The sequence below is a fragment of the Rhodococcus sp. AG1013 genome (assembly GCF_003350365.1).
Taxonomy (GTDB): Bacteria; Actinomycetota; Actinomycetes; order Mycobacteriales; family Mycobacteriaceae; genus Prescottella.
On the sequence record NZ_QQAT01000018.1, the window covers coordinates 57,441 to 114,091 of the forward strand.

Consider the following 56,651-nt stretch of genomic DNA (forward strand, 5'->3'; position numbering starts at 1 on the left):
GACGATGCCGACTGGCACTACGGCGGCATCTTTCCCGACGACCTGCCGAACGAGGCCGGCGGCACCCACATCGGCATGTTCGTGGCATGGTGCCTGCTGTCCGGTTTCGCGGGCGAGGACATCGCCGACGAGCTCGAGCCGCTCGAGTCGCGAGAGTCGACGCCCGGCGCCTTCCTGATGGACGTGCTCGACGAGAAGTTCGTCAGCGACGACCTCACCGCCGACGGCAACGCCTTCGCGGTCGCGTACTACGCGGGCGAGCACGACGACTCCTGCTATCTCGTCGACTACCTGGATGCGTTCGGTACGACCCCGACCGAGATCTACCGGGTCGAGGACAGCTGGGAGACCTACGACGTCATCGCGGACCGGATCGGCGCCCGCTTCCACGCCTGGCTGGACGCGGGGCGGCCGCAATTCGTCTCCGCACGGTAGACCGGACCGGCGTCGGGAAGTACACCGCGATCCTCAGAACAGCGTGAGCAGTGGTTCCGGATCGCGGGCGGGCGCGGAGGCCACGACGGACGGGCGCGGGTCCGGGCCGTGGGAGGCGAGACCTGCCCACGGCCGCGCCCGCTCCGGATCGGACGCGACGGCGCGGGCGGCCTCACCGGCCAGCTTGTCCGCCAGCTCGTTGAAGTGGTTGCCGACGTGCCCGCGGACCCAGCGGAACCGCACCGGCCCGGTCCGTTCGGTGATCGCTCGGTCGATGTCCTGCACCAGCTCGAGGTTCTTGACCGGCCCGCCGGACGCCGTCTTCCACCCCTTGCGCTTCCAGCCGGGCAGCCACTCGGACGCGCACTTGATGGCGTACTGGGAATCGGACTCGATGAGCAGCGGATCGGGACCGGGATGCGCCACGATGGCCTCGACGAGCGCCCACAGCTCCGCGATCTGGTTGGTGCCGGAGACCGCGCCGCCCGACCGGCTGGGACCCTCGTGATCGACCCACGCCCACCCGATGGCGCCACCGGGATTCTTCAGACACGAACCGTCGGTACTCACGATGATCATGGCTTCGGACAATACGTGCTCCCCCCGACATGCCTCGGTTCGGTCTCGGCGCGGCGGCGATAGGCTGCCGGGGATGACCGGTATGGCCTCCGAAGTGCAGTTCGAGGTATCGACGCGACGTCCCGTGGATCTCGCGTCGACGCTCGCGCCGCTGAGCCGTGGGCGCTTCGATCCGTGTCACCGCCGCGAGTCCGACGGGACCGTGTGGCGCACCTCGCTGCTGCCGTCCGGGGCTGTCACCTACCGCCTCCGTCAGCGCGGCCCGAGCGTCGTCGGCGTCCGGGCATGGGGACCCGGCGCCGCGGAACTCGAGATGTACGTGCCCGGCCTCGTCGGCGAGGACGACGTCGACGGGTCCGCCGACTTCGCGCCCACCCACCCGAAGCTGGTCGACGCGCACCGCCGGTTCCCGAACCTGCGGATCGTACGGACCGCGCGGGTCATGGAGTCCCTGGTGCCGGCGATCCTCGAACAGCGCGTGCACACCGTCGCCGCGCACACGTCGTGGCGTCGGCTCGTCCAGAAGTTCGGCACCGCCGCGCCCGGGCCGGCCCCCGACGGGATGCGGGTGCCGCCGAGTGCGGAGGCGTGGCGGCGGATCCCGTCGTGGGAGTTCCACCGCGCCAACGTCGATCCGCGGCGTGCGCAGACCGTCGTCGCGTGCGCGCGCGTCGCGGACCGCCTCGAGGAGACCGTCGGGATGGATCACGAGGCGGCGTACCGCCGGTTGCGGGCCGTCCCCGGCGTCGGGCTGTGGACCGCCGCCGAGGTGGCCCAGCGCGCGCTCGGCGACGCCGACGCCCTCTCCGTCGGCGACTTCCACCTGTCGGCGATCGTCGGCTGGACGCTGCTGGGTCGGCCCCTCGACGACGACGCGATGGTCGAGTACCTCGCCTACCTGCGCCCGCACCGCTACCGCGCGATCCGCCTGCTCGAGGTCAGCGGCCAGGCCCGCAAACCCAAGTTCGGGCCGCGCACGCCGCTCGTCGACCATCGGTGGCACTAGGCCTGAGCGCCCACTCCTCGCCCGGATCGGCGGGAACCCGCTCGCGACCGGAAGGAATGGGCGCTCAGGCCGACGGCGCTAGCCGTGCAACTTGGTGAAGTCCGGGTAGTTGGAGATCTCCCAGCCGCCGTCGACCATGAGGCTCGTGCCGGTGATGTAGTCGGCATCGTCGCTCGCGAGATACAGGCACGGCGCCGCGATCTGCTCGGGAGTGGCCGGACGCCCCATCGGGATCCGGTCGACGAACGCCTGCAGCAGCGGCTCGTACCCGGTCACGGCGGACACCAGCGGGGTGTCGACCAGACCGGGCAGCACGGTGTTGACGCGGATACCGTGCGGCGCGAGTTCGAGCGCGGCGTTCTTGCCGAACATCTCGACGCCCGCCTTACCGGTGACGTACGGGCTGCCGCCGACCATCGGGACCCGCGCGTTGAGCGAGGCGACGTTGACGATCGCACCGCCGCGGCCGTTCGTCGTCATGTGCCGGGCCTCGTGCTTGGTGCACAGGAACACGCCCTTCTGCACGAGGTCGACGGTGAAGTCCCAGTCCGACTCCTCGAGGTCGAGGATCGGGCCGCCGCGGGCGGCACCGGCCACGTTGAACGCCAGATCCAGCGCGCCGAATCGCTCCACCGCGACCGCGACCGCGGCGGCAACGGCGTCCTCCACCGTGACGTCGGCGACCGCCCCGACGAAGGCCTCGCCGAGGTCCTTCTCCATCACCTCGAGCGCATCGGCGGAGATGTCGATGCCGACCACCGACGCCCCCTCCGCGACCAGACGCGTCGCGACGGCCGCGCCGATGCCCGACGCCGCTCCGGTCACGACCGCGACCCTGCCGTCGAACCTGTTGCCCATCGACTCACGCTCAGCCATGTCCCACCTCCACGAGTACCTTCATGCGCCGGCCGGCGGACGCCGCCTGCACACCTTCCTCCACCACGTCGGCGAGCGGGACGCATTCGACCCATTCGTCGAGCGGGTACGCCCCGGCCGCCATCCGGTCGATGACGGCGGCGAACTCCTCGCGCGAGTACGCCAGCGACGCCATCAGCCGCGTCTCGGTGAACATCAGCGCGTACGTGGCGAGCGGCACCTCCTCCTTGTAGGTGGCGACCAGGACCACCGCACCGCGGGCCCGCGCGGCCCAGAGCGCGGTCTGCACTGCCGCGGCCACCCCGGCACATTCGAACACGGTGTCCGCCCCGATGCCGTGGGTCCGCTCGGCGACGGCCGCCACGGGATCCTGCGCGGCGGGATCGATCACGTCGAATCCCATTCCCGCGGCCACGGCCCGACGCGATTCGGACGGCTCGCTCAGCAGGATCCGGTCGACGCCCCCGGCCCGCAGGTTGAGTGCCGTCGCGATGCCGATCGGACCCGCCCCGATCACCAGCGCGAACTGCCCCGGCTCGACACCGCCCAACTCGACGGCGTGCAGCGTCACGGCCAGCGGCTCGACCACCGCGGCCTGCAGCAGGCTCACACCGTCCGGGATCTTGTGCACGTTGCCCGCCGGGACCACCGTGCGCTCCGACATGCCACCGCCGTCGGAGTTGAGTCCGTGGAAGGCGATGACCTGACACAGGTGCTCGAGTCCGGCGGCGCAGCGCACGCACGTGCCGCAGCTGTAGTTCGGCTGCACCACCACGCGGTCCCCGACGGACAGATCCTCGACCCCGGCACCGACCTCGCGCACCACTCCGGAGAACTCGTGACCGAGGATCTGCGGTCCGCAGGCCCCGGTGAGCGGATGCGGATGCTCCGAGATACCGAACGAGTGGATCATCCCGAGGTCGGATCCGCAGATTCCGTTGTACGCCACGTCGATCAGGACGTGACCGTCGCGCAGTTCCGGCTCGGGGACGTCCTCGACCCGCAGGTCGCCGACGCCGTGCAGAACGGCGGCCCTCATCGCTTGGCCGCCAGTTCGTCCTCGTACTTCTTCGTCATGTGCGCGATCGCGTCGTGCTGCGCCTGGTTGTGGCCCTCGCGCACCTTCCCGGCGCGGGTCGCCGCGTCCAGCAGCGGCTGGGACTGCCCCTGGAAGTGCGGCGCCACCTGCTGCGCGATCAACTCGAACGAGCGTCGGGTCGCGGCCGGGTTGGCCCAGTCGGTGCCCATGATCAGCATCGAACCGAAGCCGCCGGACTGGTCGATGAGCTTCTGGATAAGTTCGCGCGCCTGCGCGGGCGTTCCGATGATGCCCATGCCGGAGTGGTTCATGTACGCGATCATCTGCTCCATGGAAGCGCCACCGGAGCCGAAGTGCGGGAACGCCGCGACCTTGCCGAAGTAGTCGATCCACTCGCCGAGCCCGAACCGCACGTCCTGCTGGGCCTGCTCCTCGGTCTCCGCAATGTGCATGGGGCACACCAGCCGCCACTGATTGCGGTCCACGGTGGTCCCGAACTCGGCGGCCCGCTCCTCCATGATGCCGAAGTGGTGACCGAGGGCGTCGAAGCCCTCGGGGGTGAGGGTCGCGCCGATCGACAGCAGGCCCAAGCCGTGCTTGCCGGCCAACCGCGGTCCGGTGGGCGAGGCCACGCCGGCGACGACGATGTCGAACATCGGATGCGAGTACGGCCGCATCTGCAGCTGGGCGTCGACCAGGTTGTGCGTCTTGGTCTTCGCCGTGACCCGCTCACCGTTCAGCAGCCGCATCACGATGTCGAGGTTGTCGTCGAGCAGTTCGCGGCACTCGGTGGGGTTGAGCCCGATCATCGACGAGTCGGTGGGCAGCGAACCCGGGCCGACGCCCAGCATCACGCGGCCGCGGGTGAGGTGGTCGAGCAGCACCATCCGATCCGCGGCCCACAAGGGATTGTGGTAGCTCAGCGAGGTGACGCCCGTGCCGAGCTTGATGCGCTTGGTGCGTTCGGCCGCCGCGGCGATGAAGATCTCGGGGCTGCCGATGATCTCGCTGCCCGCCGAGTGGTGTTCACCGATCCACACCTCGTCGAAGTCGAGGCGGTCGAGATGCTCCACCAGTTCGAGGTCGCGCTGCAACGCGACGGTCGGATTCTGCCCTGCCGCGTGATGGGGTGCGACGAACGCACCGAACCGTAGCCTGCCCATGCGAGTACTCCTCTGAAATCGATGAAACGACGTACCCTCCGACGCTAGAATTCGTTCCGCCCTACCGGCAGTGCACTTTGGTGGACACTTTCCGATCCGCATCGAACTGGTGGTGAGAAGAATTGACCGAGGTCGCGTTGCGCACCGCCGACTACGAGCGCGTGTTCACGGTCCTGGAGCGGTGCGAGGACGTACGGACCGTGTCGGAGTTCCGCACCCGGATCGTCGCGGCCATGACGGAGGCGTTCCCGGTGCGTGTGGCGACGTGTTTCGTCGGCGACACCTACGAGAGGCAGTTCGACGACCCTGATGCCACCGTGGAGGGATCCGGCTCGTGGGAGGGCATACGCACTGTCTACCAAAAGATCTGGTCGCACCACGACGTCTTCGCGACGCCGGAGGCGCGGCGCCGACTCGAATCGACCCGGGTGGCGTCCCTGACCGATCTCCGCGAGCTCCCGGCGGAGTCCGAGGCCTACGTCCGGGACTACCTGCACGCGCAGCGCATGCACTCGGTCAACGCGATACACCTCGATCTGCCGGACGGGGCGCGGGCTCTCGTCGGCCTGTACGACGCGGACGAGTCCGCACTCGGGCCCCGGGACTACGCGGCCCTGCGCCTCCTGGCCCGGCAACTGTCCGTACTCACCCGCGGCCTCGACACCTCGGAGCACCGGGAGGTGCTGGCCGATCTGACCGGGCGGCAGCGTCAGGTGGCCCGACTGGTGGCCGACGGGTTGAGCAACGCCGCGATCGCCCGGCAGTTGACGCTCACCCAGGACACCGTCAAGAAGTACGTCAGCCGCATCCTCGCCGCGACCGGATGCGGCTCGCGCACCCGGCTCGCGATCGAGGTGCAGCGTCAGGCCTTCGGACCGCCCGCCACGTAGATCACCTGTCCCGAAACGAATCCCGCGCCCTCACTGACGAGGAACGACGCGGTGTGCGCAATGTCCTCGGGCAGTCCGACACGGCGGACCGGGGTTTCCGCGGCGACCCCGGCCTTGAAGTCGTCGAACGACACCCCCATCCGTTCGGCGGTCGCGGCCGTCATCTCGGTGACGATGAAGCCGGGCGCAATCGCGTTGGCGGTGACGCCGAACGGGCCGAGTTCGAACGCGAGCGTCTTGGTCAGACCCTGCATGCCCGCCTTGGCAGCCGAGTAGTTCGACTGGCCGCGGTTGCCGAGCGCGGAGATGCTCGACAGGTTCACGATCCGGCCCCACTTCTGTTCCACCATGTACTTCTGCGCGGCCCGGGTCAGCAGGAAGGCCCCGCGCAGGTGCACGTTCATGACGGCGTCCCAGTCGTCGACGGTCATCTTGAACAGCAGGTTGTCGCGGGTGATCCCGGCGTTGTTCACGACGACGGTGGGCGCGCCCAACTCGCCGGCGATCCGCGTCACGGCCGTCTCCACCGAGGCCTCGTCGGACACGTCCGCCCCGACGGCGAGCGCGCGGCCGCCGGCGTCGCGGATCGCGGCAACGGTGTCACCGCACGCTGATTCGTCGAGATCGAGCACGGTGACCGCCAGCCCGTCGGACGCGAGTCGCTTCGCGATGGCCGCGCCGATGCCCCGCGCAGCACCCGAGACCACTGCCACCCGCTGGTTGCCGTCCGTCATGTCCGCTACCTCCCACTCACCGGTGATGTTCGCCGGTGACGCTACGCGTCAGGACAGCGCGACCGGTCGGATATCGGCGACGATCCGGTCGATGGCGCCGTTCTCGAGTTCGAAACTCTCGACGATCTCGACGGTCATCAGGTGCACGTCGCCGACCCCGGCGTCGAGCAGGTAGGTGGTGCGGACGGTGTCGCCGTCCTCGGTCATCGTCAGGTTCCGCACGCCCTGGATGACGGCGTACTGCATGCCGTGGTTGAGATCGTTCGTCAACTGCGGCCCGTTGAACCCGGTCTGCATACCCACCTCGATGCGGGTGGCGTCCGCGGTGAACAGCACGCCACCGGCGTCGTGGCTGACGAGTGCGTCGATGTACGCGCGGGCCATCGCTCGGTTCGGGGTGTCGGCGGGGTTCGGTGCGGCAGCAGCGACCGCGGGTGCGGTGATCGCGACAGCCGCCGCGGCGAGGAGCGACAACGAGGCAGTCTTGGCAATTCGCATGCCGCATCGTAGCTATAACCTGTTTCACATTCAGGCGAAACGGGTCCGCGCACCGGCCGCCACAGAGTCGGAGGTCCCATCGATCCGGGTACCTCCTACCGGGATTCCCGCCGCCCGACGGGGCCGTTCGACCCCTTCTCCGAGACACGCTCCCGGTCATCGAGACGGCGCGCTGTAACGCCGGACACAGCTCGTTAGCGTCGTGACATCGGCAACGACAGGAGTTACCCCATGAGCGAGCACGTCACCGACACGGCAACCATCGCGACGCTTCCCCAGATCCTGGAAGCCCAGAAACGCGCTGCGGCCGAACAGGGAACGCCCTCGGCCGACGTGCGCCGCGACCGGATCCAGCGGATGATCGACCTCCTGGTCCGTCACCACAAGCCGCTCACCGAGGCCATCGACGCCGACTTCGGCGGGCGCCTCGTCGCGTTCTCGATCATGAACGACATCCTCGGTTCGCTCACGTCGCTCAAGCACACTCGCGACTCGCTCCAGTCCTGGATGGCCGACGAGGAGCGCCCGCCGTACCCGCCGTACGACCAGCTCGGCGCGAAGGCCTACATCCAGTACCAGCCCAAGGGATCGGTCGGCATCATCGGCACGTGGAACGCTCCGCTGTTCACGCTGCTGAGCCCGCTCGCGTGCGCCCTGGGCGCCGGCAACCGGGCGATCCTCAAGCCGTCCGAGGTGGTGCCGCGCACCGCGCAGGTCCTCGCGGATGCCGTCGCGGAGATGTTCGATCCGTCCGAGATCGCGGTCGTCACCGGCGGTCCCGAGCTCGCCGACGCCTTCACGTCGCTGCCGTTCGACCATCTCGTGTTCACCGGCAGCACCGAGGTCGGCAAGCTGGTCATGGCCAACGCCGCCAAGAACCTCGTGCCGGTCACGCTCGAACTCGGCGGCAAGTCGCCGACCATCGTCGGCCGCAGCGCGGACTTCGACGACGCCGCGAGCAAGATCGCGATCGCCAAGTCCACCAACTCGGGCCAGATCTGCGTGTCCCCGGACGTCGTCTACGTGCCCCGCGAGGAGCTGGACAGCTTCGTCGGCGCCCTGGAGAAGTCGTACGCCGCGCTGCTGCCGACCATCACCGACAACCCGGACGTCGTCGCGGTCGTCAGCGACCGGCACCTGGCACGGGTCGAGGCCCTCGTCGCCGACGCCCGTGATCGTGGCGCCCTGATCGTCGCGACCCCGGTCGAGGAGAGCGAACGGGTCGACGGGGAGCGCAAGCGGCCGCTGCGCCTGGTGATCGCACCCCCGGCCGACTCCAAGATCATGCAGGAGGAGATCTTCGGCCCCGCCATCATCCTGCTGCCGTACGACCAGACCGAAGAGGTCATCGCGGACATCAACAGCAGACCGAAGCCGTTGGCGCTGTACTACTTCGGCACCGATCCGGCGGAGCAGCAGGCAGTCCTGACCCGCACCTGGTCGGGCGGCGTGACCGTCAACGACATCATGATGCACCCGGGCATGAACGACGCGCCGTTCGGTGGCGTGGGCGCATCGGGCATGGGCCACTACCACGGGCGCGAGGGATTCCTCGAATTCAGCCACGCTCGTACGGTTTTCGAGGCTCCCGAACGCGATCCGCGCGGCGACTGGGGCACGCTGCCGCCGTACGGTGACGGCTTCCTCGCCGCGATGGAAGCACAGGTCACTCCGTAGCCGCTCGATTACCGATGAGCGAGAAGTCTTCCTGCCGATCCTCCGATCGGCAGGAAGAATGCCGGGTATGAGCCGAGAACTCGCAGACCGCCTTGCCCTGTCCGACCTCGTTGCGCAGTACGCGATCGCCGTCGATCGCCGAGACGAGATCGCACTGACGGCACTCTTCGCCACCGACGCCCAACTGGTGCAACCGGCCGGGCTGGTCCGCCGGGGCAAGAGTGCCGTCCTGTCGGGGTCCGGCGCCGTCGCCCAGGGCGTACTCGGCGCGGTCGCCCACCTCCACTCGACCCGGCACGTGGTGAACCAGCAGATCGTCGACGTGGCCGGCGACCAGGCCCGCGGCGAGGTGTACGGCGAGGCGCACCACGTGTACGCCACCGAGGACGGTCACCGCGACTACGTCGTGGCGATCCGCTACCAGGACGAATACGTCCGGGCGGACGGCATGTGGCGCATCACCCGCCGTGAGCTGATCGTCGATCTCACCTACGACCGCGAGGTCGACCTCCTGGCGTGAGCCGGGGCTCGACCAAACGCCGTTAGGGTGGCGCTGGGCGTCGCCGCGGACCCGGGTTCGCACCGCGAGCCCCGATCCGGCCCAGGTCTACGCAGTTCAGACGCATTTTGCTGAGCGGAACAACTCTTTCCGAAACACTCCGGACGCCCCTATAGTTCGACCAAGCGATTGTTTGGTCGGCACGGGAGGGCCTCGAAGTGACGGAATCCACCAAACGGCGGCGCGAGATCCTCGACGCGGCCGCCGAGTTGTTCGCCCGCAAGGGCGTGGGGGCCACGACCATCCGGGAGATCGCGGATCGCGTCGGGGTCGTGGCGGGCGCCCTGTACCACCACTTCCCGTCCAAGCGGGCCATCGTCGACGAGTTGGTCACGGGCTATCTCGAGGGGCTGCACGAGCGCTACCGCTCGATCGAGACCCGGAATCTCACCCCCCGGGCGCGGTTGCAGGCGATCGTCGACGCCTCACTGGACGCGGCCCACGAGGACCCGCACGCGACCGCCGTCTACCAGGACGAATTCCCGCATCTGCGCGAGGAGGCGAACCTTTCCCGCGCATCCGAACTCGCCGATGCGGTCCAGCGTCCGTGGCTGGACGCGATCGAGGACGGCAAGCGGCAGGGCGCTTTCCGGGACGATCTGCCGGCGGGCGTGTTCCACCGATTCATTCGCGACTGCGTCTGGCTGTCGATCAGGTGGCACCACGCCGACGACTCGTACCCGACCGCTCGCCTCGCCGAGGACTGCGTGTCGATCTTCCTCGACGGCTTCGCGGTCGACCACCGCTGCTCCCATGCGGATTCGCTGCCCGCGACCTCCCCCTCGGTCGCGGCCTGACGCGCAGATCGGGGACGGGTGGAGGAGGAACTTCCGCTGCCCGGAAATCCCGCCGATTCCGGCACAGATCCTGGATATGCTGAGGACCGATCAACTGCTTGTTTAACCCACTTCGCCCGCCTGGAGGTTGAACCATGAGCACCGCCCACGAATCCACCCCGACCGTGACGCTCGCTGCCGCCGAGCAACTACTGGCCATCGAGGAGATCAAGCGGGTGTTCGCGGCGCGACTGCGCATCATGGACACCAAGCAGTGGAACCTCTACGGCACCTTCCACACCGACGACGTCGTCAGCGAGTCGTGGGGCGCCGGCTCCCGAGTGGTCGGCCCGGAAGCGCTCACGGCCGCGATCCGGAACACACTGGACGGCAACACCTTCGTGACGACGGCGCATCACGGCCACACCCCCGAGATCACCCTCACCTCCGACACCACGGCCACCGGCATCTGGGCCATGGAGGACGAACTGTGGTGGACCAACGGCGACGACGAGGAACACCTCCACGGCTACGGCCACTACCACGAGGAATACCGCAAGGTCGAGGACGAGTGGCTGATCAGCTACCGCACCCTGACCCGCCTGCACGAGATCCACACCCCCAACTTCTTCGACTACCGCCAGGCGGCCAAGCCCGGCCGCTAGCTATGCTGTGCCCCACGTCACCAAAGCAATCGCTTGATTGACTGTTTGAACCGTTTCGACAGAGAGGTCCACGCCATGGCTGAGCCCACCGGTGCACTGACGATGACCGCAGCCGAGCAGCTGCTCGCTATCGAAGAGATCAAGCGGGTGTTCGCGGCGCGACTGCGCATCATGGACACCAAGCAGTGGGATCTCTACGGCAGCTTCCACACCGAGGACGTCGTCAGCGAGTCGTGGGGCGGGCTGCCCGACGACAAGCAGCCGCAGACCGACGGCGCGTCGGGCCGCGTCATCGGCCGCGAACCGCTCACCAAGGCGATCAGCGGCATGCTCGGCAACTCCACCTATGTGACCACCGCGCACCATGCGCACACCCCGGAGATCACCCTCACCTCCGACACCACGGCCACCGGCATCTGGGCCATGGAAGACGAACTGTGGTGGACCAACGGCGATGTCGAGGAACACCTTCACGGCTACGGGCATTACCACGAGGAGTACCGCAAGGTCGAGGGCAAGTGGCTGATCAGCTACCGCAAGCTCACCCGCCTGCGCGAGATCCACACCCCCAACTTCTTCGACTACATGGCAGCACTGTGACCACTGAGATGACGGAAACTACGGAGTCCACGGAACCCGCAGCCTTGACGGCCGCACTGTTCGAACCGATCACCATCCGGTCTCTGGAGCTGCGCAACCGGATCGCGATGTCCCCCATGACCCGTCACGGCTCGCCCGGCGGCGTGCCCACCGATGAGGTCGTGGCCTACTACCGTCGGCGTGCCGAGGGCGGCACCGGCCTCATCGTCACCGAGGGCACCGCGATCGAGCACCCCTCGGCCGTGGACGCCGACACCGTGCCGGTGATGTACGGCGAAGCGGCACTGGAAGGTTGGCGCAAGGTCGTCGACGCGGTCCACGGTGCCGGCGGCAAGATCGTGCCGCAGCTGTGGCACGTCGGACCGCTCTTCGGTGCGATGGGCCCGGTCGGTGACGTCCACCCCATGCGTCCGTCGGGACACTGGGGATCGGTCGGCAACACCATGTACTCCGACGAGTACGTCGAGCAGATGCGTCCGGTGACCGCCGCGATGACCGAGCGGGACATCGCCGACGTGATCGCCGCCTACGCGGCGGCGGCCCGCAACGCGATCGACGTCGGCTTCGACGGCATTGCCCTGCACGGCGGCCACGGCTACCTGCTCGACGCGTTCCTGTGGGAGCCGAGCAACCAGCGCGACGACGAGTGGGGCGGAGATCTGCAGCGCCGCACCCGGTTCCCCGCCGAGGTGGTCAAGGCCATCCGGAAGGAGATCGGCGACGACTACCCGATCATCTTCCGGTTCTCGCAGCACAAGCAGCAGGACTTCGCGTCGAAGATCGCCCAGACGCCCGAGGAGCTGGGCGTGATCCTGAACGCCCTCGTCGACGCCGGCGTCGACGTGCTCGACGCGAGCATCCGCCGGTTCTACGCGCCGGCGTTCGAGGGCAGCGACCTGTCCCTCGCGGGATGGGCCAAGAAGCTGACCGGCGCCACCGTGATGGCCGTCGGCAGCGTCGGACTCGACAGCGCGCTCAACGAGCGGGTCATCGTCGGGCTGCCGACCATGACGGACAACCTCCCGGACCTGATGCGCCGGAAACACGAGGGCGAGTTCGACCTCGTCGCGATCGGCCGCCTCCACATGGCCGATCCGGCGATCTCACGGCGACTGCGCGACGGCGATCCCATGCCGGAGTTCGATCGGGCCCTGCACGAGGGCCGGCTGTACTGAGCCTCTCGATGCCGAATGCCGCGTTCCCCCCTTGCGGGAACGCGGCATTCGTGTGTCGGCCTTACGGTACGAGGATCGCCCGACCCTTGATCTTCCCGGCCTCGAGCGCGTCGAACGCCGCCACCCCGTCCTCGAGCGGGAAGGTCTCGGTCTCGATCGTGACGAGTCCGCGCTGCGCCAGAGCGATCACCGCGCGCTGGTCGGCGCGGGTACCCGCGTAGCTGGTTCGCAACGTGGCTCCCCACGGCAGCGCGAAACCGGTCCACTCGATCCGGCCGCCACCGAGCCCGAGGACGCGCACCGCACCGTCACGACCGACCACCTGCGCGGCGATGTCGACGGTCTCCTGCACTCCGACGCAGTCGAACACGGCGTCGACACCGATGCCGTCGGTGAGCTCGAGGATCTTCGCGGCGCAGGAGCTGTCGCTGACGAACGCGTGATCCGCTCCCAGCGTGGTCGCCAGCTCGAGCTTGTCCTCCGCCGAATCCACCGCGATGATGCGGGCAGAGGTTGTCGCAGCCAGGATCTGGACGGCCGCGTGCCCGAGTCCGCCGATGCCGAGCACGACCGCAGTCGAGCCCGGACCCAACCGGTCCCGCGCGCCGTCGATTGCGTGGTAGGTGGTGAGCCCGGCGTCGGCGAGCGGCCCGGCGGTCACCGGATCGAGGTCACCGAGCGGCTCCACGAACCGCGCGTCGACCTTCATGAACTCGGCCATTCCGCCGTTCGCGGCCAGACCGGGACACAGCGGCACGCCCTGCCGACCGCCCGGTGAACGCTCACAGGAGTTCTCGCGACCCTGCACGCACGCGCGACAGGTGCCGCAACTCCACACCAGGAACACCAGCACCGCGTCGCCCACCGACAGGGACTCGACTCCCTCGCCCAGCGCCGCGATCCGCCCGGCGGTCTCGTGTCCGAGGGTCATCGGCGGCGGAATCATCGAGATCGGCGAGTGCCGGACGTGAACGTCCGAGTGGCACAGCCCCGCACCGGCAACCTCGACGAGCACCTCGCCCGGACCGATCTCCGGGACGTCGGTGTCCGTGACCGCGATCCGGCCGTGCTCAACCAGCTGCAACGCGCGCATGTGCGTCCTCCTCGATCGTTGCCGCGGTCGCCACCGCGAGATGCCTACGCAGGAAAAGAATCTGATGTTCGAGCGCGCGGTCGTGCCACCGCTTGCCCGGATACACGTCGAAGTGATCGCACGGGTAATGCCGCACGTCGGCCCGGCCCTGCTCCGCCGCCTTCGCCGCGGCGTGCGGCGGCGCGCTGCGGTCGAGGTCGCCGATCTGGACCAACAGCGGTGCGGTGATCTTGTCCGCGTCCTTGATCGGTCGGTACGAACCGATTTCGAGGAACGATCGCGCGCTGACCTCGTTGCGCCACGTCGGACCGGCGATGGACAGGTAGTCCTCGTAGACGCCGGGCAGCGCGAGGGCCGCGACCTCGCCGGGCCGTCCCGCCAGGCGAATCGTCACACCGGCGCCGCCGCGCGCGGCGGCGGCCTTGTCCCGGATCGCAGCCCACGAACTCTTCGCCAGATGGCCGGCGCTGTACTGGCGCATCGATGCCGTGGACGCCGCTCGCGCGTCGACCGCCGGGGTGAGCGCGATGAGCGCGGCCAGGCGCGGGTCGCTCGCGCCCAGGCTGAGGACGTGCCCGCCGGCCAGCGAGACGCCCCACGCGACGATCCGGGTGGGATCGACGCCGTCGGTTCCCCGAGCGGTCGCGATCGCGGCGGCGTAGTCCTCGAGCTGGCCGCGGATCGAGACCGTCTGGCGCATGTCGCCGCCGCTGGAACCGAATCCGCGGTAGTCGAACAGCAGGACGTCGAGGCCCGCGCGGGCGAAGCCCTCCGCGAATCCCTCGAGACCCGAATCCTTGGTACCACCGAATCCGTGCGCCATGACGACGCAGGGACGGCCGGCCTCGGTGCGGAAGTCGTCGCCTTCGCCCCGGTAGTGCCACGCCGAACAGGTACTGCCCTGCACCGCGAAGGTCACATCGGTGCGTGTCACATCGGTTGGTGTCACAGTTTGCTCCCATAGATGGTGTTGAGCCACACCGAAACCAGAGCCTCGTGAGCGGTTTCCGGATCCAGAGATCCGGGGCCACCCCGTGAGAGACTCTCGACGGCACGGTCGTTCATGTCGAGAAGGACGATGGCGAGTGCCCGGCTGTCGGTGCCCTCGGCCGCGCGTCCTGCCTTGCGTTCGGCATCGATCATCGATGCCACCGGATCGATGAAACTCAGCCGGTCGAAATCCCACGTCTCGCGCACGGCGGGATCGGAGTCGCGCGCATCCCGCAGCGCCCGATACAGATTGGGATGGCGCGCCCAGGTCCCGATCACCTCGGCGATGAGGCCGTCGACCATCTCCCGCGGGCTGCCCTCGCGGGCGAAGTACGTCCTCGTCCCGTCGCTGATCTCGCCGTAGAAGGTGCGCGAGAGCGCCGCTACGGCCTGGGCCTTGTTCTCGAAGTAGAAGTAGAACGCCGATCGCGTCACCCCTGCCGCGCGGGAGATGTCGACGATGCCGATCTCGTCCAGGCTGTGTTCGTCGAGCAGCGTCTCGAGCGCACCGAGAATCGCGGCTCGCCGCTCCTCTCCCTTGTTCGCCTTCCGGTGCTGTACCGCGGAAGTGGGGTCTGCGCTTCGGCTGCTCATGTGTCGCTTTCGGATCGGCTACGGCGTACGGGTGGCCATCATGCCGGGACCAGGTTCCACCGCACCGGCCCGTCCCTCTGTACGCGCTGCAGACCGGCCGGCAACTCCTTGGTCCGCATTTCGTGCTCGTAGATGTAGTAATCGACCTGCTGCGTGTGCCGGGGACGATTGTTGAAGTGCCCCACGAACCGCTCCTCGTCGGCCTTGATGACGCGCTCCATCTCGGGGACCGTCGGCGGCCGGTACGTCCCGGCCAGGTAGGCCGCGAGCGTGCGCGCCTGGCACTCCACGAAGGGGAAGAGCGTCGGCGCCGACTGTGCGAACCCGATGAACGCGAGATCGTCGATGCCCGGCTTGAACATTCGCTTGTAGAGCGGGAACTGGTTGCTGGGTGCGCTCAGGAAGTCCTCGTCGAAGAACGGGAACGTGATGTTGTATCCCGTCGCGTAGATGATGACGTCGTACTCCCGGCTGGTGCCGTCGACGAAGTGGACGTCGGAGCCGTCGAGGCGTTCGATGTTGGGCTTGACGTCGATGTCGCCGGATCCCAACCGCACCAACAGTTCCTGGGACTGCGTCGGGTGAGCCTCGCCGAAGTGGTGGTCGGGCGTGGGGAGTCCGAAGTTCTCCGGACGACCCGACAGGAAGATCGGTCCGCGACGACCCAGGCGACGCTGCCACGACAGCGGAATCTGCGGGTACGTCTGGATCAGCGTGTCGGCGGGCACGCCGAACGCGTACTTCGGCACGATCCACGCCCCGGACCGGGTGGACAGCGTCACCTTGTTGCGCTGCGAACGCTGAGACAGTTCGACCGCGATGTCGGCGGCGCTGTTGCCGATGCCGACGATCAGGATGCGCTTGTCCCGCAGGTGCAGCGGAGTCTCCGGGTCGATGTACGCGTGCGAGTGGATGGACTCGCCGGTGAACTCTCCCGGGAAGTCCGGCAGGCGCGGATCCCAGTGGTGACCGTTGGCGACCACCAGGAAGTCGAAGCGGCGGCTCTCCCCGTCCTGGGTGAGGATCTCCCATCCCCCGCCGGGCAGGCGCTCCGCGTGCTCGACGCCGTTCTCGAATCGGATCCGGTCGAGCAGCGAGAACGCCGACGCGTAGTCGTCGAGGTACCGCTTGATGTCGGTGTGGTGCGGAAAGTCGGGAAGCTCCTCCGGCATCGGAAAGTCCTTGAACGACAGGCGCTTCTTGGACGTGTCGATGTGCAGGGACCGGTAGGCGCTCGAGTGGCCGTTCGGGTTTCCGAACGCCCAGTTGCCGCCGATCCGATCCGAGCTCTCGAAGCACTCGTAGGGGATGTCGTAGTCGGTGAGCATCTTGCCGGCCGTCAGACCGCTGATGCCGGCTCCGATGATGCATGTCGTGGGGTTGGCCATCGTGCTCCGTTCGATGTCGATCTGCTGCGCGGGGACGCGGAGAGCGCCGAATGTAGGCGCTCACCCCGAAGATCGTGAGGTGGCTCACACGCTAAGCGCGGAATTGACACGTGTCAATAGTTATTTGACACGTGTCAATAGCCGGGAGGGAGCATCGCCGACCAGGGGCGGACCCCTAGCGTGACCACTGCTGCAGCGCAGCGTTCTTCCGGAAGTCCCAGCTGACCACCTCGTCGGCCGCGATCCGCAGCCACGCGTGCCGGCCGTCGGCCGTGAAGTGATCGCCACCCATGCATTTGCGCGCGAACAGCAGTTCCGCGGCCGCAACCCGGCTGTCGGGCGTGGCGGTTCGCGGAACCTCGCCCACCATCTCCGCGACACCGCTGATCTCCACGCCGCGCAGTTCGTGGAACTGCTCGCCTGCATCGATCACGACCGCGACCCGCGGATCACGACGCAGATCGGACCAGCGCCTGCTGCGCACGATCGAGTTGAGCCACAGGGATTCTCCGTCCCACACGAACCAGAGCGGAGCCACGTGGGGGTGCCCGTCCGGCGCTGTGGTCGCGACCCGGCACGTCCGCTCGTTCGCGAGGAACTCGGCCACCTCCTCGCCGCTCATCGCGATGGTCTTACCCCGGCGCTGCGTCATCGTTGCCTCTTCCGAGAAACCCCAGCGCCCCTCGGTCACCGCCCACCCCTGCACGTCCGCCGCCGCGCCGAGCGCCTGGACGGCCCGCAGGCTCTCGCGGACCGCAACGGGAGACGCGTCGCAGATCTCGTCCGCCATCACGAGCGCCTCCCGCAGTGCCGCACCGGGTTCGGTGACGGCATTGACCACGCCCAAGTGATACGCCCGCTGCGCGTCGAGCATCCGGCCGGTGATCAGCAGCTCGCGAGCGACGTTCACCGGCAGCGCGCGTGGGGCGCGGAACAGCGCACCGGAGCTCGCGACGAGGCCCCGTCTCACCTCGGGGAGACCGAAGCGCGCGGCAGCCGAGGCGACGATCAGGTCGCAGGCCAGCGCGAGTTCGAACCCGCCTCCGAGCGCGTACCCCTCCACCGCGGCGATCAGCGGCTTGCTCCGCACCCGACGGATCAGTCCGTACTCGCCGCCCCGCGGCATCCGCAGGTCTGCGCGCTCCCTGATGTCGGTGCCCGCCGAGAACACGGTCGGGGTACCGGTCAGGACGCCGGCCCAGAGCTCGGGGTCGTCGTCGAGAAGGTCGAACGCCGCTTCCAGCCCCATCGCCGTCTCACGATCGATCGCGTTGCGCCGGCTCTCGCGCTCGATGCGCACGACCAGCACCGACCCCTTCCGCTCCCACGACACCGTCGGCGTTCCGTCCACCCCGACCACCTCCGCTCACAAACTTGGACTCGAAGCTAAAGATAGATGTGGGTCTAGATTTTGGAGGACGATTCGGCGATATTCGAAACCGGGCGGTCGTACGACGGCACGGAGCGGTTGCCGTGGACCGAAGCCGCAGGCAGATAGGGTCGAAGTGGAGCAACAGCGGACAGCGGGGTCACGGAAGTCGATGAATCAGGACCAGAAGATGTCCCGCCGCGAGCGGAACAAACACGAGACGCGCGAACGTCTCCTCGACGCCGCGAGCACCCTGTTCGCCGTGCGCGGGGTGATCGACACGACCGTCGAGGAGATCGCCGATGCCGCGGGCGTCTCCCGAGCGACGTTCTTCAACTACTTCCCAGGCAAGGACGTGATGCTGGCCGGACTCCACACCCGGCACATGGATCTGCTGTCCGCCGTCATCTCCGATCTGCTCGCTCGGGATCTGACGACCGAGCAACGCATCCACGGCCTGTTCGAGGACTTCGTCGCCGCCACCGAGCAACTTCCGGGGTACCTGCGCGCGGTGACGGGCGAACTCGAACGAGACCTCGCGACACCGGAGATCAGCGTCGGGCGGACGGAGCGTTTCAACGACGAGATCCTGCGCATCCTGGAACCGGGCCTGGCTCGCGGCGAGGTCCGAACGGACTACCCACCGCGGTTCCTCGCACAGATGATCGCCGCCGTCTACGTCTCCACCATCCGGTACTGGCGCCAGGACCCCGAGTTCGACCTCACCGACGGATTCCGGAAGGCCGCGAGCTACGCGGCGGAGTCGCTCGTCCCGCGAGACTGAGCAACACGCATGTCGGATTCGCGAAGTTTGTCCACGAAAACCATCCGACCGGTAGATTCTCGAATGTCGGGACTTGTCGATCAACCAGTCGAGGTGGGGACGCGGGGGACAGCGATGATGGATGACCGGGAAATCATCACACGCCGTGAGGAACGGAAGCGGCAGACACGAGGCCGATTGATCGAGGCGGGACGGGCACTGTTCACGCAACAGGGCTTCGATCGGACCACCATCGACGACATCGCGATGGCGGCACACGTGTCCCGCGGAACGTTCTTCAACTACTTCGACAGCAAGGACGCGGTGCTGTCGGCGCTGCACCAGGGACACATGGACAAGCTGCCGGGGATAATCGACGATCTGTTGGCCCGGGATCTCACCACCGCCGAACGAATCCACTCGCTCTTCAACGACGTCGTCGAGGCCGCCGTGACGCTCGAGCAGTACTTCCGGGCGACCACCCGGGAGCTCGATCGGGACCTCGCGACACCCGCGATCAGCTCTGCCCGCACCGAACGGTTCATCGTCGCGTTCGGCCGGATTCTCGAGGCCGGCATCGACAAGGGCGAGGTCCGACAGGACTACCCGCTGCGCTTCCTCTCGCAGATGGTGACCGCCGTGTACGTGACCACGATCCGCTACTGGCGTCAGGACACCGTCTTCGACATGGAGTTGGAGTTCGCACGCGCCGCCGCGTTCATCGCCGAGGCCGTCGCCCCGCGCTGAGGAGAACCCGTCCGGCCCGAGGGGGGGTTCGGGCCGGACGGGCGATCGGGGGTGCTAGGCGGCGTCTTCGGCCAGTTCCACGACCAGCGCGGCGCCGGTCTTCTCCTGCACCTCTTCGACGGTGACATCGGGTGCGAGTTCACGCAGCACCAACGTGCCGTCCGCGACGTCGATGACCGCGAGGTTGGTGATGATGCGCTGCACCACCGCCTGACCGGTCAACGGCAACGAGCACTGGTCGACGATCTTGGCGCCGCCATCGCGGTCGGTGTGTTCCATGACCACGATGACGCGCCGGGCACCGTGCACCAGATCCATGGCGCCGCCCATACCCTTGACCATCTTGCCCGGCACCATCCAGTTGGCCAGGTCCCCGTTCCGGGAGACCTGCATGCCACCGAGGACCGCGGTGTCGATGTGTCCACCGCGAATCATGCCGAACGACAACGCCGAATCGAAGAACGCCGCACCCGGGTTCACCGTTACTGTCTCTTTGCCCGCGTTGATCAGGTCGGGATCGACCTTGTCCTCGGTCGGGTAGGGACCGGTGCCCAGGATGCCGTTCTCCGAGTGGAGAACCACCTTCACCCCTTCGGGGAGGTAGTTGGGGATCAAGGTCGGCAGGCCGATCCCCAGGTTGACGTACTCGCCGTCGATCATCTCGGCCGCGGCGCGCGCGGCCATCTGCTCACGTGACCAGCTCATGCCGACACCGTCCGCTTCTCGATTCGCTTGTCCTGCAGACCCGTATGCACCACCCGCTGGACGAACACGCCCGGCAGGTGAACCTGTGCGGGATCGAGTTGGCCCGGCTCGACCAGCTTCTCGACCTGCACGATGGTGGTCCGGCCGGCCATCGCGGCCAACGGGTTGAAGTTCATCGCGGTCTTGTTGAACACGAGATTGCCCTCGGTGTCACCGATCTCGGCGTGTACCAGCGCGTAGTCCGCGACGATGGACTCCTCGAGCACGTACGTCCTGCCACCGAACGTGCGCGTCTCCTTCGGCGGCGACGCGATCGCCACCGAGCCGTCGGCGTTGTAGCGCCACGGCAGACCGCCCTCGGACACCGGGGTGCCCACACCGGCCGGCGTGAAGAACGCGGGGATCCCGGCGCCGCCGGCGCGCAGACGCTCGGCGAGCGTGCCCTGCGGCGTCAGCTCCACCTCGAGCTCACCCGACAGGTACTGCCGCGCGAACTCCTTGTTCTCACCGACATACGACGCGGTCACGCGCCGGATCTGACCGGCGGACAACAGGATTCCCAGACCGTGGTCGTCCACGCCGCAGTTGTTGGAGAACACCTCGAGTCCCGTGACACCGCGGTCGGCGAGACCGGCGATCAGCTCGGTCGGGATGCCGCACAGACCGAATCCACCGACCGCGAGCGAAGATCCGTCGACGATGTCGGCGACGGCCTCGGCTGCCGTTGCGAAGACCTTGCTCATCGGGCATCACCGATGGCGGGCAGAATACGAGCACGGACCTCGCCGAAACCGATGCGTCCGCCGTTCGCGCCGGGCGCGGTCGCGGAGATCGAGATCTCGTCGCCGTCCTGGATGAACGTGCGCTGCTCGCCGGCAACCTCGACGGGTTCGGCTCCGCCCCAGGTCAACTCGATGAAGGCGCCTCGTTGATCCTTCTCGGGACCCGAGATGGTGCCGGAACCGAACAGGTCACCCGTGCTCGCGGCGGCACCGTTGATGGTGGTGTGCGCCAGCATCTGTGCGGGCGACCAGTACATCTGGGCGTAGGGCGGACGGGACACGACGTCGCCGTTCCACTCGACCTCGAGATCGATGTCCAGGCCCCACTTCTCCTCGCCCTGCAGGTACGGCAGCGGCGTCGGATCCTGGACCGGGGTGTCGACGCGGGCGGCCTCGAGCGCCAGCAGCGGAACGACCCACGGGGAGATGGACGTCGCGAAGCTCTTGCCGAGGTTCGGGCCCAGCGGGACGTACTCCCACACCTGGATGTCGCGGGCCGTCCAGTCGTTGAGGATCACGGCGCCGAAGCAGTGCTCGGCGAACTGGTCCGGGGTGATCGAGGAACCCAGCGGCGAACCCACACCGACGATGAAGCCCATCTCGGCCTCGATGTCGAGGCGGATCGACGGACCGAACGACGGCGCGGCATCGGCGGGAGCCTTGCGCTGACCGCACGGACGCACGATGTCGACACCCGACACCACGACGGTGCTCGAGCGGCCGTGGTAGCCGACCGGCAGGTGCTTCCAGTTCGGCATCAGCGCAGCCGAATCCGGGCGGAACAGCTTGCCCAGGTTGGTCGCGTGGTTCTCCGACGCGTAGAAGTCGACGTAGTCGGCGACCGCGATCGGCAGGTGCATCGTGACGGCGTCGACCGAGAGGACGGCGTCGTCGGCGATCTCGCCGGACACCAGTTCGGTGATCTGCGCGCGCACCGCGACCCAACGGTCCCGGCCCTGGGCCATGAACGCGTTGAGGGTCGGCTGGGCGAAGGTGTCGTCGCCGAGTGCCTTCGCGAGGTCGACGACGCTGTCGCCGACGCGCACACCGACCCGCGGGTCCGTATCGGCGGTCGAGAACACGCCGTAGGGCAGGTTGTCGAGACCGAACAGGGAATCGGCAGGAATCGAGATGACGGTCATGCGAGGGGTCCTTCGTCGATCGAGGTGAAATCCACCGGACCCGTAGGCGCGGAGGGCCCGGTGGATGATTGGGGCACCAGGCCGAGGCCGACCAGTTCGGTCAGCGGGTCACTGATGCTGCAGGTGCCGAAGGACAGGAAGCGCGCGCGCAGCGCGTCCACGTCCTCGGCCGACAGCCCGTCCAGGTCGGCTGCCACACGTGCACCGTCACGCTCGGCGAGCGTCGCGGCGATCTCCTCGACGCTCGCACCGGCGGCGGCCCGATGGGTCGCCAGCATGACGTTGAGGAAGCCGTGCTGCTCGAATCCCGTGTCGGGGTCCGTGTTCCGTACCGCGTGGTGCAGTCCGGCGGTCGCCTTGAAGCGCACGCCCGACGTCGCCACGGTGCGGATGGCCGCGGCCAGTTCGGCCTCGTCCGGGTACGCGGTCGCGACGACACCGCCGGTGCGGAACTTCGCGGCGTACTGCGTGCCGGCCAGGCCGGCCAGGATCTCGGCGCGGCGGTCGTCGCGCGGAACCTCGACGAAGATGTCGACACCCGGTGCGATGGCGGCGATCTCGTCGAGCGCCGCGAGCAGTGCGGCCGCGGACTGTCCCTCGGGCACGGCGATCTCCATCGCGACCAGCTTCGCGCCGTCGATGGCGCGCAACTGCTCGAGCGCGGCGGGGACGGCGTCGGTGCCGCCGGGCACGGTGAGGCTCAGCGCGAGCTCGCCGTCCTGCCCGGCAGCCTTCTCGCCGAGGATCGACGGTAGCTCGCCGAGCCGCGGGGCCGGAAAGACGAACGGCCCCACCAGTGCAGCGTGGTCACTGCGCTCGTGCGCGAGGTGGGCGGGCACCGCGGCGTCCATCGGCGCATTCCCCGGAGGGAACAGCGCCGCGTCGTCGCACAACCCTGCCAGCAGCGGAGAGATCGTCACTTGCCGGGCCCCCGTCCGGACCAGGACCAGGGGTAGGCCTCGTCCTCGCACGCGAGGGCGCCCTCACCGAGCTCGAGCGGACGGAACGTGTCGACCATGACCGCGAGCTCGTCGAAGAACTCGACGCCGATGCTGCGCTCGTACGCGCCCGGCTGCGGGCCGTGGGCGTGGCCGCCGGGGTGGATCGAGATCGACCCCTGGCCGATGCCCGAACCCTTGCGGGCCTCGTAGTCGCCACCGCAGTAGAACATGATCTCGTCGGAGTCCACGTTCGAGTGGTAGTACGGCACCGGGATCGCCAGCGGGTGGTAATCGACCTTGCGCGGCACAAAGTTACAGATGACGAAGTTGTTGCCCTCGAACGCCTGGTGCGCCGGCGGCGGCTGGTGCACGCGGCCCGTGATGGGCTCGTAGTCGGAGATGTTGAACGTGTACGGGTACAGGCAACCGTCCCAGCCGACGACGTCGAACGGGTGGTTCGGGTACACCATGCGGGTGCCGACGATCTCGCCACCGGCGCGGTGCTTCACGAGCACCTCGACGTCCGTGCCCTCGGCGACCATCGGCTCGGTCGGTCCGTGCAGGTCACGTTCGCAGAACGGGGCGTGCTCGAGCAGCTGCCCGTACTTGGACAGGTAGCGCTTGGGCGGAACGATGTGGCTGTTGGCCTCGATTGCGTACGCGCGCAACGGCTCCGGACCCTGCGGCACCCAGCGGTGCGTGGTCGACATCGGGATCAGGACGTAGTCGCCCTGGCGCGCGTGCAGCGCACCGAAGACGGTCTCGACGATCGCCTCGCCGGACTCGACGTACACCATCTCGTCGCCGAACGAGTTGCGGTACAGCGGCGACTCCTTGGCCGCGACCACGTACGACAGCCGCACGTCGGCGTTGCCGAGGATCAGCCGGCGCCCGGTGACCACGTCGGTCTCGGCCCAGATCTCCTCGGGGAAGAGGTCGTGGAGCTTGAGGTGCCGCGGCTTGAGCGGGTGGTTCGGGGTGGTGCCCTGGTCGCGCAGCTCCCACACGGTCGCATCGACGATGGCCGACGGGATGTGGCGGTGGTAGAGCAGCGAGGAGTCCGAGGAGAAGCCCTCCTCGCCCATCAGCTCCTCGAAGTAGAGCTGGCCGTTCTCGTCCCGGTGCTGGGTGTGACGCTTCGGCGGAATGTTGCCGAGCTGTCGGTAGAACGCCATGACCGGCCTCCTGAGTGCTCGCGCCCGGATCGCTGCCCGGGCTGTGGTCGTCACCTTCGGTGGAACAGCAGCGCGGTATCGATCACCGCCGCCGGCTCGCTCCGAGGTTAGTAAACAGATTAACTAGTTTCGGTGCGTGAGCGCAACCACACGAGCGGTCTCGTCTCGGTATCCCCGGTATCCCCGCTCCCCCCGAGTACCCCCTCCCCCGCGATTTGCGCACTTATCGGCCCCGGGACGGCGTCGCGGACACCGATAAGTGCGCGAATCGCGAAGGGAGTGGGGGGTGACGCGCGTGTGTCAGTTGCGTCCGCGAACGTCGAACTGGCTGCGATTGGTGATCAGCTTGTCGAGCAGCATCACGAGAATGTGCTGCTCAGCCTCGGTGAGAACGCTCGCCCATGCGTATTCGCGTTCGTTGTGCTCGCGGTAGGTGGCGGCCATCTCGGCGCGACCCTTCTCGGTGAGCGAGAGCTGGACCGAGCGGCCGTCGTGCTCGTCCGGGGACCGATCGAGCAGACCGCTCGCCACCAGGGTCTTCGTCAGATTCGATACGGCGGCGCGGCTCATGCCGGTGAGCTTGGCGGCGCTCTTGGGTTCGATCGGACCGGCCAGCCACGTCACGAACAGCAGGCGGAAGGTCGACCACGACAACCCGCGCGGACGGTGCACCGACGACTCGAGGTCGTACGTCACCACATTCGCGGCCCGGTTGAGGGTGAGTAAAACCTGCGTGGCGAGTTGATGGGTGGAACCGTACTCGGTGCTCAGGCGCCGATTCGCGAGATCGATGAACGACCAGAAGTCGAGATCGCCGGCCTCCGGCTCCGCAGCGTCCCCCGCAGCCCGGCCGTTCCGCCCGTCATCCCCGCTCATGCGGTCACCCTATCGCGGCGGGCAGTCGTCGCCGTCAGCTGCGACAGTCGTCGAATCCTCACCAAATTAGTATATCTGTTAACTATTTGATCAGCGCTTCCCTGACCGAGTGCCCACCCCGTGGATCGGGTCCACCGCGTTCGACCACCTGACCCGTAAAGTCGGCGCAAAGGCCCCGGAGCACGGGGTCGAGCCCGCACGACAGGCCCGACGACCCCCGGACAGGACGGATATGAGCACGCTGCAGACCCTCGATCGTGGGCTGCGCGCGCTCGACGTCGTCGCCCAGTCGCAGGCCGGCATCTCGGTGGCCGACCTGGCCAAGGAACTCGATGTCCACCGGGCCATCTGCTACCGCATCGTCGCGACGCTCGAGGCGCACTCGCTGGTCACACGCACCGACGACGGACGCATCCGGCTCGGCGTCGGTGCCGCGATCCTCGCGTCCCGCTTCGAACCGCAGTTCTCCGGCGACGTGCAACCCCTGCTGTACGCCCTCGCGAACGAGACCAAGGCCACGGCGTTCGTCTCCGCAGCTCAGGGGCAGAACTGCGTCGTGATCATGGTGGCCGAACCGGAGGGCACGCTGCTGCGGGTCGGGTACCGCGTCGGCAGCAGCCACCCCCTCGACAAGGGCGCCGCGGGTATCGCGATCCTCGCGCTGCGTCCCGAGCAGTCGAACGACCCCGACCCGGTGCGTCAGGCCCGCGCCGACGGCTACAGCCTCACCCGCGGCCAGCTCGAACACGGCGCGGTGGGCATCGCGTCGGGCATCGCGCTGCCCCCGGGCTTCGGGTCGAGCACCGGCCTGGAACGCAGCGTCGGCGTCGTCGCGATCGACGGCCTCGACACCGACGGCGCCGCCGCCGCGGTGAAGCGCACCGCGCGCGAGATCGAGACCCGCATCAGCGTCCGAGGCGCCTGACCGCCGGGGCCTTCCGGCCCCCACCCACCCCGCACCCGCGCGTTTCGCGCACTTATCGGTCCGACGCAGGCCCTCCCGAGACCGCCAAGTGCGCAAATCGCGAACGGGGGCGGGGTCGCGTACCCCCCGCGACCGGCGATTCCGGGGTCGCTCGCCCTACCACAGAACAGACCACTCGCGTCGTTATTTGAGGCCTACTTGACCCCGAATGTGACCGCACTTACTCTGTGCGGAGTTCGCTCACCGATACACGATGTGCGCTATTAGTAACTTCGCAGATGAGCGCAGTTTTCAGACAGACGGAGATGCCAGTCATGAGCGTGTGCCCGATCGACCACACAGCCCTGCAGAACGCCGGCCGCGCTGCGGCCATGTCCAACACCGGGTGCCCGGTTTCCGCGAATGCCGCCGCCTTCGACCCGTTCACGGGCCCGTACCAGGTGGACCCTGCGGCGTCGCTGCGCTGGTCGCGCGACGAGGAGCCGGTGTTCTTCAGCCCCGAAACCGGCTACTGGGTCGTCACCCGGTACGAGGACGTCAAGGCCGTGTTCCGCGACAACATCCTGTTCTCGCCCTCGATCGCGCTCGAGAAGATCACCCCCGTCTCCGACGAGGCGACGGCGACGCTCGCCAAGTACGACTACGCGATGTCGCGCACCATGGTGAACGAGGACGAACCCGCGCACATGCCGCGCCGCCGAGTCCTGATGGATCCGTTCACCCCCAAGGAACTGGTCCACCACGAACCGATGGTCCGCCGCCTCACCCGCGAGTACGTGGACCGGTTCATCGAGACCGGTCGGGCCGACCTCGTCGACGAGATGCTGTGGGAGGTCCCGCTCACCGTCGCGCTGCACTTCCTCGGCGTGCCCGAGGAGGACATGGACGAGCTGCGCAGCTACTCGATCGCGCACACGGTCAACACGTGGGGCCGGCCCGCACCCGAGGAGCAGGTCGCGGTCGCCGAGGCGGTCGGCAAGTTCTGGCAGTACGCCGGCCAGGTACTCGAGAAGATGCGCAAGGATCCGTCGGGCCACGGCTGGATGCCGTTCGGCATCCGCATGCAGAAGGAGCTGCCGGACGTCGTCACCGACTCCTACCTGCACTCGATGATGATGGCGGGAATCGTTGCGGCACACGAGACCACGGCGAACGCCTCGGCGAACGCGTTCCGCCTGCTGCTCGAGAACCGCAGCGTATGGGAGGAGATCTGCGCCGATCCGAGCCTGATCCCCAACGCCGTCGAGGAGTGCCTGCGCCACTCCGGTTCGGTCGCCGCCTGGCGCCGCCTGGTCACCGCCGACACCACGATCGGGGGCATCGACATCCCCGAGGGTTCGAAGCTGCTGATCGTCACCTCGTCCGCGAACCACGACGAGCGCCACTTCGACAATGCCGACGACTTCGACATCCGCCGCGAGAACTCCAGCGACCACCTGACGTTCGGGTACGGCAGCCACCAGTGCATGGGCAAGAACCTCGCCCGCATGGAGATGCAGATCTTCCTCGAGGAGTTCACCAAGCGCCTGCCGCACATGGAGCTCGTCCCGGACCAGGAGTTCACCTACCTGCCCAACACGTCGTTCCGTGGACCGGACCATGTTCTGGTGCAGTGGGATCCGGAGAAGAACCCGGAGCGCACCGATCCGTCGATCCTCGACAACCGCCAGCCGGTGAAGATCGGTGAACCGTCCAAGACCAACATCTCCCGGACCGTGACCGTCGACGCGATCACCCCGGCCGCCGACGGCGTCGTGCGCGTGACCCTGTCGGATCCGTCGGGCAAGGCGCTGCCGAAGTGGACCCCGGGTTCGCACATCGACATCGACCTCGGCGACCTGTCCCGGCAGTACTCGCTGTGCGGCGATCCGAACGACCTGTCCACGTACGAGATCGCGGTGCTCGAGGAACCCGAGAGCCGCGGCGGGTCGCGCTACGTGCACCGCACCCTCGAGGCCGGCCACACGCTGAAGATGCGCGGACCGCGCAACCACTTCAAGCTCGACCCCGACGCCGAGCGCTACATCTTCGTCGCGGGCGGCATCGGCATCACGCCGATCATCGCGATGGCCGACCATGCCAAGGCCACCGGCAAAGACTACGAGATCCACTACTGCGGGCGCGATCGCTCCACGATGGCGCTGCTCGACCGGCTGATGGCCGATCACGGCGACCGCACCACGGTGCACGCGAGCTCCACCGGCAACCGCCTCGACATCCCCGCCCTGCTCGACGTCCCGGTCGACGGTACCCAGATCTACTCGTGTGGACCGGAACGCCTGCTCACCGCGCTCGACGAGGCCAGCGCCCACTGGCTCGAGGACTCCCTGCACGTCGAACACTTCACATCCAATCTGGCCAAGCTCGACCCGGCCAACGAGCACGCGTTCGAGGTCGAACTGCGTGACTCGGGTTTGACCCTCCAGGTCGCCGCCGACCAGACGGTGCTCGACGCCCTGCGTGCGTCGAACATCGACATCCAGAGCGACTGCGAGGAGGGGCTGTGCGGATCGTGCGAAGCCCCCGTCCTCGACGGCGAGGTGGATCACCGCGACATGGTGCTCACCAAAACCGAACGGGCTCAGAACAAGTCGATGATGACCTGCTGCTCTCGCGCATGCGGCACCAAGATCAGCCTCGCGCTCTGACCCACCTCCCCCTCTTCTTCAGCACCCGAAAGGATCCGTAATGGGATCACCGACAGTCTCTGCGCCGGCCGGCCCGGCTCGTAGCGACCAGCCGCCCAAGTCGAGCTTCAAGCGCGTCCTCACCGGCAGCATGGCCGGTGCCGTGCTCGAGTGGTACGACTTCGCGATCTACGGCATCCTCGCCGCGACCGTCCTCGGCCCGCTGTTCTTCCCCGGCGACGACGGCGTCGCGAAGCTGCTGCTGGCGCTGGCGACCCAGGGCCTCGGTTTCATCGCCCGCCCGTTGGGCGGCATCGTCTTCGGCCATCTCGGCGACAAGTTCGGCCGGAAGCCGATGCTCGTCACGACGTTCATCATGCTGGGCACCGCGACGGCCGCGATCGGCCTGCTGCCGACCTACGACCAGATCGGCATCTGGGCCACGGTCGCACTCGTCGTGCTGCGTATGATCCAGGGCTTCGCGCTCGGTGGCGAGTTCGGCGCCGCGGTGCTGCTGGTCAGCGAGTACGGCGAACCGAAGAAGCGTGGCTTCTGGGCGTCCTGGCCGCAGGCCGGTGCCCCGATGGGCACGGTCCTCGCGACCGTCGTCGTCTCGGTCCTCGGCTTCTTCCTCACGGACGACGCGTTCGACCAGTGGGGCTGGCGTGTGGCCTTCCTGTTCGCGATCCCGCTGCTGATCGTCGGCTTCTGGGTGCGTCGCGGTGTCGAGGAGTCCCCGGTCTTCAAGGCCGCGCAGGAGCAGGCCGCCAAGGCCCCGCAGGCCGACGAGCGTTCGAGCATCCTCGAGGCGCTGCGCCGTCCGCGCGCCGTCCTGATCGGGCTCGGCATGCGTCTGGGCGAGAACATCGCGTTCTACGTCTACACCGTGTTCGTCATCGCCTACGCCACGACGTACTTCGACTTCCACCGCGGCGCCATCATCATGGCCGTCACGTTCGCGTCGCTGTTCCAGTTCGTCGGCATGATCGGCGGCGGCGCGTGGTCCGACCGCATCGGCCGCCGGAAGGCGATGCTCGTCCCCGCGATCATCCTCGTGGTGTGGGCACCGGTGTTCTTCTGGCTGGTCCAGCTCGAGAGCCTGCCGATGCTGTGGCTGGGTGTGTGCGTGGGCGCGTTCTTCCACGGCATGCTCGCCGGCCCGGAGGCCGCCTGGATCACCGAGCTGTTCCCGACGCGCTACCGCTACGCCGGTTCGTCGCTGGTGTTCCAGGGCTCGTCGATCATCGCCGGCGCGCCGGCCCCGTTCATCGCGGTCTGGCTGATCGACAACTACGGCGTCGGTATGGTTATCGGCTACCTGGTGATCACGATGGCGATCACGGTGATCGCGCTGTTGTTCAGCCGCGAGACCAAGGGCGTGGATCTCGACGAGGTCGCGTGACCGATGAGAATCGGTCGGTGACGCCGACCTAGACATCCGGGCCCCGGCCCCGATCCCGACAGGGGTCGGGGCCGGGGCCCGGCCCGTTCGTCACACCGCTACAGACAGGAGAAGTCGAATGACCATCGCTCACAAGCTGGTCGGACACGGCCCCGTGAAGGTGATCGCGCTGCACGGCTGGTTCGGCACGTCCGAGGGCTGGGGCATGCTGCCCGAGTTGATCGACACCGACGCGTACACCTACGCCCTGATCGACTACCGCGGCTACGGCGCGCGACGCGACGAGGCGGGCGAGTTCACGCTCGAGGAGATCTCCGCGGACACCCTCGCGCTGGCCGACGAGCTGGGCTGGGACCGCTTCGCCCTCATCGGGCACTCGATGGGCGGCGCCGCCGCGCTGCGCGTGCTCGCCGACGCCCCCGACCGGGTCACGGCGGTGATCGGCGTCAGCCCCGTTCCCGCGTCGGGCGTGCCGTTCGACGACGACACCGCGGCACTGTTCGGCGGCGCCGAGAACGAGGACGGCAACCGGTACGCGATCCTCGACTTCACCACCGGTAACCGGCAGTCCGCGACGTGGCTGCGGCAGATGACGCAGTTCTCGGTGGACTTCACCACCCGCCCGGCATTCGGTGCGTACCTGCGTTCCTGGGCCGGGGCCGACTTCGCCGCGGAGCTGCCGCTGACGTCCATCCCGGTCAAGACGATTGTCGGCGAGCATGATCCGGCGCTGGGCGCCGAGACGATGAAGGCCACCTGGATGACGCAGCTGCCGCAGTGCGAGCTGGACGTCCTCGCGAACGCGGGCCACTACGCGATGTTCGAGGCGCCGGTCGCGATGATCACCAGCATCGAGGCCGTGCTCTCCGAGCTGAAGTGAGCTGACACCGTCCGTGGCGACGCCGGCACCCCGCAGACGGGGTGCCGGCGTTGCCGTGTCGGATCCGAACTCGTTGCCGGTCAGGGCTTGCCGGTGAAGACCGGATCCTCGAACGAGCGACGGGATCGGACCCAGGAGGGGTCCAGGCCGTCGTCGATCACCTCGGTCACGGACTCGTCGAACACCACGATGCGGTCCGCGATGCGCCACTGTCCGTCGCGCCGCTCGAAGCGGTCGACGTAGCGGCACTTGATGGTTGCGCGGGCCTGCGGCGCCCCCGGGGTCTCGGGGGTCTCGGGGGCCTGGCGCAGGTAGCACAGGCAGTACGACTCGACGTGCGCCGCATCGCCGTCGAGGTCGATCAGCACGTTGGTGATGTAGTGCATCGACGAGTCGATCGTCGCGTGCCGGGACTTCATGTCCTCGATCAGGCCGTCGACGGTGCCGATGTAGCCGCCGTGGTTGTCGATAGCGTCGGGGAAGTAGCAGTCGGCCACCCGCTCGAAGTCCTTGCGGTCCACCGCCCGCGCGTAGCGGTACAGGACCTCGGTGATCTCCTGCTTGTCGAGCAATGACATTGGTTCTCCTGTCGGATTCACCAGCGGGCCCCGCCGACGTCGTTGTCGGCAGGGCCCGTGGTCGGTCGTCTGTCTAGTCGACCCGCAGTTCGATGCCCTTGGTCTCCTTGACGAAGAAGATCGCACCGAGGGTGAGCAGCGCGCAGAACACGAAGTAGAAGGCCGGCGCCAGGTTGTTGCCGGTGACGTCGATCAGCCACGTCGCGATGAACGGGGCCGTACCACCGAGGGCCATGTTGGTGATGTTGTTGCCCAGGGCGAGACCGCTGTAGCGGACCGACGCCTTGAGCATCTCGACGTACGTCACGTACGACGCACCGTTGACCACCGACACCGCGATGAACAGCACCGACTGGCCGACGACCGCCTGCCAGATGCTGCCGCCCGCCATGAGCATGAACATCGGGACGCCCAGCACGACCGCGGCGACGGTGCCGGTGAACAGCACCGGCTTGCGGCCGTAGCGGTCGGCCAGGTAGCCCGCGATCGGCAGCGTGATGACACCGAGGACCAGCGCCAGCGACGTGGACAGGAACGCGACGGTGGACGACTGCCCGCCGGCCTTCTGCAGGTAGGTGGCCGCGTACACGGAGGCGATGTAGTAGCCGCCGGTGATGAGCGCACCCAGGAAGATGATCTTCACGAGCGAGCCACCGGAGGTGGTGAGCAGCTCCTTGACGGGCACCTTCGCCGTCTCGCCCTTGTCCTCGAGCTCCTTGAACTGCGGGGTGTCCTCCATGTGGTTCCGGATCCAGATGCCGACCACGCCGATGACGACGGAGAGCAGGAACGGGATACGCCACGCCCACGACAGGATCTGGTCGTGGGTGAACACCGAGGTGAGCGCCAGCGCGGTCAGGGACGCGACGAGCGAACCGATGTAGGTACCCGAGTTGACCATCGACGTCTGGAAGGCGCGCCACTTCGCCGGCGCGGACTCCGACACGAACGCATTGGCGCCGCCCAGCTCGCCGCCGGCCGCGAAGCCCTGCAGGCAACGCGCCAACACCAGGATCGCGGTCGCCCACACACCGAGGGTGACGTAGGTGGGCATGAGGCCCATCGCCGCCGTCGCGACGACCATCAGCAGGATGGTCCAGGACAGGGCGTTCTTGCGGCCGTACTTGTCACCGATGTGGCCGAAGAAGATGCCACCGGGCACCCGCAGGAAGAACGCGACCGCGAACGTCGCGAACGTGCCGAGCAGCGCGGCGGTGTCGTTCTCCGAGACGAAGAACAGCGACGCGATGATCGTCGCCATGTAGCCGTAGATACCGAAGTCGTAGTACTCGACGACGGTGCCCACGATCGCGGCACGAACCACCTTGACGGTGGACTGCGGGGGCTTGGCCTGCACGGGGTCGGGTCCTCGGGCGGGCTCGGAGCTACGAACCTCGTGCTCCGCAGTGTCGTTTACAGGCATGGGGGGTCCTTTGAAAGTCTCTGGTGTGCAACACGCTTGACCGGTGTCAGATTCCTGCAGTTGTCATTGCCGTGGACGTCTCCGACTCGCCGCGGGCGGTTCGCGCCGCGTTGATACCGGCGAGTCTGCCCATGGTGAGGGCGTTGGCCACGGCGTTTCCGCCGCCCACGTACCGGAGTCCGAGAATTCCGGCCCCGGCCTCCCCCGCGGCGTACAGCCCGTCGATCGGTCGACCCGTCTGATCGAGGACAGCGGCGTCGCTGTCGATCTCCACGCCCGCGTGTGTGCACACGAGCTCCGCGGGAAGCATCCGAACGGCGTAGAACGGACCCTCGTCGATCGGGTCCGGGTGTGCGGTCGAGCCCTTGTTCGCGAGCGTGCGATGACGCAGGAAATCGTCGTCGACGCCGTTCGGGAGTTGCTCGTTCCACCGCGAGACGGCCGCCTCGAGGGCATCGGCCGGCACGTCCATCGCCCCGGCGAGTTCCGCGAGGGAGTCGGCCCGGAGCGTGCGCCCGGAGTCGGCCTCGTCGAGAACCCGCTCCGGAATCCAATCAGTATATCCCCCAGGCAGATTCACGCGCGCCTTTTCGTCGAAGACGGCCCACGCACCGCCCTCCTGCGCGTCGATGATGCCGGTCGAGACCGCGTACGACGCGTCCTCGTCCATGAAGCGTCGACCGTGGCCGTTGACGTAGATCCGCGACTTCGGCGGGAATCCCGACTGCCAGTGGTGGAACCGCTGGAAGTACGCGGTGGGCAGCATCAGTCCCCAGCCCTCGCCGGTGACGGCCGCGGACACCTGCTCGCCGAACTGCAGGTGATCGCCCCGGCTGCCGGGTGCGGCCACCACGAACAGCGACTGTCCGGCCCGGTTCGCGATCGGGTAGAAGCGCCCGACCAGCTCCGGGTTCTGCGCAAACCCGCCGGTCGCGATCACCACCGCGCCCGCCCGGACCTCGATGTCGTCCGCGACCACACCGACCACGCGGTCGTCCTCGACGATCAGCGACTGGACGCGGGTGTTCAGGATCGCCTCGATGCCGTGCTCGCGGCGGGCCTTGTCGAGCACCTGGACCAGCCCGTAGCCCTGATCCTTCGGCACGTGACCACGCCAGACGTCCTCGACGCCGGCCTGGCACAGGCCGGGCATGTGGGCGTTGGCGGACTCCCGCGCCGGGATCTCCACACCCAGATCGATCAGCCACTCGAGCGTCGGGCCCGCGTGCTCGCAGAACGCGCGGACCAGGCCCGGCTTGAGCATCCAGTGGTTGAGGTCCATGTAGTGCTGGAAGAACTTCTCCGCCGTGTCCTCGATGCCGAGGCCGCGCTGGACGCTGGTCCCGGCCGCGGTGAACAGACCGGCCGACAACTGCGTGGAACCACCCAGTTCGGATTCGGACTCGAACAGCAGCACCGACGCGCCCTGCTCGGACGCGGACACCGCCGCCGCGAGTCCTGCTCCGCCGCCGCCGATCACGACGACGTCCCAGTTGTCTTCACTCATGAGAGGACACCTCCCGATTCTTCGAGGATCCGGTGGTACAGCCCGTTGGAGACCAGGCCGCCGTCCACCGTCACCTCGCTGCCGTTCATGTACGTGGATCGGTCGGACAGCAGGAACAGCACCGCGTCCGTGATCTCGTCGACCGTGCCCATACGGCCGGCCGGAATGCTCTGCAGCGACGCCTCGATGAAGGCATCCGCTCCCCCGACGAGAGCGGTGCCGACCAGGCCAGGGTGCACCGAGTTGACCCGGATACCCCACTTCGCGAACTGCCCGGACGCCGACTTCGACAGTCCCGTCAGCCCCCACTTGCTCGACGCGTACGCGGGCGAGAAGTAGCCGACCTGACCGGAGATCGACGAGATGTTCACGATCGATCCGCCGCCGCTGTCCCGCATCAGCGGGGCGGCGGCCTTCATGCCGTAGAACGGGCCGAACAGGTTGATTCGCATGGTCAGCTCCCAGATGTCGTCCGGGGTGTCCATGAACTCGAGCCGACGGCTGATGCCGGCGTTGTTGACCAGACCGCCGAGTTCGCCCTTGCCGGAGCGGATCTCGTCGATCACCCGCGTCCAGGCCGCGGGGTCGGCGACGTCGAGATGGTGCGCCGACGCGCTGCCGCCGGCGGCCTCGATCTCGGCCAGCACCGCGGAGGTGTCGGCGACGTCGGCGAGGCAGACGTGCGAGCCCCGCGCGGCCAGCGCCCTGGCGTGGTTGGCACCCATGCCGGCGGCGGCGCCGGTGACGAGGACGACGCCCGGGTACGTGGCAGGAGTGGAGCCTGCGGAATGACCCATCGACCCTGCATCAGACATGGCGCGAGCCACCGTCGACGGCGATGGAGTGACCGGTGACGTAGCGGGCGCTGTCCGAGAGCAGGAACAGCAGCGGTCCGAAGACCTCTTCCGGCGAGCCGAGGCGGTGCAGCGGCACCACGTTCAGGGCGTGCGCGAGCGCGGCGGGATCCTCGCGGACCCAGCGGGTCATCTCGGTGTCGATGTAGCCGGGTGCGATCGCGTTGACGCGAATGCCCTTGTCGCCGAGTTCCACCGCGAGCGACTCGGTGAGGTGCGCGACGGCGGCCTTGGACGTGCAGTAGGCACCGCGGCCGCGGCGGATGCGCAACGCGGACACCGACGACATGTTGACGATCGCGCCGCCGACCTCCATGTGCCGCGCCGCGGCCTGGGCGCCGAACAGCACGCCCTCGACGTTGACGTCGAGCGTCGCCGCGATCTGCTCGGGTGTGATCTCCTCGACCAGTGCGAACGGGAAGATGCCCGCGTTGTTGATCCAGAAGTCGATGCGCCCGAACTCCTTCAGCGCGATCTGCGCGAGGGCCTCGTGCTCGTCGGCCTTCGTGACGTCGATGCGGGCACCGACGACGCGACCCGGCTTGTCGGCCAGCGCCTTCGCGGCCAGCTCGTCGTTGATCTCCTGCGCGGTGGCCGTCATCTGATCTTCGTTGATGTCGGCGCCGACGACGTTCACGCCGCGCGTGGCCAGACCGGCCGCGAAGGCGGCGCCCATTCCGCGGGCCGCACCGGTGACGACTGCGACCTTGCCCGCCATCTCCGGGTACAGCGCCAGCATCTGCGTGGCGTCGGTGCGTCCGGGGTTCTGGGTATCGGCGTTCTCGGTCATGATGTCTGGATCCTCCAAAGCAAATGTCTACAAAAAGATTTCGAGGCGCGGGCGCCCCTGATGTTCGAACCGAACGGTCAGGCTGCTGTGTCGCCGCCGGCACCGCTGCCGCCGCTGTCGTCCCTTCGGACGGCGCGACGCGCGATACGCCACTGCCCGCCCGCACGCACCACCCGGTCGGTGACGGTGGTGAACCGCACCAGGCGGGAGTCCCCGCCGATCCGCGTCGCGATGATCTGCAGGTAGGCACGGACCGCGAGTTCGTCCTCGCCGATCCGGTCGATGAGGATGTTGGTGAGCACGTGGCGGTGGGCTTCGCCCGCCGTCGACGCGGCCGTGAAGAACGCCCGGGCGAACTCGGTGAGCGCCGCGGTACCGACGACCGGCGCGGGGTAGCTGGGCGAGTGGAACTCGCCCGTCTCGGTGAACGTGGCCGCCCACTCCGCCGCGAACCCCTCGTCGATGAGGTGGCTCTGCCGGCCGTACAGCTGGTGGATCTCCACGAAAGCCACTGCACCGACCTCACCGTTGCCAGTTCCGCTCATGACACGAACTCCTTCGGCAGTCCCCTGTTCGGGGATTGCACCGTCTACCAATGTGTGCGATAATCGAACGCGTAGTGCGATTAAGGTGAAGCGTAGGTGGCTCACCTCACACACGTCAAGGGAGGGATTCATGGCATCGGTCCGATCCGATGAGAAAACGAGCGAAACCCCGGGAACGACCAGCGGTGTCCAGCTCGATTCACGGATGTCGAAGACGCTGCACAACGGGCTCGAGATCCTCGAGCTGCTCACGCAGCACAAGTACGGGCTGACGGTCACCGAGATCGCCGACGGAATCGGCGTGCACCGAACCGTCGCGGACCGGCTCGTGCGCACCCTCGAGGCACACCGCCTGTGCCGGCGCACCGCGAACAAGCGCATCCTGCTGGGCTCGGGGCTCGTCTCGCTGGCGAGTTCGGTGGAGCAGGATCTGCGCGAGCTGGCGCGGCCGATTCTCGAGGAACTCGCGGACGCCGTCGAGGCCACCGCGCACCTCGCGGTCCGGGACGGCGAGGACCAGGTCCGCGCCCTCATGGTCGTCGAGCCGCGCAATTCACGCGCCCACGTCGGATTCCAGGCGGGTCAGGTCGATCCGATGAACCGCGGCTCTGCGGGCCTGGCCATGCTCGCGGCGATGCCGCCACGGGAAGGGGAACGCCTGGAGGTCACGCGTGCGCGCCAACGCGGATTCGCGGTGACGTCCGGCGAGGTGACCCACTCGGTCACCGGCATCTCGGCCGCGCTGCCCAATCGTCGGCCGGACGACCTCGTCAGCATCGGCGTCTCGGTGTTCGACTCGTCCGAGGAACAGAGGCTGGGCGAGGCCGTCATGGCCGCGGCACGACGGCTCTCAGCACTGCTGCTGCGTTGAGAGATCCGGTGCGGGTCAGCGAGAGCCCCTGGCCCGCACCGCAAGTCCCGCGATCAGACACACCGCGGCGACACTGCTGAGCACCAGCGGGCTCAGCGACCAGCCGCCCGTGTGGGTCGCGACGGCCGCAACCAGCGGCGGACCGATGATCGACCCCGCGTTGGACACCTGCACCACCAGGCCGTTGACGGGCCCGATCTCGCGCGGACTCCGGGCCGCGCCGGGTACCGCCGCGAACACCGCGGCCGGCAGCAGGCCGCCGAGGAGCGCGAAAGCCACTGCCGCAGCGTAGGACAGGCCGAACGGCGCCCATCCCGCGTAGATCACGACGGAGGCGGCGCCCATGGAGGTGGCCGCGACGGCGATCAACGATCCGGGGCGCACTCCGCGATGCAGCAGCACCCCGGCACCGATGTTGCCGACGATGTTGCCCAGCACCACCAGCGCCGTGAGCACCGCGGCCGAGCCGTCGGACCGACCGCCGGCGGCGTACATCGTGGGCAGGAAGCCGATCACCGCGAGGTACTGCAGCGAGTAGGTTCCGAAGGCGAGCGCGATCAGCATGGCGGTCGAATTGCGCCACACGCGTGACGGTTTCGACTCCGGGTCGGCACCGGACGAAGACTCACCACTGGACGTCTTCGGTACGACGGCGAGTACCAGCACCGCACACACCACCAGGGCGGCCGCGTTGACGCCCCACAGCCCGCGCCAGCCGATCGCGCCGATCACCCACGGTCCGGCGACGATCGCCACGAACTGGCCCAGCGGCATGTAGATCCCCCACATGCCCAGCGCCAGTCGGCGATGCTCCGCCGCCGCGGCCGAGGCGATCAGTGCCGGCGCCGACACCGCGACGCCCATGAACCCCAGGCCCTCGAGGATCCGGGAGAACAGCAGTACCGGGGTGGACGGGGAGACCGCGCCGAGCAGCGCTCCGGCCGCGAGCACGGTCAGCGCGAGCGTCAGCATGCGGCGTCTGCCCCAACGGTCGACGAATCCGCCTGCGGCACTGCCGAGCAGCGCGCCCACGAACGTGTACGACGACAGGAGCACCCCGGCCGCGGTCAGGCTCATGCCGAGGTCGTCGCGCACCGTCGGCAACGCGACGATGACCTTGCCGACCTGGCTCGCGGCGAGCACGCCTGCGAGCAGCGCGATCACCACCACACCCCACGCAGACGAATCCAGCGCCGCCGGCTGCTGCCGGACGGCGCTGGATTCGGAGACTTGCTCAGGCACCGACGGCGGCATCCGCGTTCTCGTCGGCGGGCACGGTCAGCGACGGATCGGTGGCGGCCGCGATGGCCTCCTCGAACTCGCGCTGCCCCACCTGCGAACCGAGCACCAGCGCGAGGCGGGTCAGGAAGCCCTCGCGGTCGTTCTCGCCCACCTGGTCGAGCGCGTCGGACAGGCCCATCCACACGTTCTCGCGGCGCAACTCGGCCGGGTCGATCGCGGGCCCGTTGTCGACGGCAGCCGACGCACCGGCCGGGGCGCTCCCCAGGCTCAGGTGGCGCACGACGTCGTCGATCCGTCCGACACCGTCGACGCGGCACAGCAGCACGCCGTCGGGACGGATCACGAACACCTCGCCGTCGCGGGCACCGAGCGCGGCGACGGTCTGTCCGTCGGCGTCGGGAACCACCGCAACCGACACGGCGGATTCCTCGGGGGTATCCGAGCCGATCAGGATCGCGCGCACCGACTCCGGTGCCAGCGCACCGGCCAGGGTCGCGGTGGCGGCGGCCAGCGCCGCGGCGTCGACATGCACGCCGAGGACCGCGAAACCGGTGCCGCGCAGGATGTTCAGCGACGTCTCGGTGCCGTCCGCGGTCTGCACCCGGCGGTCCTCGACGGGATCACCGGCGGCGACTCCGTCGGCGTCGGCCGGGGTGGGCCACGTGAGCGGCGAGATCCGCGCGTTGGTGGCGCTGGACTGGCGCGGGTTGATCAGGTGGCTGAACTCGGGGCGGGTCACCGACAGCGCGAGGATCGCGTCGCGCGTCGTCTGGTAGCCGTGGCTGCCGGGCGACATGATGAGCGTGCTCTTGCCGGCGTTGGCGACGTTCTGCCGCCACGCGTCGTGCCGCTCCACCGAGTACGCCTGCAGGAGTTCGGGAGTGGCGTTTCCGTGGATCACGGCGGCCAGCTGCCACGCGAGGGTCTCGGCGTCCTCCATGCCCGAGTTGAGGCCGCGCACACCGAAGATCGGCACCAGGTGCGCCGCGTCGCCGGCGAACAGGATGCGGCCGTGCGTGAAGTCCTGCAGCGCGAGCGCGCGGGCGCTGTAGAAGCCGTGCCACTCGAGCGTCCACGGCAGGTCGTTCTGCAGCCACTCCAGGTGCCGGGTGATCCGGTCGCGGATCCGGTCTTCCTGCGTCTCGAGCTCGGCGTCCTCCGACGGGTCGAGCTGGTAGTCGATGCGCCAGATGTTCATGGGCTGCTTGTGCATGATGATCGTCGAGCCCGGGTTGCTCGGTGGATCGAACCAGACCATGCGCTCGGCCGGCAGTTCCGATTCCCAGTGGATGTCGGCGATCACGTAGCGGCCGTCGTAGTTGTTGCCCTGCATGCGGAGACCGGCGAGCTCGCGCATCCGGCTGCGGCCACCGTCGGCGGCCACGACCCAGCGGGCGCGCAGATGGCGCTTGCCGAACGCGGTGTCGATCTCGAGGGTCACCTCGTCGTCGGCGCGGAGCACGCCCGCGATGCTCGCGGACCAGTGCAGCGTGATGAGCGGGTTCGCCTCGAGCGTGTCGACCATGATCTGCTCGAACTCGGACTGCGAGACGTTGATCATCGGCGGCCGGACGTCGTGGTCGGCGTTGCGCATCTGGAAGTGCAGCACCTGCCGGTCGCGGTAGAAGCTGCGACCGCCGACCCACGGCAGCACGATCTTCTCGAGCTCGGCGCCGAAGCCGAGGCGCGCAGCGGCCTCGAGGCTGTGGCGGGAGATGCAGATGGCGCGGCTGCCGAACGACACCTGGTCGGCCGCTTCGAGGATCGTGACGGGGATGCCGCGCTGGGCCAGGCCGAGGGCGACGGCCATGCCGACGGGTCCGGCGCCGACGATGACGACCGGGAGGGTCTCGTCGGCGGCGGTCATGGACTCGAAGTTCGAGGCCGGGTACTTCGGGGGCTGGTAGTAGGTCGACATGGTCTACACAACTTCCTGCGGGGACGGACGGGAGGACTGGGTACCGGGCACCTTCAGCAGCAGGATGCTGGCGAGGCTGATCAGGGCGATCAGCACGAAGTAGCCGGTGATCGCGAGCGATGTCTCGAAGCTCGCGTACAGCGCGGTGGCGATGATCGGGGCGAGGCCGCCGCCGAGGATGGCGCCGATCTGGTAGCCGAGGGAGGCGCCCGAGTAGCGGATCGCCGGGGGGAACAGCTCGGCGAACAGCGCGGACTGCGGGCCGGCGCAGCAGCCGAGGGTGAAGCCGAGCGCGATCATCGCGACGACCATCACCGGCAGCACGGCGGTGTCCATCAGCGGGAAGAAGACGGCGGCGGCGATCACCAGCGCGATCGAGCTGCGGACGTAGACCGTCCGCCGGCCCAGGGTATCGGACTTCCACGCGCTGAACGCCATGCCGGCCATCCAGAATGGGCACGAGCTGATCAGCAGGAACAGCATCGTGGTCTTGCTGAAGCCGAGTTCGGACTCGCCGTACTTGAGGACGTAGACCATGTACGCGTAGGCGATGCCGTTGGTGGCGATGAACGTGCCGCCGGCCAGCAGGACGGTCTTCCAGTGCTTGGTGAGGACCTCGACGATGGGCAGCTTGTCGGGCTTGCCGTCGTCCTTGGAATCCTTGGACTCCTGGAACTCGCTGCTCTCCTCGAGGCCGAGGCGGATCCACATCGCGACCAGGACGAGGACGGCACTGAGCAGGAACGGGATGCGCCAGCCCCACGCCTTGAACGTCTCGTCGCTCATGAACGCGGTCAGCGGCAGGTACACGAGGTTTGCCACGAGGACGCCGGCCGGCACACCGATCTGGGGTGCGGCGCCATAGAGGCCCTTGCGGCCCTCGGGGGCGTTCTCGGTGGCGACCAGGACCGCGCCGCCCCACTCGCCGCCCACGCCGAGACCCTGGATGAAGCGCAGCGTCACCAGCAGGATGGGGGCGAAGACGCCGATCGCGTCGTAGTTGGGGAGCACACCGATGCCGACGGTCGCGAAGCCCATGAGCAGCAGCGAGATGACGAGCATCGACTTGCGTCCCACGCGGTCACCGAAGTGGCCCATGACGACGCCACCGATGGGGCGCGCGATGAATCCGACGGCGAGGGTCGCGAACGAGGCCAGCGTGCCGGCCAGATCCGACGAGTTCGGGAAGAACTGGTGACCGAGTACCAGGGCGGCAGCGGTGCCGTAGATGAAGAAGTCGTACCACTCGATCGCGGTGCCGACGAAGCTGCCCAGCGCGGCCTTGCGGGCCTTGCGGTGCAGCACCTGCGGCGGGGTCGCCGTCATGGTTGCCGTCATGAGTTCGGTGCCTTTCACATCTGGAAGCGCAGGGAAGGAACCACCCGCACGCGCGCCGACGAAGCGGCCTGCAGGACATCTTGACCTGGATCACATCGCGTGAAAAGCGCAAGAAGTCGGGGTGAATACCCACAAAACCTGTGGTTATGGGTGGGTGACGCCGATCAGTCGGCCTCGGCGAACTCGACGAACGCGCGGGCGGCCCGGCTGAGCAGCGCGTCCTGCGACCACACCAGCAGGATGTCCACCTCCGGCACCGGCGGCTCCACCTCGGGCCGCACCACCACACCGAGACCCTCGTACGTGACGTCGAGCTGGGGCCGCTGGATCAGCAGCGTCCAGCCGAAGCCGCGCCCCACCAGCGCGCGGGCGGTCTCGAAGTTCTTCGGCCGGAACCGCACGCGTGGGGTGAACCCGGCATGGCTGCACATCTGCAGCGCGTGGAACGAGCTGGGCGGGGCGTCGAGCAGCACCATCGGCTCGTCGGCGAGTTCGGCCAGCTCGACGACCGGGGCGTCGGCGAGGCGGTGGTCGGCGGGCAGCAGGATCGCGGGCTGCCGGGTGTCCATCCGGGCGCGACGCAGCGCGGGCGACAGGTCCAGGTCGTAGACGATCGCGAGGTCCAGCTCCCCCGAGACCAGGCGTTGTTCGAGCCGGTCCTGGGTGTCCTCGACGAAGTCGACGGTGACCCCCGGATGGAGCTGGTTGAACTCGTACAGCAGCCGTGGCAGCAGCGTCGGCCCCAGTGACGAGTAGCAGCCGATCGCGAGCGGACCGGTGAGCACACCCGTGGCGCCCGACGCCTCCGCGGCAAGGTCACCGGCCTGCTCGAGCAGCGCCTTCGCCCGCATCAGGACCCGTTCGCCGGTGGGGGTGAGCTGCACGCCGTGCGCACGCCGGCGCACACACAACTGCGACTTGAGTGCCCGTTCCAGTTCGGTGATCGCGAGGGACACCGCGGACTGCGAGACGTGCAGCCGATCGGCGGCGGCGCGGATGGTGCCGGTCTCGGCGACGGCCACGAAGACGAACAATTGGCGCATCGTGTACGCCGGCGGCCTCGCCGAGCTGACCATGATGGTTATTACCTCCCGGGCACCGATTCTCGCACCCCGCCGAATGGACGAGCCGGGTGGGAAGTCGGGCACCGGGCCTGCTCAGCCCCGTCCCGGCGCGGCCTCCACGATCTCGCTCGGGGCCCACGCCCCGTCGAACCACGGCTGCAGGGGCCCGTACAGCCGGAGCACCGGGAACCAGCTCTTGTCGGGGAGCGTGCGGATCCAGTTCGTCTCCCGGCCGGGCGGCGGATTCGGCCCGAACCACAGCACGAACGAACCGTCCTCCTCGGGCACGACGGTGCCGGTCAGACTCATGACGCTCGGATAGGGATTGTCGGTCTGGATCAGCGACCGCGTCTGGGTGTCGTACACGTCGACCGACCAGAAGTTCTTCGCGGGCGGGTTCGGCGGGAGGGTGAGACGGTAGGTCTTGCCGCCGTCGAGGATCGCGCCGTGGGCGTCCTCGGCCGTGTAGGTGTACGCGGACCCGGCCCCCACCTGGGCGTGCGCCATCGCCGGCGTGATCACGGTGGCGAAGTAGTGGAACTGGGTTCGGGCGTCGAGCAGCCGGGCGTGGTCGCGCAGGAACTCGTAGCTGCCGCCGACGAACGCCTGCTTCCACGAGGAGCCGGGGTGCAGAAAGCTCTCCGGGTCGCGCGGGAAGTACACCAGTGCCCGGCTGATGCCGGCGGCGGTTCTCGCGGCAGCGTCCAGGATGCCGCGGAGTCGCTGGTCCGGGGTGAAGGGGCTCCCGTGCCGGATGCCGATCGCCGCAAGCTGGCCGGCCCGTTCGGGATCGAGTGCCTCCGCGGGCTCCTCCTGAACCAGTTCGTCGATCTCCTCGAAGAAGGAGAAGTCGTTCGCATGCACGGTGTTGAACTTTTCGTCGGCGATGTTGACGAAAGCCATCTCCGGCGGGTTCGCGGCGTCGGCGAGCCGGTAGACGCGGGTCTGCTTGACGGACTCGACCCCGCCGAGCGCGCGGAAGATCGCCCAGTTGGTGAAGGTGGGGGTCCGGTAGACGAAGTAGCCGTCGGGTTCCTCGCCCTGGTAGCCGGGCGGAAGGAAGAGGTACTTGCCGCCCTTGCCCCGGTCCGGCCCGGCGATGCCCATGTCCGCGACGTAGCGGAACCAGAAGTCGTCCACCACGCACAGCGAGTCGGTGGGCGGCTCGACGACGACGGGGCCGTCGCGCAGATCGAGGAACATCGTGGCGTAGGTGGTCTCGGTGTTGGGAGTCAGGAACAAGCTGCCCGAGTTGGCTCGCGGCTCGGTGTAGGCGATCGTGCCCAGGCCGTCGATGCCCACGCTGCGGAACCCCCGCCGCATCGCGACGAGCGAGGCTCCGGGAACCGCGCCCAGGAACACCTCGACGCCCCGCAGGAAGTCGAGCCCGTCGTACAGACTCTTCGTGGTCTCGGGCAGGGGCACCCCGTCGAAGAACTCGAACGTGCCGATCGGGGTCTGGACCCGGTCCGGCATGCCGACCCCTGCGAGAGCCTGCGCGAGGGCGTCACTTGAGTCGTTCACCTGTGCCTCCTGGTGGGCGTGGATTCGTGGGCGTGCAGCGCCGACGGTAGGCGCGGGCAGGCCCGTCCACCTCACCCGCGCGAGGTGATCCCTTTCGCCGGCGCCCGCCGAGGGGAATACTCGCCAGTAGCTTTGTCAGTAGCTTTGTGGACAGGTTCTCCGATCGCTCTCGTCTAGGAGGCAGATCATGGTGACACCGACCCAGGTCACGGAAGAACAGGCACGAGAACTAGCCGAAGAGTCCCGGGAGAGCGGCTGGGACAAGCCCTCCTTCGCCAAGGAACTGTTCCTCGGGCGATTCCGGCTCGATCTGGTGCATCCCTTCCCCAGGCCCGGCGCCGCCGACACGGCGCGGACCGAAGCGTTCATCGCCGAACTCGAGGAGTACTGCCGCGACCTCGACGGGTCGGTGATCGAGCGCGAGTCCCAGATCCCCGACGAGTACGTCGCGGGCCTGACCGAACTCGGCTGCTTCGGACTCAAGGTCCCCACCGAATACGGCGGGCTCGGCCTGTCCCAGGTGGCCTACAACCGCGCCCTCATGGTGGTGTCGTCGGTGCACCCGAGCCTCGGTGCGCTGCTGTCCGCGCACCAGTCGATCGGAGTGCCGGAACCGCTGAAGCTGGCCGGCACCCCCGCACAGAAGGCGGAGTTCCTGCCGCGCTGCGCGAAGGGCGCGATCTCGGCGTTCCTGCTGACCGAACCCGACGTCGGCTCGGATCCGGCCCGGATGGCGTCGACCGCGACACCGACCGAGGACGGCTCCGCCTACATACTCGACGGTGTCAAGCTGTGGACCACCAATGGTGTGGTGGCCGAACTGCTGGTGGTGATGGCACGGGTGCCGCGCAGCGAGGGGCGCCACCCCGGCGAGCCGGGCAGTCATCACGGCGGTATCAGCGCGTTCGTGGTGGAAGCGGACTCGCCCGGCATCACCGTCGAACGCCGCAACGCCTTCATGGGTCTGCGCGGAATCGAGAACGGCGTCACCCGACTGCACCAGGTCCGGGTCCCGGCCCGGAATCTGATCGGGCGCGAGGGCGACGGCCTCAAGATCGCGTTGACCACTCTGAACGCCGGCCGGCTGGCGATTCCCGCGATGTGCACGGCGGCCGGCAAGTGGTCGCTCAAGATCGCGCGCGAGTGGTCCGCGGAGCGAGTGCAGTGGGGTAGACCGGTCGGCGAGCACGGCGCGGTCGCCGCGAAGATCTCGTTCATCGCGGCCACCACGTTCGCGCTCGAGGCGGTGCTGGAGCTGTCCGGCCAGATGGCCGACGAGGCCCGCAACGACATCCGTATCGAGGCCGCGCTGGCCAAGTTGTGGGCCAGCGAGATGGCCTGCCGCATGGCCGACGACCTCATCCAGATCCGCGGTGGGCGCGGCTACGAGACCGCCGCGTCGCTCGCCGCGCGCGGTGAACGCGCGGTGCCGGTCGAGCAGTTGATGCGGGACCTGCGCATCAACCGGATCTTCGAGGGCTCGAGCGAGATCATGCGACTGCTCATCGCCCGCGAGGCCGTCGATGCGCACCTGACCGCTGCCGGCGACCTGGCCGACCCCAAGGCCGACCTGCAGCACAAGGCCAAGGCGGCCCTCGGCGCCAGCGGCTTCTATGCCAAGTGGCTGCCGCACCTGGTCTCGGGCAAGGGGCAGCTGCCCAACTCCTACAGCGAATTCGGTGCGCTGGCTACACATCTGCGGTTCGTCGAGCGCAGCGCCCGCAAGCTGGCACGGTCCACGTTCTACGGCATGGCGCGCTGGCAGGCCGGCATGGAGAAGCATCAGGCCTTCCTCGGCCGGATCGTCGATATCGGCGCCGAACTGTTCGCGATGTCGGCGGCGTGCGTGCGCGCCGAGATGGACCGCACCGAGGATCCCGCCCGGGGCGCGACAGCCACCGACCTGGCCGACGCCTTCTGCCGGCAGTCCCGGCTGCGCGTCGACCGACTGTTCGCGGCGCTGTGGGAGAACACCGACGACACCGATCACCGGATCGCCCGCGACGTCCTCGGCGGCGAGTACACCTGGCTCGAGGCCGGCGTGCTGGATCCGTCCGAGGGCACCGGACCCTGGATCGCCTCCTGGGCGCCGGGCGCCTCCACCGAGAAGAACCTGGCCCGGCGCTACCCGGCGGTGACCGACGCGAACGCCGAGGAACCGGCCAACTAGAGCCGCAATTCCGTCAGTGCGCCGCGCTCTTCTTCCGCTTCGGAATCAGGTGCTCGATCAGGACGACGAGCGCGCCGACGACGAGTCCGACGAGGGCGGACGCCACGGTGCCCGCGGTCCAGGACAGGACGCCGCCGAAGCCGCCGTGCACGAGGTCGCCGAACCAGTGTTCGAGGTCATGGAGGCGATCGGCCGGCCAGTGGAATCCGGCCTCGCCGACGTTGACGATCAGGATGTGGCCGCCGACCCAGAGCATCGCGGCGATTCCGACGACGGTGAGCACCGCCATCACCTTCGGCATCGCGGCCACGAGGCCTCGGCCGATCCGCTGGCTGACGGACGACTTGCGCCCCGCAAGCGCGAGGCCCACGTCGTCCATCTTCACGATCAGGGCGACGACGCCGTACACCAGGATGGTGATGAGGATCGCGACGACGATGAGCACCATCAGCCGGGTGAAGAACGGTTCGTCCTCGACCGAGGACAGGGAGATCACCATGATCTCGGCGGACAGGATCAGGTCGGTGCGGATCGCACCGCTCACCATCGTCTTCTCGCGTTCGGGTCCGCTCAGCGCTTCCGCCGCGCCCTCGTCCTCGTGATGACCACCGGTGAGCGCCTCGTAGACCTTCTCGGCGCCCTCGTAGCAGAGGAACAGGCCACCGGCTATCAGTAGATAGGGCAGGGCCTGTGGCAGGAACTGACTCAGGATCATCGCCACCGGCAGGATGATCAGGAGCTTGTTGCGGATCGACCCGATCGCGATCTTGCGGATGATCGGCAGCTCCCGCTGCGGCGAGAAACCGTGCACGTAGCGAGGCGTGACCGCGGTGTCGTCGACGACCACCCCGGCCGCCTTGATGCTGGCCTTGCCGGCCGCGGCGCCGATGTCGTCGATGGACGCCGCGGCCGCTTTCGCGATCGCTGCGACGTCGTCCAACAGGGCCACAAGACCACCAGCCACGGGAACCTCCCAGTTCGAATGTGCAGAGCCGGTCGAACAACGCGCGGTCGCGGGCCGACAGAGAACGGTACCGAACCGGTGATCACGGGCGCGCGCGAGACCGATCCTGAGGCGCCGTGCAGCCCGCTCCGGCCGGCCGCCGTTCCGGCGTGCTGGACCCGAGTGAGGGCACCGGACCCTGGATCCCTTCCTGGGTGCCGGGCGGCTCCGGCGGTCGGCAGACCGGGTAGACACCGCGGCAAGCGATCCGGAGCATGGAGTCACGACAATTCTCGGGTGAGCAGGTCGAGATCGGGCGTCGCGCGACCCGAGCTGTGAACGGCCGTCAGCAAGCCGCCGACCAGCAGCCGCATCTCGTCGGAGGCGGCGCGGGTGTGCGCTGCGAACCAGAGCTCGCCACGCGGGCCGGCGAACACTCGCCGCCAGTACGAAACCACGAACACGTTCGGCATTCGGTAGAGCGCAGACAGATTGGCTGGGATCTCGGTGTTCCCGCCTGCGCGTAGCGCCGCGAATCCTTGCCGCGTGGCCCGCACCATCAGCCGCAAGACCGGCCGATCGGCGGCGAGTCGCGCCGGGTCGGTGCCGACTCTGAAGAGTGCGAACGCGATAGGCACAACGAACGCGGCGTGCGCGAGGAGCCAGCCCGCTATGTCGGTACTGATCGCGGTGGAGAAGCCCGCACGGTTCAGTTCGGCACGGATCTGTCGGATTCGCGGTGTGATGGTGCCGTTGGCCTCGCCGAGCATCGTCTTCTGCCGGCCGATCATGACGTACTCGACGACCGGGCCGGTACGCGTCCCGCCGACCGCGGGGAAACCGAAGAACACTCGATCACCAAGTGCAGCGATGATTTCCGACTCGCGGCCCGCAGTGTTGCCGAAGAACAGCACGTCGGTCCCGTCGGCCATGGCGGCCAGCACCGGCAGCGTGTCCACGAGCTGCTCGGCGCGAACCGCCACCAGCACGAGGTCGTAGCGCTCGCCCTCCGGCGTACCTGTGTAGCGGACGTCGAGCGCGACTCGGTTGCCGTCGGCACCGCGGTCGTCCAGGATCAGACCGTTGCTCCGCAGCTCGCCCAGGCGTTGCCCACGGGCCAGCAGCGATACGTCGTGACCTGCCTGCAGCAACTTGCCGGCGTACACGCTGCCGATGACACCTGCCCCGAACACCAGGACGCGCATCCGATCACCCCTCACGCCGATGCCGCGGCACATCAGCGCCGCAGCGCCGCCATGCGACGAACGTCTCGACCAGTGTGGTCCTTCCTCGAGCTCGAATACCCGTATCCCGCCTACTTATGCACGCATCGCGGCACGCCGGATCCCCGGCGGCCGAATGTCCCGTGAGCACGTTGTCGGCGAGCGCCATGGCCCTGCTGCAGCTATGCTCACCGGCGCCCATCTGCGGGGGTGCCGAGCGAGGCGAGCGGCAGCCATACCGCCTCGGACGGGATCCGCTCCAGCACACCGCCGGCGAAGACGTCGTACAGCGGAAGCTGCTCGGCATGGACGTACCCGATGTGGCAGTCGCACACGTCCAGCGGACAGGGCCGCGGTCGCAGCGCCTGCTCGAAGGAGCCGTCGTAGAGGTTGCCCAGTTCCTCGGGGACGAAATGGCAGCGCCGGACGGTGCCGTCACCGTCGACGGACACCACCGTGTCCCCGGTACGGCACGCGCGCCCCCGCGTCGGATGCGGATGCCGGCTGAACGCGAAGAGCGGGTCGATCCCGATCCAGTCGGCCGCGTCGGCGTCGGTGTACTCGTGCCCCTCGGCGGCGTTGACCCACAGGTACACCGAATCGGGCAGCTCGGTGCGCAGCCGACGGGCGGCCTCCAGATGTTCAGGTAGTCCGACGACACCCACGCTGAACCGCACGCCGAGCGCGGTCAGTTCGGTGGCCTTGGTGAGGAACCGGTCGTGGGGCGTCTGGCCGGGGTGGTACGTGCACCACAACGCGACCGCGTCGCGGTCGGCGTCGGCGAGCCAGCCGGTGCGGCAGCTGAGGTTGGTCTGGATCGCCACCCGGCGAACCTGCGGCAGCCGGGACAGCGTCACCAGGGCCCGCCGGTACCAGGACCGGACCAGGCCCTCACCCCACGGCGTGAACAGGATCGACAGCTCCCGGTCCTGGCCTTCCACCCATGCGCAGAAGCGCTCGAGCGCGGCCCGGTCGGCGCGCAACTGCTCGGGGGTGTCCCGGCGTTTGGCGAACGGGCAGTACGGGCAGTCGTAGTCGCAGGACGCCAGCGGTCCGCGGTACAGGATGGTCAGCACCGTCAGCGGCCTTCGTACTCGGCCATCGCGTCCCGCACCTGGGGGGAGAACAGTTCCGGACCGAGGGCGTCGGAGTACGCCAGGCCCAGCTCGGTCAGCCGCAGTCGGCCACCGTCGGAGAGCAGCCATCCGCGTTCGGTCCACCGGTCCAGCTCGGCGCCGAAATGCTCGCGCGGGTCGGCCCCGAATCGGGAACGGTAGTCCGCCAACGGCATTCCCGTGGCCTGCAGGACGGACTGCAGCAGGTGCCGGCGTCGGGCCTCGTCCTCGGTCATCGTGTGGCCCACCACGGCGCGACGGAAATCCGAGGTGGTGCCCGCCACGTAGTCGTCGATGATGGCACGCACCTCGTGCGCGCCCACCGCGTAGTCGAAGGAGTAGTGCAGCTCCCGGGTGTACGACCTTGCGCCACAACCGAGTCCGATCATGCCGTCGGTCTGGCAGGCGTAGTCGTTCGGACCGAGATCGGGCGCGTCGGCGCGGCGGAACATGCGCATCGACTCCTGGATGTAGCCCGACGCGAGCAGGTGGTCGCGGCCGCGGCGGTAGAGGTCCAGGCGGTGCGCGTCCCATTCCGGATCGGGACCGGCGCCGCGGCGGGCCAGACCCGTCAGCGGCCGCACGTACAGCGGGTACAGGTACAACTCCTCGGGACGCCAGGCCAGCGCGGCGTCGAGGGAGGCGGCCCAGGATTCCGGTGTCTGGCCGTCGATCCCGTAGATCAGATCGATGTTGAGGACCTCGATCGCGGCGTCGCGGATCCGCTGCAGGGCGGCCTCGACGTCCGCGCGTCGCTGCGGTCGGACCGCCGCCCGGGCCTCGGTGTCGTCGAAGCTCTGCACGCCGAGGCTGAGCCGGGTGACGCCGCGCTCGGCCAGTACCGCGAGCCGGTCGGCGGTGGCCGTCGCCGGGGACGCCTCCACCGACAGGGGGACGGCTCGCAGGTCGGCGCCCAGGCCTTCGGCGATGTCGCACAGGCGGTTCAGTTCCGCCGCGGTCAGGTAGGTGGGGGTACCGCCGCCGAACGCCGCGGTCGCGAACCGGGCCGACGGTGCCAGGGCCTCGCGGACCGCCTCGGCCTGCCGCTCGAGGGCGTCGAGGTATCGGGTGGTCAGCTCGCCCGGCGCGCCGACGCGGGTGAAGAGGTTGCAGAATCCGCAGCGCACCTCGCAGAACGGCACATGCAGATACAGCGACAGTGCGTCCTGCGGTTCGCCCGCCCACAGCTCGGTCAGGGCGGGACGCGGGCGCAGCGGCCGGTATGCGGTCTTGTGCGGGTACGCGTACACGTAGTTCTGGTACGGCGGAACGTATCCCGTCGGCGCCACACCCGGCGACATCGGCAGGGGCAGGTCGATCGCGGTCATCGTGGTCCCTCGAGGAAGAAGTGGGCGTAGGGCACCGTCCACACCGCGGGATGGCCCAGCCGGTGCCCGGTGTAGCCGTCCTCGCCGTACGTGGTGCCGTGGTCGGAGCACACGATCGCGAAACACCGACGCCTGCTCGACATTGCCGCGAACAGCCGCCCGATGTGCCGATCCACGTACTCCAGCGCCGCCGCGTGGGTCTCGCGACTGTCGCCGTGATCGGCGGTGGCCCCCTCGGCGTGGAACCAGTTCGGTTGGTGCAGTGCGGAAACGTTGACGAACAGGAACAGGCGGCGCTCGGCGGGAAGCCGGTTCACCACCCGTGCCGCGACGTCCACCTGCGCCTCGAACGACGTCGGCGACGTCACCCCGAGTTCGGGTGACCAGTGCGCCTCGTCGAACATGTCGGGCAGCACCGAGCCCAACGCACCCCGACGGTTGAAGAAACCGACACCGCCGATGCACACCGTGTGGTAGCCGACGGCGGCAAGTCCCGCAACGAGATTCGGCTCCGCGAACACGAACGTGCCGTCCGCGGTCGACTCGCTGCCACCGAACTCGGCCGCGAACAGTCGCGGGTGCGGCCCCTGCCCTACCGGTGTCGGGAGGAACCCGGCGAACATCGCCTGGTGCGAGGCGTAGGTGAAGCTACCGGGGGCATGGCGTTCCTCCCACCGGCCACCGGGCAGGTGCCGCGCGAGGTTCGGGATCCGACCGGCCGCCGCGAGTTCGCAGGCCACGTCGTAGCGCAGGGTGTCGAGCGTGATCAGCAGGATGTCGTCGGAGCCGACGACGGTGTTCATGTCAGGCAGCTGCAGCATCGGCCCATCCTTCGATCGCCGCCAGTTGCGCTGCGTAGGTGTCGAGCCCGTCGGCGCGGCCCGGAAGGCCGGTCAGGCCCGGGAGCAGGTCGCCGAACGCGTTCACCTCACCCACCGCGGCACCGCGCCAGTTCGCGGCGGGCAGCAGATCCACCCCGACACACAGGGTGCGCGGGAAGCAGGCGGCGGCCCGTTCCGCGACGGCGAGCGCGCTGTCCCAGCCGTATCCCGCGGCGTCGAAACCCGCCCGCGCGGTCTCCAGGTCGCCACGTTGCCCGCCCAGGTGCAGGTTGGTCATCGGGTGGGCGCTGGTGCGGAGCACCGCGTGGGTGGCCCGGCCGGCGACCACCACCACCCGCAGATCGGCGGCGCGACCCTGCCGCGACGGCTTCGGCAACCACGCCTCGATGTGCAGGCGTTCACCGGCCAGAGCGTCGATCAGGGCGCCGACCTCGGCTTCGCCCGTGAGTCGGCGCACCCGCAGCGAGTTGTAGACACCGTCCGCCGCGATCTCCACGCTGCTGCGCGCCTGCACGCGACCACCGGAGGCGGTCTCGACGGCGACCACCCCGGCTGCGGAGGATCCGTGCGCGGGCTTGACGAAGAACCGCCGCAGCCCGGCCGCCGCGGCCAACTCGCGCACCTCCGACCAACTCCGCGGCACCGGCGCGTCGCCGCCGGATGTGGGTGAAATCGGCACCGGCACATCACTGTTCGCAAGGACAGCGTGACACCGACGCTTGTCGAACAGCAGGGCCAGGTCGTCCGGATCGGTCAGCCGGCGCCCGCCGCGCAGCGTGCCGACCGCGGCGAGCAGCGACGCGTACCACCGCGGGCCGTCGGCGATCCGCGTCGGATCTCCGGCGCCGCGCAGCAGTGCGTCGACATCGGGGTCCTCGCCGGGCGAGTCGAGACGCACCCACTCGTCGGCGTCGAACCGCGCCCCGCGCTCGGTGAGTACCTCGCGCCAGGACACCACCCGCGGGGTGGGCATGCCGGAGCGGGCCGCGGCGTCCAGCAGCATCGTCACGCGACGGTTCTCCGGATTGCCCACGACCGCCAGTCGAGGACGGGTCATTCGCTGACCGCGACCGACCGGTAGATCGTTCCGTCGTACTCGTCTTCCTCGGCATCCTCACCGTCGAGGTTCAATTGCACTCCGGACGGTTCGAGTGCCGCCCGCAGACGCTCCCGCATGCCGGCGCTCAGGTAGTTGTGGTGCAGGTCCAGCGATTCGAGGTGGGTGAGCGACTGCCCGGCGACCAGCGCCTCGGCGCCCGTGTCCTGCAGGATGCCCTTGGACAGATCCAGGGCACCTAGCTGCGGAACGATCGGAGCGGTCGCGACGGCGGCGGCGATGTCGTTCTGATACTCGCTGTTCGACAGCGCGAGGCGCGTCAACCGGGGGAGCTTCTCGCCGGTGAGGATGGGCGCGAGGTCCTCGACGGTCGAGTCGGCGCCGTATTCCTCTGTGCCCAGCCACAATTCCAGGTCGGTCAGGGCCGGAAGATCCGACGCGGCCACGGCCCGGACCACGTCGGCGGGCAGGCCGCCCGTTTCGATCACCAGGCTGCGCAGGTTCTCGTGCCGGACCGGGGTCAGTTCCAGTTGGGTGCCGCCGCGGACCCCCAGGTGCTCCAGCCGAGGAAACGCGGTCAGCAGCGGCGTGACGTCCGACTGCACGATCCACGAGATCTCGCAGTCCTCGAAGGTCATGTCGCCGAGGAACAGGGCCCGCAGCGCCGGCAGCTCGTCGGCCGCCGCGGCGAGCGCCGCCACCACGTCGGCGGAGCTCTCCTCGTACGGGTCGGACCAGCCGCCGACGACGATCGCCTGCACGCTCGACGGATCGACCGCGGCCCGGAACTTGGCGAACGCCTCCGGCCACTCCATCGGCGCCTCGTACGTGGGAACGGTGATCCGCCAGGCGACCGGGCCCTGCCCGGGCACGGCGGGGGCAGCGTCGGTATCGATGGGGAACTCCACAACCGGGAGGCCGTGGAACTCGTTCTGCAGGTCGTTGATGGTCACCGGGGCACTCCTGCTATCGGGTGGGCTCGATGGGCATTATGCCCGACTTCGGTTGTTGGTCCGGCCGAGGTTAACCCGGCGGTCCGACACCATCGTGTCGGTGCCGTCCCGCACACTGGTCTGCGTGAGAACGGTGCTGGTACCCGACGGCGACGGTGCCACGCTGATCCGGACGGACGAGTCCGGCCGGGCACTGGGCCAGCCGCTGCGCCTGAACGACGTTGCTGCCGCGGTCCGCGAGATCGAGGCCGCCGAACACCCACGCTGGGTGTGGGAGGACACCGCGCGGGTGTACTCGCCGCTGCTGGCGGCGGGGGTGCGGGTGCAGCGGTGCCACGATCTGACGCTCACCGGCGCGCTGCTCGAGACGCGTGCCGGCCGGTACGTCCCTGTGGCCGAGACCCCGGTCGACGATCGACTGGGCCTGTTCGACGCCGTCCCGTGGACCGCACCGGACGTGATCGTCGAACGGCACCGGCGGCAGGCCGAGGCGATCGAGGGTGATCCGCGGCTGCGACTGCTGGTGGCCGCCGAGTCCGCGGGCGGACTGACGGCGGCGGAGATGAGCTTCGACGGCCTGCCGTTCTCGGCGGCCGCGCACCGGGCCCTGCTCGAGGAGGCGCTCGGTCCGCGCGTACCGGAGGACATGCTGCCGGACCGCCTGCGCGCGGTCGCCGACGACGTGAGCGCGGCGTTCGGTCGCCGGGTCAATCCGGCGTCGCAGCCGGAGGTGGTCGCGGCCTTCGCGCGAGAGGGCATCGAACTGCACTCCACCCGCGCGTACCTACTGCGGGAGATCGACCACCCGGCCGTCGAACCGTTGTTGCGCTACCGCGACCTGGCCAAGCTGCACAGCACCAACGGGTGGACGTGGCTGGACGCCTGGGTGCGCGGCGACCGTTTCCGGCCCGTCTACGTGCCGGGCGGCGTGGTCTCGGGGCGGTGGGCCAGTCGCGGCGGCGGTGCGCTGCAGATTCCGAAGACATTGCGCTCCAGCGTGATCGCGGATGCGGGGCACACCTTCGTGATCGCCGACGCCGGTCAGCTCGAGCCGCGGATCCTGGCCGCGATGTCCGGCGATCCGCGCATGATGGCGGCGGCCGGCGCCGACGACCTGTACGCCCCCGTCGCGGCGGAGGCGTTCGGCGGCGATCGGGCGAAGGCGAAGGTTGCGATCCTCGGCGTCCTCTACGGCGCCACCGCCGGCGAGGCCCGCGCCCTTCTGGGGTTGCTGCGCAAGCGTTTTCCGGTGGCGGTGCAACTCGTCGAGGACGCCGCCCGCGCCGGTGAGCGCGGCGAGGTGGTCCATTCCTGGCTCGGACGCGCCTGTCCCCCGCCGGACGACTCGTGGTGGTCCGGCGGCGACCCCCACGCCCGCGGCCGGTTCACCCGTAACTTCGTCGTGCAGGCCACGGCGTCGGAGTGGGCGCTGTGCCTGCTGGCCGACCTGCGCCGCCGCCTGGCCGCCGATCCCGGCGACGGCGAACTCGTCTTCTTCCAGCACGACGAGGTGGTGGTGCACACCACACGCCCCGACGCTGCCACCGCGCATGTCCTCGCCGCGGCGGACGCGGCAACCCGTCTGCTGTTCGGCGCCACCGACGTCCGCTTCCCGATGGATGTGGGGGTCAGGGAATGCTACGCGGAGCCCGCCGAGTGATTCGTTGGCGCGCACCCGTCGTCCGCAGGCAGCCATCGTCGTGCCGAGGACCTCATTCATGCTCAATCCAGTTGCAGCTCCGGCTTGTACAGGTCCAGCCAGGTGTAGATGTCGACCGCGCGATCCAGGCCCGCCCGGGTGACGGGATCCATCCGCATCGGATCCTGCGCTGTCAGCTGTTGCATCCAGGTCCGGTCGATCAGGTCGAACAGCGGCGAATTGATCTCAGCCAGGATCTCCTTCGCGAGCTGCTGCAGGTTCGTCGCGTACGCCGGGTCCTGCGTCAAGGGATACCCGCTCTTCACACGATCGACCACCGATTGCGGGAGCACATGTTTCGTGGCGTGACGCAGCAGGCTCTTCTCGCGGCCGTCGAAGGTCTTCAGTGGCCACGGAGTGTTGTAGACGTATTCGATGAGGCGATGATCGCAGAACGGCACCCGAACCTCGAGTCCGGCCGCCATCGATAGGCGATCCTTGCGGTCGAGCAGGATCCGCACGAACCGGGTCAGGTGCAGGTAGCACACCTCGCGCATGCGGTATTCGGCCTGGGATTCGCTGGGCAGGTGTTCGACCTCCGCGCACGCCGCGGCGTATTGGTCGGCGATGTAGCTGTCGACATCCAGCTGTTCGCG

54 protein-coding genes (2 of these 54 cut by a window edge) are annotated in these 56,651 nt (G+C 68.7%); 18 read left to right on the forward strand and 36 right to left on the reverse strand.

Translation table 11 applies throughout. The features are described 5' to 3' along the window. Positions 1-435 carry the 3' portion of a hypothetical protein gene (locus DEU38_RS20240; RefSeq protein ID WP_258558044.1) on the forward strand. It extends 201 nt beyond the left edge of the window, so the window shows 435 of its 636 coding nt (coding positions 202-636); its start codon lies beyond the left edge, outside the window; it ends in the stop codon at positions 433-435. A 33-nt stretch (positions 436-468) separates the two neighbouring features. Here the strand turns inward: DEU38_RS20240 and DEU38_RS20245 are convergent, their stop codons facing one another. Continuing rightward, a complete protein-coding gene (locus DEU38_RS20245) occupies positions 469-1,014 on the reverse strand; it encodes a ribonuclease H (RefSeq protein WP_114723195.1) in 546 nt (181 codons plus the stop codon). 73 nt (positions 1,015-1,087) lie between these two features. Between DEU38_RS20245 and DEU38_RS20250 the strand changes: the two genes are divergently transcribed. Then, the gene (locus DEU38_RS20250; RefSeq protein ID WP_114723196.1) at positions 1,088-2,020 is read left to right on the forward strand and encodes a DNA-3-methyladenine glycosylase; all 933 of its coding nucleotides are present in this window, start codon (positions 1,088-1,090) and stop codon (positions 2,018-2,020) included. Between the two features lie 78 nt (positions 2,021-2,098). Here the strand turns inward: DEU38_RS20250 and DEU38_RS20255 are convergent, their stop codons facing one another. Genes DEU38_RS20255 through DEU38_RS20265 form a run of 3 tightly spaced genes read right to left on the reverse strand, consistent with a single transcriptional unit; the run spans position 2,099 to position 5,098 of the window. Then, positions 2,099-2,896 carry an SDR family NAD(P)-dependent oxidoreductase gene (locus DEU38_RS20255; RefSeq protein WP_114723197.1) on the reverse strand — a complete coding sequence of 266 codons (798 nt, stop codon included), beginning with the start codon at positions 2,894-2,896 and terminating at the stop codon, positions 2,099-2,101. Continuing rightward, positions 2,889-3,935: a 2,3-butanediol dehydrogenase gene (locus DEU38_RS20260; protein ID WP_114723198.1), complete on the reverse strand. Its 1,047-nt coding sequence runs from the start codon at positions 3,933-3,935 to the stop codon at positions 2,889-2,891. Before DEU38_RS20260 ends, DEU38_RS20255 begins: the two co-directional genes overlap by 8 nt. Beyond that, the gene (locus DEU38_RS20265) at positions 3,932-5,098 is read right to left on the reverse strand and encodes an LLM class flavin-dependent oxidoreductase (protein ID WP_114723199.1); all 1,167 of its coding nucleotides are present in this window, start codon (positions 5,096-5,098) and stop codon (positions 3,932-3,934) included. The genes DEU38_RS20260 and DEU38_RS20265 overlap by 4 nt, the downstream gene beginning before the upstream one ends. 122 nt (positions 5,099-5,220) lie before the next feature. Here DEU38_RS20265 and DEU38_RS20270 point away from each other — a divergent pair, with 122 nt between their 5' ends. Next, complete coding sequence (locus DEU38_RS20270) at positions 5,221-5,988, forward strand: LuxR C-terminal-related transcriptional regulator (protein ID WP_114723200.1); 768 nt, start codon at positions 5,221-5,223, stop codon at positions 5,986-5,988. Here DEU38_RS20270 and fabG read toward each other — a convergent pair. Together fabG and DEU38_RS20280 are read right to left on the reverse strand one after the other, a co-directional pair. After that, a complete protein-coding gene (gene fabG / locus DEU38_RS20275; RefSeq protein WP_114723201.1) occupies positions 5,961-6,722 on the reverse strand; it encodes a 3-oxoacyl-ACP reductase FabG in 762 nt (253 codons plus the stop codon). The genes DEU38_RS20270 and fabG overlap by 28 nt on opposite strands. 48 nt (positions 6,723-6,770) lie before the next feature. Then, positions 6,771-7,220, reverse strand: a complete 450-nt coding sequence (locus DEU38_RS20280; protein WP_114723202.1) for a hypothetical protein — start codon at positions 7,218-7,220, stop codon at positions 6,771-6,773. Positions 7,221-7,451: 231 nt separating this feature from the next. Here DEU38_RS20280 and DEU38_RS20285 point away from each other — a divergent pair, with 231 nt between their 5' ends. The 6 genes from DEU38_RS20285 (at position 7,452) to DEU38_RS20310 (ending at position 12,672) form a co-directional block, all read left to right on the forward strand. Beyond that, positions 7,452-8,897, forward strand: a complete 1,446-nt coding sequence (locus DEU38_RS20285; protein ID WP_114723203.1) for a coniferyl aldehyde dehydrogenase — start codon at positions 7,452-7,454, stop codon at positions 8,895-8,897. Between the two features lie 67 nt (positions 8,898-8,964). Then, positions 8,965-9,417 (forward strand): nuclear transport factor 2 family protein, encoded by a 453-nt coding sequence (locus DEU38_RS20290; protein WP_114723204.1) that lies wholly within the window; start codon positions 8,965-8,967, stop codon positions 9,415-9,417. Positions 9,418-9,614: 197 nt separating this feature from the next. After that, positions 9,615-10,253, forward strand: a complete 639-nt coding sequence (locus DEU38_RS20295) for a TetR/AcrR family transcriptional regulator (protein WP_114723205.1) — start codon at positions 9,615-9,617, stop codon at positions 10,251-10,253. A 134-nt stretch (positions 10,254-10,387) separates the two neighbouring features. Continuing rightward, the gene (locus DEU38_RS20300; protein WP_114723206.1) at positions 10,388-10,897 is read left to right on the forward strand and encodes a nuclear transport factor 2 family protein; all 510 of its coding nucleotides are present in this window, start codon (positions 10,388-10,390) and stop codon (positions 10,895-10,897) included. 75 nt (positions 10,898-10,972) lie between these two features. Continuing rightward, on the forward strand, positions 10,973-11,497 hold the full coding sequence (locus DEU38_RS20305; protein WP_114723207.1) for a nuclear transport factor 2 family protein: 525 nt from the start codon (positions 10,973-10,975) through the stop codon (positions 11,495-11,497). A gap of 8 nt (positions 11,498-11,505) precedes the next feature. After that, complete coding sequence (locus DEU38_RS20310) at positions 11,506-12,672, forward strand: 12-oxophytodienoate reductase (RefSeq protein WP_114723253.1); 1,167 nt, start codon at positions 11,506-11,508, stop codon at positions 12,670-12,672. Positions 12,673-12,733: 61 nt separating this feature from the next. Here DEU38_RS20310 and DEU38_RS20315 read toward each other — a convergent pair whose 3' ends face one another. The 5 genes from DEU38_RS20315 to DEU38_RS29705 form a co-directional block, all read right to left on the reverse strand. Continuing rightward, complete coding sequence (locus DEU38_RS20315; protein ID WP_114723208.1) at positions 12,734-13,765, reverse strand: NAD(P)-dependent alcohol dehydrogenase; 1,032 nt, start codon at positions 13,763-13,765, stop codon at positions 12,734-12,736. Then, positions 13,743-14,714, reverse strand: coding sequence for an alpha/beta hydrolase (locus tag DEU38_RS20320; RefSeq protein WP_397484737.1), 972 nt, complete (start codon positions 14,712-14,714; stop codon positions 13,743-13,745). The genes DEU38_RS20315 and DEU38_RS20320 overlap by 23 nt, the downstream gene beginning before the upstream one ends. After that, entirely contained in the window at positions 14,711-15,349 is a 639-nt protein-coding gene (locus DEU38_RS20325; RefSeq protein ID WP_114723209.1) for a TetR/AcrR family transcriptional regulator, read from the reverse strand. Before DEU38_RS20325 ends, DEU38_RS20320 begins: the two co-directional genes overlap by 4 nt. A gap of 38 nt (positions 15,350-15,387) precedes the next feature. Next, positions 15,388-16,737 carry an NAD(P)/FAD-dependent oxidoreductase gene (locus DEU38_RS20330; RefSeq protein WP_114723210.1) on the reverse strand — a complete coding sequence of 450 codons (1,350 nt, stop codon included), beginning with the start codon at positions 16,735-16,737 and terminating at the stop codon, positions 15,388-15,390. A 175-nt stretch (positions 16,738-16,912) separates the two neighbouring features. Further along, positions 16,913-18,088 carry an enoyl-CoA hydratase-related protein gene (locus DEU38_RS29705; RefSeq protein WP_114723255.1) on the reverse strand — a complete coding sequence of 392 codons (1,176 nt, stop codon included), beginning with the start codon at positions 18,086-18,088 and terminating at the stop codon, positions 16,913-16,915. 190 nt (positions 18,089-18,278) lie between these two features. Here DEU38_RS29705 and DEU38_RS20340 point away from each other — a divergent pair, with 190 nt between their 5' ends. Both DEU38_RS20340 and DEU38_RS20345 read left to right on the forward strand, forming a co-directional pair. Further along, positions 18,279-18,890, forward strand: a complete 612-nt coding sequence (locus DEU38_RS20340) for a TetR/AcrR family transcriptional regulator (RefSeq protein ID WP_114723256.1) — start codon at positions 18,279-18,281, stop codon at positions 18,888-18,890. A 177-nt stretch (positions 18,891-19,067) separates the two neighbouring features. Further along, entirely contained in the window at positions 19,068-19,616 is a 549-nt protein-coding gene (locus DEU38_RS20345) for a TetR/AcrR family transcriptional regulator (protein ID WP_258558048.1), read from the forward strand. Positions 19,617-19,670: 54 nt separating this feature from the next. Here DEU38_RS20345 and DEU38_RS20350 read toward each other — a convergent pair whose 3' ends face one another. The 6 genes from DEU38_RS20350 to DEU38_RS20375 form a co-directional block, all read right to left on the reverse strand. Continuing rightward, the gene (locus DEU38_RS20350; protein ID WP_114723212.1) at positions 19,671-20,321 is read right to left on the reverse strand and encodes a CoA transferase subunit B; all 651 of its coding nucleotides are present in this window, start codon (positions 20,319-20,321) and stop codon (positions 19,671-19,673) included. Next, on the reverse strand, positions 20,318-21,064 hold the full coding sequence (locus DEU38_RS20355; RefSeq protein WP_114723213.1) for a CoA transferase subunit A: 747 nt from the start codon (positions 21,062-21,064) through the stop codon (positions 20,318-20,320). The genes DEU38_RS20350 and DEU38_RS20355 overlap by 4 nt, the downstream gene beginning before the upstream one ends. Further along, entirely contained in the window at positions 21,061-22,245 is a 1,185-nt protein-coding gene (fahA, locus tag DEU38_RS20360; protein ID WP_114723214.1) for a fumarylacetoacetase, read from the reverse strand. Before fahA ends, DEU38_RS20355 begins: the two co-directional genes overlap by 4 nt. Continuing rightward, a complete protein-coding gene (locus DEU38_RS20365) occupies positions 22,242-23,165 on the reverse strand; it encodes a hypothetical protein (RefSeq protein WP_114723215.1) in 924 nt (307 codons plus the stop codon). Before DEU38_RS20365 ends, fahA begins: the two co-directional genes overlap by 4 nt. After that, positions 23,162-24,361 carry a homogentisate 1,2-dioxygenase gene (locus DEU38_RS20370; RefSeq protein WP_114723216.1) on the reverse strand — a complete coding sequence of 400 codons (1,200 nt, stop codon included), beginning with the start codon at positions 24,359-24,361 and terminating at the stop codon, positions 23,162-23,164. The genes DEU38_RS20365 and DEU38_RS20370 overlap by 4 nt, the downstream gene beginning before the upstream one ends. A gap of 300 nt (positions 24,362-24,661) precedes the next feature. Beyond that, positions 24,662-25,237: a MarR family winged helix-turn-helix transcriptional regulator gene (locus DEU38_RS20375; protein ID WP_114723217.1), complete on the reverse strand. Its 576-nt coding sequence runs from the start codon at positions 25,235-25,237 to the stop codon at positions 24,662-24,664. 232 nt (positions 25,238-25,469) lie between these two features. Between DEU38_RS20375 and DEU38_RS20380 the strand changes: the two genes are divergently transcribed. From DEU38_RS20380 to DEU38_RS20395, 4 genes are all read left to right on the forward strand, one after another. Beyond that, a complete protein-coding gene (locus DEU38_RS20380) occupies positions 25,470-26,162 on the forward strand; it encodes an IclR family transcriptional regulator (protein WP_114723218.1) in 693 nt (230 codons plus the stop codon). A gap of 314 nt (positions 26,163-26,476) precedes the next feature. Next, entirely contained in the window at positions 26,477-28,810 is a 2,334-nt protein-coding gene (locus DEU38_RS20385) for a cytochrome P450/oxidoreductase (protein ID WP_114723219.1), read from the forward strand. Positions 28,811-28,850: 40 nt separating this feature from the next. After that, entirely contained in the window at positions 28,851-30,191 is a 1,341-nt protein-coding gene (locus DEU38_RS20390; protein WP_114723220.1) for an MFS transporter, read from the forward strand. Positions 30,192-30,309: 118 nt separating this feature from the next. After that, positions 30,310-31,071 carry an alpha/beta fold hydrolase gene (locus tag DEU38_RS20395; RefSeq protein ID WP_114723221.1) on the forward strand — a complete coding sequence of 254 codons (762 nt, stop codon included), beginning with the start codon at positions 30,310-30,312 and terminating at the stop codon, positions 31,069-31,071. Between the two features lie 80 nt (positions 31,072-31,151). On the opposite strand, the gene DEU38_RS20400 is transcribed toward DEU38_RS20395, so the two are convergent. The 6 genes from DEU38_RS20400 to DEU38_RS20425 all read right to left on the reverse strand — a co-directional run bounded on the left by DEU38_RS20400 (position 31,152) and on the right by DEU38_RS20425 (position 36,768). Beyond that, complete coding sequence (locus DEU38_RS20400; protein ID WP_114723222.1) at positions 31,152-31,649, reverse strand: nuclear transport factor 2 family protein; 498 nt, start codon at positions 31,647-31,649, stop codon at positions 31,152-31,154. A 73-nt stretch (positions 31,650-31,722) separates the two neighbouring features. After that, positions 31,723-33,072, reverse strand: coding sequence for an MFS transporter (locus DEU38_RS20405; protein ID WP_258558051.1), 1,350 nt, complete (start codon positions 33,070-33,072; stop codon positions 31,723-31,725). 46 nt (positions 33,073-33,118) lie between these two features. Continuing rightward, entirely contained in the window at positions 33,119-34,579 is a 1,461-nt protein-coding gene (locus DEU38_RS20410) for an FAD-dependent oxidoreductase (protein ID WP_114723224.1), read from the reverse strand. Beyond that, positions 34,576-35,376, reverse strand: a complete 801-nt coding sequence (locus tag DEU38_RS20415) for an SDR family NAD(P)-dependent oxidoreductase (RefSeq protein ID WP_258558052.1) — start codon at positions 35,374-35,376, stop codon at positions 34,576-34,578. Before DEU38_RS20415 ends, DEU38_RS20410 begins: the two co-directional genes overlap by 4 nt. A 10-nt stretch (positions 35,377-35,386) precedes the next feature. Continuing rightward, the gene (locus DEU38_RS20420; protein ID WP_114723257.1) at positions 35,387-36,223 is read right to left on the reverse strand and encodes an SDR family NAD(P)-dependent oxidoreductase; all 837 of its coding nucleotides are present in this window, start codon (positions 36,221-36,223) and stop codon (positions 35,387-35,389) included. Positions 36,224-36,300: 77 nt separating this feature from the next. Beyond that, on the reverse strand, positions 36,301-36,768 hold the full coding sequence (locus DEU38_RS20425) for a nuclear transport factor 2 family protein (RefSeq protein WP_114723226.1): 468 nt from the start codon (positions 36,766-36,768) through the stop codon (positions 36,301-36,303). Between the two features lie 205 nt (positions 36,769-36,973). Here DEU38_RS20425 and DEU38_RS20430 point away from each other — a divergent pair, with 205 nt between their 5' ends. Continuing rightward, positions 36,974-37,639: an IclR family transcriptional regulator gene (locus DEU38_RS20430; RefSeq protein ID WP_258558053.1), complete on the forward strand. Its 666-nt coding sequence runs from the start codon at positions 36,974-36,976 to the stop codon at positions 37,637-37,639. A 15-nt stretch (positions 37,640-37,654) separates the two neighbouring features. On the opposite strand, the gene DEU38_RS20435 is transcribed toward DEU38_RS20430, so the two are convergent. From DEU38_RS20435 to DEU38_RS20455, 5 genes are all read right to left on the reverse strand, one after another. Next, complete coding sequence (locus DEU38_RS20435; RefSeq protein ID WP_114723258.1) at positions 37,655-38,881, reverse strand: CynX/NimT family MFS transporter; 1,227 nt, start codon at positions 38,879-38,881, stop codon at positions 37,655-37,657. After that, a complete protein-coding gene (locus DEU38_RS20440; protein WP_114723228.1) occupies positions 38,874-40,799 on the reverse strand; it encodes an FAD-dependent oxidoreductase in 1,926 nt (641 codons plus the stop codon). Before DEU38_RS20440 ends, DEU38_RS20435 begins: the two co-directional genes overlap by 8 nt. 3 nt (positions 40,800-40,802) lie before the next feature. Further along, positions 40,803-42,137 carry an MFS transporter gene (locus tag DEU38_RS20445; RefSeq protein WP_114723229.1) on the reverse strand — a complete coding sequence of 445 codons (1,335 nt, stop codon included), beginning with the start codon at positions 42,135-42,137 and terminating at the stop codon, positions 40,803-40,805. A gap of 164 nt (positions 42,138-42,301) precedes the next feature. Continuing rightward, positions 42,302-43,213: a LysR substrate-binding domain-containing protein gene (locus DEU38_RS20450; RefSeq protein WP_114723230.1), complete on the reverse strand. Its 912-nt coding sequence runs from the start codon at positions 43,211-43,213 to the stop codon at positions 42,302-42,304. An 81-nt stretch (positions 43,214-43,294) separates the two neighbouring features. Continuing rightward, positions 43,295-44,725 (reverse strand): DUF1254 domain-containing protein, encoded by a 1,431-nt coding sequence (locus tag DEU38_RS20455; RefSeq protein WP_258558054.1) that lies wholly within the window; start codon positions 44,723-44,725, stop codon positions 43,295-43,297. Between the two features lie 187 nt (positions 44,726-44,912). Here DEU38_RS20455 and DEU38_RS20460 point away from each other — a divergent pair, with 187 nt between their 5' ends. Further along, positions 44,913-46,895 (forward strand): acyl-CoA dehydrogenase family protein, encoded by a 1,983-nt coding sequence (locus DEU38_RS20460; protein ID WP_114723231.1) that lies wholly within the window; start codon positions 44,913-44,915, stop codon positions 46,893-46,895. Positions 46,896-46,908: 13 nt separating this feature from the next. Here DEU38_RS20460 and DEU38_RS20465 read toward each other — a convergent pair whose 3' ends face one another. From DEU38_RS20465 to DEU38_RS20495, 7 genes are all read right to left on the reverse strand, one after another. Continuing rightward, complete coding sequence (locus DEU38_RS20465) at positions 46,909-47,859, reverse strand: DUF808 domain-containing protein (RefSeq protein ID WP_114723232.1); 951 nt, start codon at positions 47,857-47,859, stop codon at positions 46,909-46,911. 260 nt (positions 47,860-48,119) lie between these two features. Next, the gene (locus DEU38_RS20470) at positions 48,120-49,043 is read right to left on the reverse strand and encodes a ketopantoate reductase family protein (RefSeq protein WP_181818870.1); all 924 of its coding nucleotides are present in this window, start codon (positions 49,041-49,043) and stop codon (positions 48,120-48,122) included. Positions 49,044-49,249: 206 nt separating this feature from the next. Next, positions 49,250-50,137 (reverse strand): STM4011 family radical SAM protein, encoded by an 888-nt coding sequence (locus DEU38_RS20475; protein ID WP_220181943.1) that lies wholly within the window; start codon positions 50,135-50,137, stop codon positions 49,250-49,252. A gap of 2 nt (positions 50,138-50,139) precedes the next feature. Further along, a complete protein-coding gene (locus DEU38_RS20480; RefSeq protein WP_114723234.1) occupies positions 50,140-51,504 on the reverse strand; it encodes an STM4012 family radical SAM protein in 1,365 nt (454 codons plus the stop codon). Next, positions 51,501-52,325 carry an STM4013/SEN3800 family hydrolase gene (locus DEU38_RS20485; RefSeq protein WP_258558055.1) on the reverse strand — a complete coding sequence of 275 codons (825 nt, stop codon included), beginning with the start codon at positions 52,323-52,325 and terminating at the stop codon, positions 51,501-51,503. The genes DEU38_RS20480 and DEU38_RS20485 overlap by 4 nt, the downstream gene beginning before the upstream one ends. Then, complete coding sequence (locus tag DEU38_RS20490; protein ID WP_114723235.1) at positions 52,309-53,403, reverse strand: STM4014 family protein; 1,095 nt, start codon at positions 53,401-53,403, stop codon at positions 52,309-52,311. Before DEU38_RS20490 ends, DEU38_RS20485 begins: the two co-directional genes overlap by 17 nt. Further along, positions 53,400-54,356 (reverse strand): STM4015 family protein, encoded by a 957-nt coding sequence (locus DEU38_RS20495; RefSeq protein WP_114723236.1) that lies wholly within the window; start codon positions 54,354-54,356, stop codon positions 53,400-53,402. Before DEU38_RS20495 ends, DEU38_RS20490 begins: the two co-directional genes overlap by 4 nt. A gap of 124 nt (positions 54,357-54,480) precedes the next feature. Here DEU38_RS20495 and DEU38_RS20500 point away from each other — a divergent pair, with 124 nt between their 5' ends. After that, the gene (locus DEU38_RS20500) at positions 54,481-56,016 is read left to right on the forward strand and encodes a bifunctional 3'-5' exonuclease/DNA polymerase (protein WP_258558056.1); all 1,536 of its coding nucleotides are present in this window, start codon (positions 54,481-54,483) and stop codon (positions 56,014-56,016) included. A 62-nt stretch (positions 56,017-56,078) separates the two neighbouring features. Here the strand turns inward: DEU38_RS20500 and asnB are convergent, their stop codons facing one another. Continuing rightward, positions 56,079-56,651, reverse strand: the 3' end of a protein-coding gene (gene asnB, locus DEU38_RS20505) for an asparagine synthase (glutamine-hydrolyzing) (RefSeq protein ID WP_114723238.1). 1,257 nt of this gene lie beyond the right edge of the window; the window shows 573 of its 1,830 coding nt (coding positions 1,258-1,830); the start codon falls outside the window, past its right edge — the gene reads right to left on this strand; the stop codon is at positions 56,079-56,081.

What these genes read in the sequence shown, in the direction of transcription:
- DEU38_RS20310 (WP_114723253.1), top strand. Translation starts at nt 11,506, where the DNA reads ATGACGGAAACTACGGAGTCCACGGAACCCGCAGCCTTGACGGCCGCA.
- DEU38_RS20245 (WP_114723195.1), bottom strand. Translation starts at nt 1,014, where the DNA reads ATGATCATCGTGAGTACCGACGGTTCGTGTCTGAAGAATCCCGGTGGC.
- DEU38_RS20415 (WP_258558052.1), bottom strand. Translation starts at nt 35,376, where the DNA reads ATGGGTCATTCCGCAGGCTCCACTCCTGCCACGTACCCGGGCGTCGTC.
- DEU38_RS20285 (WP_114723203.1), top strand. Translation starts at nt 7,452, where the DNA reads ATGAGCGAGCACGTCACCGACACGGCAACCATCGCGACGCTTCCCCAG.
- DEU38_RS20385 (WP_114723219.1), top strand. Translation starts at nt 26,477, where the DNA reads ATGAGCGTGTGCCCGATCGACCACACAGCCCTGCAGAACGCCGGCCGC.
- DEU38_RS20405 (WP_258558051.1), bottom strand. Translation starts at nt 33,072, where the DNA reads ATGCCTGTAAACGACACTGCGGAGCACGAGGTTCGTAGCTCCGAGCCC.
- DEU38_RS20315 (WP_114723208.1), bottom strand. Translation starts at nt 13,765, where the DNA reads ATGCGCGCGTTGCAGCTGGTTGAGCACGGCCGGATCGCGGTCACGGAC.
- fabG (WP_114723201.1), bottom strand. Translation starts at nt 6,722, where the DNA reads ATGACGGACGGCAACCAGCGGGTGGCAGTGGTCTCGGGTGCTGCGCGG.
- DEU38_RS20280 (WP_114723202.1), bottom strand. Translation starts at nt 7,220, where the DNA reads ATGCGAATTGCCAAGACTGCCTCGTTGTCGCTCCTCGCCGCGGCGGCT.
- DEU38_RS20425 (WP_114723226.1), bottom strand. Translation starts at nt 36,768, where the DNA reads ATGAGCGGAACTGGCAACGGTGAGGTCGGTGCAGTGGCTTTCGTGGAG.
- DEU38_RS20390 (WP_114723220.1), top strand. Translation starts at nt 28,851, where the DNA reads ATGGGATCACCGACAGTCTCTGCGCCGGCCGGCCCGGCTCGTAGCGAC.
- DEU38_RS20395 (WP_114723221.1), top strand. Translation starts at nt 30,310, where the DNA reads ATGACCATCGCTCACAAGCTGGTCGGACACGGCCCCGTGAAGGTGATC.
- DEU38_RS20410 (WP_114723224.1), bottom strand. Translation starts at nt 34,579, where the DNA reads ATGAGTGAAGACAACTGGGACGTCGTCGTGATCGGCGGCGGCGGAGCA.
- DEU38_RS20375 (WP_114723217.1), bottom strand. Translation starts at nt 25,237, where the DNA reads ATGAGCGGGGATGACGGGCGGAACGGCCGGGCTGCGGGGGACGCTGCG.
- DEU38_RS20490 (WP_114723235.1), bottom strand. Translation starts at nt 53,403, where the DNA reads ATGACCCGTCCTCGACTGGCGGTCGTGGGCAATCCGGAGAACCGTCGC.
- DEU38_RS20330 (WP_114723210.1), bottom strand. Translation starts at nt 16,737, where the DNA reads ATGGCCAACCCCACGACATGCATCATCGGAGCCGGCATCAGCGGTCTG.
- DEU38_RS20420 (WP_114723257.1), bottom strand. Translation starts at nt 36,223, where the DNA reads ATGACCGAGAACGCCGATACCCAGAACCCCGGACGCACCGACGCCACG.
- DEU38_RS20445 (WP_114723229.1), bottom strand. Translation starts at nt 42,137, where the DNA reads ATGACGGCAACCATGACGGCGACCCCGCCGCAGGTGCTGCACCGCAAG.
- DEU38_RS20370 (WP_114723216.1), bottom strand. Translation starts at nt 24,361, where the DNA reads ATGGCGTTCTACCGACAGCTCGGCAACATTCCGCCGAAGCGTCACACC.
- DEU38_RS20480 (WP_114723234.1), bottom strand. Translation starts at nt 51,504, where the DNA reads ATGACCGCGATCGACCTGCCCCTGCCGATGTCGCCGGGTGTGGCGCCG.
- DEU38_RS20460 (WP_114723231.1), top strand. Translation starts at nt 44,913, where the DNA reads ATGGTGACACCGACCCAGGTCACGGAAGAACAGGCACGAGAACTAGCC.
- DEU38_RS20260 (WP_114723198.1), bottom strand. Translation starts at nt 3,935, where the DNA reads ATGAGGGCCGCCGTTCTGCACGGCGTCGGCGACCTGCGGGTCGAGGAC.
- DEU38_RS20355 (WP_114723213.1), bottom strand. Translation starts at nt 21,064, where the DNA reads ATGAGCAAGGTCTTCGCAACGGCAGCCGAGGCCGTCGCCGACATCGTC.
- DEU38_RS20300 (WP_114723206.1), top strand. Translation starts at nt 10,388, where the DNA reads ATGAGCACCGCCCACGAATCCACCCCGACCGTGACGCTCGCTGCCGCC.
- DEU38_RS20350 (WP_114723212.1), bottom strand. Translation starts at nt 20,321, where the DNA reads ATGAGCTGGTCACGTGAGCAGATGGCCGCGCGCGCCGCGGCCGAGATG.
- DEU38_RS20250 (WP_114723196.1), top strand. Translation starts at nt 1,088, where the DNA reads ATGACCGGTATGGCCTCCGAAGTGCAGTTCGAGGTATCGACGCGACGT.
- DEU38_RS20430 (WP_258558053.1), top strand. Translation starts at nt 36,974, where the DNA reads ATGTCGAAGACGCTGCACAACGGGCTCGAGATCCTCGAGCTGCTCACG.
- DEU38_RS20325 (WP_114723209.1), bottom strand. Translation starts at nt 15,349, where the DNA reads ATGAGCAGCCGAAGCGCAGACCCCACTTCCGCGGTACAGCACCGGAAG.
- DEU38_RS20305 (WP_114723207.1), top strand. Translation starts at nt 10,973, where the DNA reads ATGGCTGAGCCCACCGGTGCACTGACGATGACCGCAGCCGAGCAGCTG.
- DEU38_RS20400 (WP_114723222.1), bottom strand. Translation starts at nt 31,649, where the DNA reads ATGTCATTGCTCGACAAGCAGGAGATCACCGAGGTCCTGTACCGCTAC.
- DEU38_RS20440 (WP_114723228.1), bottom strand. Translation starts at nt 40,799, where the DNA reads ATGTCGACCTACTACCAGCCCCCGAAGTACCCGGCCTCGAACTTCGAG.
- DEU38_RS20380 (WP_114723218.1), top strand. Translation starts at nt 25,470, where the DNA reads ATGAGCACGCTGCAGACCCTCGATCGTGGGCTGCGCGCGCTCGACGTC.
- DEU38_RS20340 (WP_114723256.1), top strand. Translation starts at nt 18,279, where the DNA reads ATGAATCAGGACCAGAAGATGTCCCGCCGCGAGCGGAACAAACACGAG.
- DEU38_RS20470 (WP_181818870.1), bottom strand. Translation starts at nt 49,043, where the DNA reads ATGCGCGTCCTGGTGTTCGGGGCAGGTGTCATCGGCAGCGTGTACGCC.
- fahA (WP_114723214.1), bottom strand. Translation starts at nt 22,245, where the DNA reads ATGACCGTCATCTCGATTCCTGCCGATTCCCTGTTCGGTCTCGACAAC.
- DEU38_RS20450 (WP_114723230.1), bottom strand. Translation starts at nt 43,213, where the DNA reads ATGGTCAGCTCGGCGAGGCCGCCGGCGTACACGATGCGCCAATTGTTC.
- DEU38_RS20255 (WP_114723197.1), bottom strand. Translation starts at nt 2,896, where the DNA reads ATGGCTGAGCGTGAGTCGATGGGCAACAGGTTCGACGGCAGGGTCGCG.
- DEU38_RS20290 (WP_114723204.1), top strand. Translation starts at nt 8,965, where the DNA reads ATGAGCCGAGAACTCGCAGACCGCCTTGCCCTGTCCGACCTCGTTGCG.
- DEU38_RS20485 (WP_258558055.1), bottom strand. Translation starts at nt 52,325, where the DNA reads ATGCTGCAGCTGCCTGACATGAACACCGTCGTCGGCTCCGACGACATC.
- DEU38_RS20265 (WP_114723199.1), bottom strand. Translation starts at nt 5,098, where the DNA reads ATGGGCAGGCTACGGTTCGGTGCGTTCGTCGCACCCCATCACGCGGCA.